This is a genomic window from Massilia sp. KIM (assembly GCF_002007115.1).
In the GTDB taxonomy this organism is placed as follows: Bacteria; Pseudomonadota; Gammaproteobacteria; order Burkholderiales; family Burkholderiaceae_D; genus Telluria.
Window position 1 is genome coordinate 2781950 of the sequence record NZ_MVAD01000001.1, and the last position, 56885, is coordinate 2838834.

The window sequence follows — 56885 nt, forward strand, 5'->3', positions numbered from 1 at the left end:
CTTAAACCACTCATCCATCTCTCCTGATGGTGTTCGCAGGCTTCCTACGAAGCCCCCTATTATAGCAAGGATTTCCAGCTCTACAAGGGTGTCCGCCTACCCTCATGCAACAGGATCAGCTTGCCAGCGTCGGCGCCAGGGGCGCAGCACGTGGCGGACGGGGTTCACCTGCGTGCCGACCTCCACCTCCCCGATGAGTCCACGCCGCTTCAAGTGCCTCAGCGCCACCTGCACCGCCGACTTCGACAAGCCGGTCTTGATGGCAATCGTCTGCAGGCTGGCCGGCACCTGATCGCGGCCGAGCGCCTGTGCGCTGTGCAGGAGATACAGATAGACGACGAAGGCCGCCGGCCGCCGGTCATGGCCGACCAGATCGGGCATCAGCACGTCGAACACATAGGCGTCCATCTCGGACTGGCGGGTAGTCATGAATACTATAGTTTTTAAAGTCACCCAGTGAGCGATGGTGCCACGATAATGCTGATCAACGCAACTCCGGCTGGCAGGCCCATCTCATGATCACCCAACTCAAATTCGTCAGCATCCCGGTCGCGGACCAGGACCGCGCCCTCGCCTTCTACACCGACAAGCTCGGCTTCGACATCTCGACCGACCAGCCCATGGGACTGGGCAAACGCTGGATCGAGCTGCGCATCGCCAGCTCGGGCACCCGCGTGGTGCTGTTCACCATGGACGGTCACGAAGACCGGATCGGCACTTTTTTCAACGGCGCCTTCGCCTGCGACAATGTGGAGGCGACCTACCGCCAGCTCAGCGGACGCGGCGTGGAATTCCTGGAGCCGCCGACCTCTCAACCATGGGGTTCGTTCGCCAAGTTCAAGGATTCCGAAGGCAATACCTTCGTCCTGTCGTCCGCCTGACACCCGAGCGCGGGCTGCACGCCATGCCGCCCTACCCGTTCCACATGAAAGAGCCGCCGGGTTGGCGGCTTTGTCACATTTGAGCGACCGAAAGGCCGCCTTCCTCACCCGGCCACCGGAAGGGAATGATATCGTTGCCTCCGTGAATACTCAGCGGGAGTCCCCCGCTCGCGCAACGGGCCCATCGTGAAACGCAAAGCACTCTACCTCGTCATCTTCGCAGTCGCCGCGGCCGGAGCGGCCACCGGCAGCTGGATCGTCGGCCGCAAGCCCGCCACTCCCGCCCCGGCCCCGGCCCAGCAGGCCCAGGCCGCCACGGACGTCAGCGCCATCGCGGCCGACATGCGCCGCCTGCTCGACACCTACCGCCAGATCATCGTGCTGACGCTCGACGAAGCCTCGCTGTCCGAGGCCGAGCGGGCCCAGGCCAACCGCATCGGCCAGCAGCTCTTCCACGAGAACCAGGAGCGCATCGCCAGGGTCGACGGCGCGCTGGCGGCCCTGCTCGCATCGCCCAGCGCCGGCCGCTTCGAGGCCATCGGCTCGCTGCTCGACTACGTCGAATCGAACGAGGGGCTGTACGATGCCGACCGGCTCGCCTTCCGCGAAGTGATGCAGTCGCTGCACACGATGGTCGGCAAGGATTCCTCGCTGCCGGCCATCAAGATGCACAAGCGCGTCTCCGAAGACCTGGAGGCGCTGGCCGAGATCGAGCGCAACTACGAAAAAGAGATCCGCGCCGTGTTCGGCCGCTTCGAGACGCGCTCGATCGAGCTCAAGCGCGAGAAGTGGGACAGCTACGTCGCCTACCTGAAAACCTTGTACCAGCGCGAGGCCATCCTCAAGGAATACGGCGTGGTCCTGCCCTACCCCGCGAAGCCGGAACCGCCCCCGCAAGACACGCGCTCCCAGGCTGGCCGGGAGGGCGAGGAAATCTTCGGCCGCGCCCTGCCTAAGAAGACCATCGTGCTGACCTTCGACGATGGCCCGCACCGCCGCTACACCGAGGAAATCGCGGCCATCCTCAAGCAGTACAACGCACCGGCGATCTTCTTCAGCGTCGGCCGCAACATCGGTTCCTTCGACAAGGCCGGCGCCGCCAAGCTCGGCGCCGGCGCCGACGTGAGCCGCAAGCTGAAGGCGGACGGCTATGCGCTCGCCAACCACAGCTTCACCCACGCCCAGCTCTCCAAGCAAAGCGGCGACACGCTGCGCGCCGAAATCATGAACACCGACGCCCTGCTCAAGGCCGTCGACCCGCAACGCTCGCCCCTGTTCCGCTTTCCCTACGGCGCGCGCAACCGCGAGGGCATGCAGCTTCTTTCCAGCGCCCAGCTGACCTCGGTGATGTGGAACATCGATTCGCTCGACTGGGCCGACCCGGTGCCCTCCTCCATCGCCGACCGCGTGCTGCGCGCGGTCGACAAGGAGGGGCGCGGCATCATTTTGTTCCACGACATCCACGAGCGCACGGTGAAGGCGCTGCCGGCCATCCTCGAGCGCCTGTCGGCCGAGGGCTACCAGTTCGCCGGTTGGGATGGCGAGACCTTCAAGGCGAAAGGCGGCGCCGCGCCCGCGCCGGTGCAGCGCGCGGCAGCCACCGGCTACGCCAATTCCTGGGCGATCCTGGTCGGCATCGACAACTACCAGAAATGGCCGCGCCTGCAATATGCGGTCCGGGATGCTGAAGGGGTTGGACAGATGCTGGTGCAGAAGTTCGGCTTCGCACCGGAGCGGGTGATCACGCTCAAGAACGAAGCCGCGACGCGGGCGGGCATCCTGGCCGCCTTCCACGATCGGCTGGCGCACGGCGGCGTGCAGCCGAACGACCGCATCTTCGTCTTCTTCGCCGGCCACGGCGCCACCCGCAAGCTCAGTTCGGGACGCGACCTGGGTTACATCGTGCCTTTCGACGCCGACCCGGAGCGGCTGGCGACCGATGCGATTCCGATGACCGAGATCCAGAACATTGCCGAGAGCCTGTCGGCCAAGCACGCGCTGTTCGTGATGGACGCCTGCTACAGCGGGCTCGGGCTGACGCGCGGCGCAGCCAATGCCTCCTTCCTGCGCGATAACGCGCGCCGCTTGGGGCGGCAGATGCTCACCGCGGGCGGCGCGGACCAGCTGGTGTCGGACGGCGGACCGAACGGGCACTCGGTGTTCACCTGGACCCTGATGCAGGGCCTGGGCGGCAAGGGCGACCTGAACGGGGACGGACTGATCACGGCGACCGAACTGGCGGCCTATGTCGCGCCGGCAGTATCGAGCGTGTCGCAGCAGACGCCGGCCTTCGGCAGCCTGCCGGGATCGGAAGGCGGCGAGTTCGTGTTCGAGCTGCCGGAGGAAAGCGAGTACCTGAACCCGAATACGGCGCAGTTGTCGAACGACGCGATCGCGCTCAACACCAAGCTTGACGCGAACGCCTCGGCGCCTTTGAGCACGGTGGTGGTGAAAGATCTGCAGGGCGGCGAGCAGAAGATCAAGGCGCCGGCAGCGGTGCTGGTGTCGAGCAGGCAGCAGGCGCAACGGGCGAACGATCTGGGCCTGCAGTTGTATAAGGAGAAGCAGTATGCGCAAGCGGAAGCGCAGTTCACCGAGGCGCTGAAGCTGAGGCCGGACTTTGCGCTGGCCGCCAACAACCTGGGCTTCGTGTTCTACAAACAGGATAAATTCGCCGAGGCGGCGCGCTGGTTCGAGAATGCGGTCAAGATGGATCCGTCCAGGGCGGTGGCCTACCGCAACCTGGGCGATGCCTACGTGAAGTCCGGTCAAGGCGAAAAAGCGAAGGCCGCCTTCACCCGTTATCTGGCGCTGGCGCCGACCGGCGCGGGCGCGGAGTATGCGAAGCAGCAGCTGGAAAAACTCTGAGCCGCGCACCAGGTCCCTTACGACACTACACGACGAGCCGCCAGCTCCCTATTACCCAGCACCCTGTCAACGTCATTCCGGCGAAGGACCGAATGCAAGTTTCGTCGCTCAGAGTTGCGGTAACACTGCGCCGCGTACTTGGATTCCGGCCTTCGCCGGAATGACGTGCGGGGGCTGACGGACTTTGTGTGACCGGAGCGTATGACGGAATCCAAGTTTCGTCGCTCAGAGTTGCGGTAACACTGCGCCACGTACTTGGATTCCGGCCTTCGCCGGAATGACGTGCGGGGGCTGACGGACTTCGTGCGACCGAAGCACATGACGGAATACATGACGGTATCCAAATTTCGTCGCTCAGTATTGCGGTAACACTGCGCCACGAACTTGGATTCCGGCCTTCGCCGGAATGACGTGCGGGGGCTGACGGACTTCGTGTGACCGGAGCGTATGACGGAACGTGCACTTCCAAGAGGTGCTTGAATCCCCAAAACAAAATGCCCGCCCTCTTTCGAGGTGGCGGGCATTTATACGCATGACTGCCAACGTCGCGTCCGACGTGACGCCCAACGTGGCGAGCAACGGGACGCCCAATGTGGCGACCAACAGGGCGCCCAGAAGGGCGCCCTGCTCACCAGTTCGCTTACGCGGTTTCCTTCAACTGCTCCAGAATCGCCGGGTTCTCCAGCGTGGACACGTCCTGGGTAATGGTCTCGCCCTTGGCCAGCACGCGCAGCAGGCGGCGCATGATCTTGCCGGAGCGGGTCTTGGGCAGGTTGTCGCCGAAACGGATCTCCTTCGGCTTGGCGATCGGACCGATTTCCTTCGCCACCCAGTTGCGCAGCTCGGTCGCCAGTTTCTTGGCGTCTTCGCCGGTCGGACGCGCCTGCTTCAGCACCACGAAGGCGCAGATCGATTCGCCCGTGGTCTCGTCCGGCTTGCCCACCACCGCGGCTTCCGCCACGATCGGGTGCGCCACCAGCGCCGATTCGATCTCCATCGTGCCCATGCGGTGACCCGACACGTTCAGCACGTCGTCGATGCGGCCCGTGATCGTGAAGTAACCGGTGTCCTTGTTGCGGATCGCCCCGTCACCGGCCAGGTAGTATTTACCGCCCAGTTCATCCGGGAAGTAGCTGGTACGGAAGCGGTCCGGGTTGTTCCAGATGGTGCGGATCATCGACGGCCACGGGCGCTTCACCACCAGGATGCCGCCCTGCCCGTTCGGCACATCGGCGCCCGATTCGTCCACGATCGCAGCCATGATGCCCGGCAGCGGCAGGGTGCAGGAGCCCGGCACCATCGGGGTCGCGCCCGGCAGCGGGGTGATCATGTGGCCGCCGGTCTCGGTCTGCCAGAAGGTGTCCACGATCGGGCAACGTTCCTGGCCGACATTACGGTAGTACCACATCCAGGCTTCCGGATTGATCGGCTCGCCCACCGAACCCAGCAGACGCAGGCTGGACAGGTCGAAGTTCTTCGGGTGCACCTTGGCGTCCACGTCCGAGGCCTTGATCAGGGAACGGATCGCGGTCGGCGCGGTGTAGAAGATCGAGACCTTGTGCTTGGCAATGGTTTCCCAGAAACGGCCGGCGTGCGGGAAGGTCGGCACGCCCTCGAACACGACCTGGGTCGCGCCCACCGCCAGCGGGCCATAGGCGATGTAGCTGTGGCCGGTCACCCAGCCGATGTCGGCGGTGCACCAGTAGACGTCTTCCGGCTTGATGTCGAAAGTCCACTTCATGGTCATCGCGGCCCACAGCAGGTAGCCGCCGGTCGAGTGCTGCACGCCTTTCGGGGTGCCGGTCGAGCCCGAGGTGTAGAGGATAAAGAGCGGATGCTCGGCATCGACCCATTCCGGCTCGCACTCGGCGCTTTGGCCGTCGACCAGCTCGTGCAGCCAGATGTCGCGGCCCTGCTGGAAGTTGATGTTGCCACCGGTACGCTTGTAGACGATCACGTCCTTGACGGAATCGCAGCCGCCCAGGCCCAGGGCCTCGTCGACGATGGCCTTCAGGGGCAGCGACTTGCCGCCACGCAACTGTTCGTCAGCGGTAATGACGGCCACGGCGCCGGCGTCGATGATGCGTTCCTGCAGCGACTTGGCCGAGAAACCGCCGAACACGACCGAGTGGGTGGCGCCGATGCGGGCGCAGGCCTGCATGGCGGCCACGCCTTCGACCGACATCGACATGTAGATGATGACGCGGTCGCCCTTCTTGATGCCGCGCGATTTCAGCGCATTGGCGAACTTGCCGACGCGCTCGTGCAGCTCGCGGTAAGTCACCTTGGTGACGGCGCCGTCGTCCGCCTCGAAGATGATGGCGGTCTTGTCGGCGTTGCCGTTCTTCAGGTTGCGGTCGAGGCAGTTGTACGAGGCGTTCAACTGGCCGTCGGCGAACCATTTATAAAAGGGCGCCTTGGATTCGTCCAGGGTACTGGTGAAAGGCTTGTGCCACTCGATGTGTTCGCGGCCCTGGCGCGCCCAGAAGCCTTCGTAGTCCTTGTCCGCCTCGGCGCACAGCGCCTCGTATTCGGCCATGCTCTTGATGGCTGCCTTCGCGGAAAATTCGGGAGGCGGCGGGAAAACGCGGTTTTCCTGCAAGCCCTGGGTCTGGTCCTGGGTGGTCTCGTTCTCGGCCATTCTAGTCTCCATAGTAGTAGTAACTTTGCTAGACACCTTAGGTGGGCACGCTTACTGAGCCCTTACAGCTGCTGCCGACTCACCGGCCATTCTACCAACGCCTGTTGCAAAGAGTCTAAGTCCATTTCAAGCCCGGACATTAACCCTACTGCCGGTGTAGAATGCTGAGCTGTTTTGTCGCAATCCTGGAGTCTTCCGTCCGATGTCCCAGCTTTCTCCGCACAACCGAGGCCCCCAGCTCTCCCCGCTGAACAACCTGATTTTCGCCAGCCGCTGGCTGCAGTTGCCCCTCTACCTGGGTCTGATCCTGGCGCAATGCGTCTACGTGTTCCATTTCTGGGTCGAACTGGTCGACCTGATCGGCGCCGCCATGGGCAACGCCGCTTCGCTCCAGCACATCCTGGACGCCGTCAGCGTGCCGGGCGGCACCCGCCCGACCAAGCTGACCGAAGTCACCATCATGCTGGTCGTGCTCGGCCTGATCGACGTGGTCATGATCTCGAACCTGCTGATCATGGTCATCGTGGGCGGCTACGAGACCTTCGTCTCGCGCATGCACCTGGAGAACCATCCGGACCAGCCCGAGTGGCTGTCGCACGTGAACGCCTCGGTGCTCAAGACCAAGCTGGCGATGGCGATCATCGGCATCTCCTCGATCCACCTGCTGAAAACCTTCATCAACGCCTCGGCCTATGACGAGAAGACGCTGATGTACCAGACGATCATCCACTGCGCCTTCCTGCTGTCGGCGCTGGCGATCTCGTACACCGACCGCATCACCACGCTCACGCACCACCAGCCAAAGCATTAATACAAACCCTCGTACTCCAAGAGAACCCACATGGCAACCGTCATCAAACAGGAAGACCTGATCGAATCCGTCGCCGCCGCGCTCCAGTACATCAGCTACTACCACCCGGCCGACTACATCCAGCACCTGGCACGCGCCTATGAAGCCGAGCAGAGCCCGGCCGCCAAGGACGCGATCGCCCAGATCCTGACCAACTCGCGCATGTGCGCCGAAGGCAAGCGTCCGATCTGCCAGGACACCGGCATCGTCAACGTGTTCCTGAAGATCGGCATGAACGTGCGCTTCGAAGGCTTCACCGGTTCGGTGACCGACGCCGTCAACGAAGGCGTGCGCCGCGCCTACAACTTCGCCGACAACAAGCTGCGCGCGTCCATCGTGGCCGACCCGCACTTCGAGCGCAAGAACACCAAGGACAACACCCCGGCCGTGGTCCACATGGAGCTGGTCGAGGGCGACACCGTCGACGTCAAGCTGGCGGCCAAGGGCGGCGGTTCGGAGAACAAGACCAAGTTCGTCATGCTCAACCCCTCCGACTCGCTGGTCGACTGGGTGATCAAGACAGTGCCCCTGATGGGCGCCGGCTGGTGCCCGCCGGGCATGCTCGGCATCGGCATCGGCGGCACCGCCGAGAAGGCGATGCTGATGGCGAAAGAGTCGCTGATGGAAGACATCGACATGTACGAGCTCAAGCAGCGCGGCCCGCAGAACAAGCTGGAAGAGCTGCGCATCGAACTGTGCGACAAGATCAACGCGCTGGGCATCGGCGCCCAGGGCCTGGGCGGCCTGACCACGGTGCTGGACGTGAAGATCAACATGTACCCGACCCACGCGGCCTCCAAGCCGGTGGCGATGATCCCGAACTGCGCCGCCACGCGTCACGCCCACTTCGTGCTGGACGGCTCGGGCCCGGCCTACATCGAACCGCCGGCGCTGTCGACCTGGCCGGAAGTGCACTGGACCCCGGACACCGAGAAGTCCAAGCGCGTCGACCTGAACACCCTGACCCGCGAGGAAGTCGCGTCCTGGAAGCCGGGCCAGACCCTGCTCCTGAACGGCAAGATGCTGACCGGCCGCGACGCCGCCCACAAGCGCATCCAGGACATGCTGGCCAAGGGCGAGCAGCTGCCGGTGGACTTCACCAACCGCGTGATCTACTACGTCGGCCCGGTCGATCCGGTGCGCGACGAAGTGGTGGGCCCGGCCGGCCCGACCACCGCGACCCGCATGGACAAGTTCACCGACATGATGCTCGAGAAGACCGGCCTGATCGCGATGATCGGCAAGGCCGAGCGCGGCCCTGCTGCCATCGAGTCGATCCAGAAGCACCAGTCGGCCTACCTGATGGCGGTCGGCGGCTCGGCCTACCTGGTGTCGAAGGCGATCAAGTCGGCCAAGGTAGTCGGCTTCCAGGACCTGGGCATGGAAGCGATCTACGAGTTCGAAGTCACCGACATGCCGGTGACCGTGGCCGTCGATTCGACCGGCACCTCGGTGCACATCACCGGTCCGAAGGAGTGGGCCGCCAAGATCGAGTCGCTGAAAGGCATCCCGGTCACCACCGCCTGACGCCAAGCGGACGGGCTCGCCCGAACGGGCCCGCCCGTCCGCGCCACGCATTCCTTCACGGCCGCCATGACGCACCCTACTCCGCCCAACGACGCCCCGGTCGGCATCTTCGACTCGGGCGTCGGCGGCCTCTCGGTGCTGCGCCACATCGGGGCGCAGTTGCCGCACGAACACCTGCTGTATTTTGCCGATTCCGGCTTCGCCCCCTACGGCGACAAGCCGGAATCGGTCGTGGTCGAGCGCGTGCTGTCCATCGCGGCCTATCTCGCCACCCATGGCGTGAAGGCGCTGGTGGTCGCCTGTAACACCGCCACCGTAGCGGCGGTGCGCACCCTGCGCGCGCGCTATCCCGACATGCCCATCGTCGGCGTCGAGCCCGGCCTCAAGCCGGCCGCCGCTGCCACCCGCAACGGCAAGGTCGGCGTGCTGGCCACCGAGCGCACCCTGCGCGGCGCCAAGTTCCTCGACCTGCGCGACCAGATCCACGAAGCCACCGGCGCCGAGTTCCTGCTCCAGCCCTGCGTGGGCCTGGCCGACCAGATCGAATTCGGCGAGCTCGATTCGCAGGAGACGGCAAGGATGCTGGAGCGCTTCATCCACCCCTTGCTCGAGGCCGGGGCCGATACCCTGGTGCTGGGCTGCACCCACTATCCGCTGGTGCAGGCCTCGATCGAGCGCGTGCTGGCGCAGGCCGGCAAGCCGGATGTCTGCCTGATCGACACCGGCGACGCGGTGGCGCGCCAGCTGGCGCGTTTGCTGGAAACGGGTGGCCTGCTGCGCGAGGGCGGCGGCGCGCCCGCCAGCCTCACCGGTTTCACCAGCGCCAGCAGCACCGCGCTGCGCGCGGCCTTCACCAGCCTGATCGGCGTCGATCCGCCAGTGCACGAGGTCGAGATCGCATTCCCGGCCGGCTACGAGAAAAGCGCGCGCATTTAAATTTGCCAGTTTGCCGAGGAGTTTGTATAATCTCGTTCTGTCTCGGCAACAGCGAGACAAAGAAGCAAGTCAGTGGTGGCTGTAGCTCAGTTGGTAGAGTCCAGGATTGTGATTCCTGTTGTCGTGGGTTCGAGTCCCATCAGCCACCCCAAGAATTCATCTGTAAAACAACGGGTTACTAGCGAAGTTGCTGTAACCCGTTGTTGTTTTTGGAGATGCATTCCGTTTTGGAAGATCTGCTGATCCTAGTGAGAGTCGACGCATAGCCCATATGCTTCCCGGCTCCGCAGCTAATATTGCAACTATTCTTCACCCCAAAGCGGTATTCCGGAGCCGAGCTGTTTTAGATTCTGCTTTAGGTTCAGTTCGATCTCAAGGTTGGGGGCCATCTCCATGATCTGCCGATGGAAGGGGCTGCCCGGAGGTACAAGTGCCGCCTCCCTCACTACTCGTTCTGTCACGCTGATATTGTTTTTGATAGTTTTTGCAAAGCGAACCATTCTACTCGGCGGTCTACCCACGATCGTAGTCTCTGTCGTCTGTATTAGTAGCTGTTTCACGACGTCTCGTGAAATTTGATCATCAGATTGAAAGTATCTTAGCATGACACCAACCGTGTCATACGGCACTTCTTTTTGCATTGCGAACGCTGCAAGCATGCTGAAGCCCCGATCAGCACCCGGAAATGGGAGTGGCTTGGGTTTATAAGACGAGCGATTCCAGCGTGCGATCGCCACTACTACGCACCCGCCGTATTCGGGACGCTCCAGCCAGATATCGGGTTCCGGCTGCCGGTCGAACGGTGCGGTTGTCTGAATTAGAGATTCATCGGGTATGTAGATTCGGATTTGTGCCCCTAGTCGTCTGCTAACTCGTCGTTATGGCTTTTCGCTAACGGGGCAAGGTCGTGTTGCCGTTCGACTCGAATATGAAAACGGCCGCTTTCGTGGAGACTTAAATGAATCTCACCCGCGAAGCTACCTGATCTTACATACACTTCGCGCCCGTGGACCGCAATATTCCAGCAACTCGATTGTGCTCCGTACTTTGAGCCTACGATGAAGCTTAGATGCGTTTTCCCGCGGTGCCAACTTCTACTGAGAAGATGTTGAGGTGTCATGGGATCAGTTTCGCTTACTTTACTGAAAGGGCTGATGGGCAGTGTAATCACGTGCTTAATACTTCCGCAAACTTCGCAATAGTTGCCTTGGGGATATGCCAGGGGTACTTAGCGAGACTGGCAGGTACCGCGCAGGGAAAACGCTTTTCTAATCACGGTGCGAAACTCGCCCTACCCCTTTATTCGCTTGAACGCTCGACGCGCTCCTTCTACCGCTTCCCTACTGACATGACTGTGCCCTTGGCTCCGCTGGTTCGGCACGTCATCGTCCACCTCTTTTAGGTAAGGCTCATCATCAGGTTTGCAGCGCGCCATAGAACACCAACTGAGTGCGTGCCGCCGGGCTCACGCGCGGTGCTCATCGCGCCAGCGACCCAATTTCGGACCTTGCCGCAGAGTTGCCGAAAAAGCGAATGATTGCGAATACTTTTCTACTTGGTCAAAGGACCACGGAGCGCGCTGTAACTGAGAGAACTGCAGCCTTAAGACACCTACCATTAATGCAAGTTACTGGTCAGAATAGCGGCTTGGCGGGTAAGCATTTCCCTGAGAAAGCCGGTTTACTAACGCTAGCGGAATGAAAGGAGATAACAGTCTCACCATCTAAACGTCGGATACTCAGATTCACTAGCGAAACTCGCCCCCCCAAGGCCGTAGACGCGATTGCCGTTTTCCCAGTGTAATAATAGTTCTTTTCGTCGAACTTCGTCCTAACATCTCCAAGCTGAGTTTGGTACTTTGCCACCCGCTTATCCATATCGAGCTCAATAATCAGCGTTTCATGATCGGATTTAGGGTTCGTTGGCGAACCATCGATTGTTTGATATAAGCGATTCCACCCATTGCACAACAATGTTATTTGCTTTGCAAAACAAGCATTGCAGAAGATTGCCACAAAAAATCCAAATACGATATTTTTCATAAATGTGCCTTCTTCCATTGCTAATCGCTCTGCCCATCAATCCATAGCAGTTATTCTCTGCGTCTGTTGCGATGAAACTTCCGTTCATCGGCATGGTACGAGGCCAGCTTTCATCGCTCAACATCGCGAAGCGGTCGCGTTACTACTGCTCGACCTCAGTAGTTTACAAGAAGTGCAGATTAATTTGCTGGTCTCTTCGTCCCACTTATTCCAGATTGAAAATAAATTTCGGCTGAACGTGCCGCCCCAGCTGCGTGTTCGTTATGCGCGCCATATTTGCACCTCACCGCACCAGATAGGTGCAGTGACGTCGTACAAATACGTCATCTATAAGATTGCGGTTGAGTATCACCTATTGCCTCCTTGCCAGCCAGGCATGGCATGCTATGCTAGCTTCATCGCCCCGCAGAGCACCGGCATGCCTCCCCCCGACACCCACGACCCGCAGATTTCCCAGCTCGCCGCCAAGCGCAAGCCGGCCGCGCGACTGGCCGCCCTGGTCCTGCTGACCTTCTGCATGCTGCTGGCCGGCCTGCAGGTGGCCGACGCCTGGCGCGCGCGCGACAAGCGCCTGCACGCGGCGGCGGTGGCCAACTCGAACATGGTGCACGCCCTCGCCGCCCAGGGCGAAAGCGCGATCCGGATCACCGACACCGTGCTGGCAAGCGTGGTCGAGCAGGTCGAGCACGAAGGCTGGAGCGGAGAAGCCGGCGCGCGCCTGCAGAACCACCTGCGCAACATGGTGCGCGAAGTCGAGGAACTGCACGGCCTCCTGATCTACGACGCCGAAGGCAACTGGGTCCTGAATTCGCTCGACAAGCCGATGAAGGGAAACAACGCCGACCGCGAATACTTCCGCTACCACCGCAGCCACCCGGACCGTGGCGCCCATGTCGGCCCACCGGTCCTGAGCCGCTCCACCGGCGCCTGGGTGCTGCCGATCTCGCGCCGCATCAACCACCCCGACGGCAGCTTCGCCGGCGTGGCGGTCGCCACCATCCAGATCGCCTACTTCGCCCGCCTCTACGATGCCTTCGACGTCGGCCGCGACGGCACCATCCTGCTGGCGCTGGACGACGGCACCCTGGCCTACCGCCGCCCCTTCAACGAGAAGCTGATCGGCGAGACGATCGCCCCCGGCAGCGTCTACCAGACCTACAGGCAGGTCGGCGCGGTCGGCAGCGCCACCCTGCGCGGGCGCATGGACGGGGTGCTGCGCCTGTACAGCTTCCGGCGCATGGGCGGCTATCCGCTGCTGGTGGTAGCGGGCGTGTCGCGCGACGAGGTGCTGGCCGAATGGCGCGCCTCGACCACGATCCTGGTCGGAGGCAGCGTGCTGGTGGTGCTGCTGCTGGCCGCGGTCGGGGTGAGGCTGGTGCGCCAGATCATGATCCGCGACAGCCTCGAACAGGAACTGATGAGCGCGCGCGAGCGGCTCCAGGAGCGCAACGAGATCCTGACCGAACTGGCCGAACGCGACGGGCTTACCGGCATCTCGAACCGCCGCCACTTCGAGGAAACCCTGCAGCTCGAGATCGGCCGCGCGGCGCGCACCGGCCGTCCGATCTCGCTGATCATCCTCGACGTCGACAACTTCAAGAAGTACAACGACCGCTACGGCCACGTGGCCGGCGACGACTGCCTGCGCCGGGTGGCCGCCGCCCTGCCCGGCAGCCTGGCGCGGCCGAGCGACTTCCCGGCCCGCTACGGCGGCGAAGAATTCGTGATCCTGCTGCCGGAGACCGGCGCCAGCGGCGCCGCTCACGTGGCCGAGAAAGTGCGCCTGGCGGTGATGGAATGCGAGCTGGCCCACGCCGACAACTGCCCCGGCGTGGTCACCGTCAGCCTGGGCGTGTTCACCACCCTGATCGACGCCGCCGCCCCGCCCTCGGGCGCGGCCCTGGTGGCCCAGGCCGACCAGTTGCTCTACCGCGCCAAGCAGCTCGGCCGCAACCGCGCCGTCAGCACCCTGGAGGACGAGCCCCTGGCGGCGCAGGCATGAGGCTGGACGCCGGGGGGAGTGGTATGCTGCCGGCTTCCGGCACTCCCCCCACCGACATGGCGCCATCCCCCCACCCCGATCCGCACATCTCGCGCCTGGCCGCCAAGAAGCGGCCGGCGGTGCGCTACGCGATCGCCTTCCTGGCCGTGTTCTGCGCGCTGCTGGTCGTGATCGCGGCCTGGGACGCCTGGAGCGCGCGGCGCGCGCGCTTGGCCGACACCGTGGCCTCGACCTCGAACGTGGCGCTGGCGCTGGCGGCCCAGGGCGAAAGCACGATCCGGGTGGTGGACACGGTGCTGGCCGGCCTGGTCGAGCGCATCGATCACGACGGGCTCGACCGCATCGACCTTGCGCGCCTCGAACGCCACCTGCGCGACACCGTGGCCGAGGTCAAGGAGCTGCACGGCCTGTTCGTCTACGGCGCCGACGGCAGCTGGATCGCCACCTCGCTCGAGCGCCGGATGCAGCACAACAATTCGGACCGCGCATACTTCCACTACCACCGCACCCACAAGGACCGCAAGGTGCACGTCGGCCTGCCGGTGCGCAGCCGCTCCAGCGGGGTGTGGATCCTGCCGGTCTCGCGCCGCCTGGACAACCCGGACGGCAGCTTCGCCGGCGTGGTGCTGGGCACCATCCGGGTCGACTATTTCTCCGAGCTGTACGAGCGCTTCGACACCGGCCGCTCCGGCACCATCGTCCTGCTGCACGACAGCGGCGTGCTGATCTACCGCCATCCCTTCAACCCCCTACAGGTCGGCAACGACGTCACCAAGGGACCGATCATGGAGATGTACCGCCGCCACGGCCCGGTCGGCTCGGCCATGATGCGCTCCTACTTCGACAAGGTGGAGCGCCAGTACAGCTACCGCCATCTCGACGGCTTCCCGCTGATCGTCTCGACCGCGCAGTCGAAGCAGGACATCCTGGCGCCCTGGTGGCAGTCGACGCTGACGCTGGGCGCCGTGATCGTGGTGGTGCTGGTGCTGCTGGTCGGCTTCGGCTCGCGCCTGGTGCGCCAGATCATGATCCGCGACCGGCTCGAGGAGGAGCTGACGAGCGCGCGCGCCGCGCTGCAGGAAGACAACCGGGAGCTGGCCAGGATGGCCGACCACGACGGCATGACCGGCATCGCCAACCGGCGCCGCTTCGAGGAAGCGCTGGCGCAGGAGCGCAGCCGGGCGATGCGCACCGCGCAGCCGCTGTCGCTGGTGATGCTGGACGTGGACTTCTTCAAGAAATTCAACGACACCTATGGCCACGTGGCGGGCGACGACTGCCTGCGCCGGGTGGCGACCGCGATCGGCGACAGCCTGGCCCGGCCTTCGGACCTGGCGGCGCGCTACGGCGGCGAGGAATTCGTGGTCCTGCTGCCGGCCACGCATGCGCGCGGGGCGCAGCGGGTGGCGGAGCGGATCCGGGAAGCGGTGATGGCGGCGGCGATCCCGCATGCGGGCAATCCGGCGGGCATCGTCACCATCAGCGCCGGCGTGTCCAGCATGCGCTTCACGCCGGGCGAGGACGCCGATCCGACCTTGCTGGTGGAACGGGCGGATGCCTTGCTGTACCGGGCCAAGCAGGCCGGCAGGAACCAGGTCTGCGGCGAGGCGGAAGCGCAGCCGGCGCACGCCTCCTCCGCCGGCTCCTAGAAGCCCGCCCCGGCGCCGGCCGGGGGCGAAGCGCGGATCAATGACGGTAGGGATTGCGCGGCCTGTCGTCGAAGCGGTTCGGCACCCCATCCCCATCGCGGTCGCGACGCGCGGCCACCCGTTCGACGTGGCGCCAGCCGCCGCGGTCCAGCTGCCAGCCCTGGCGGTCGTGGCGCCATTCCGGACGCTGGTAGGCGTAGCCCGGGCGCACGCGCTCGAAGTGGCCGGCGACCCACACGTGGCGGCGGCCGTTCCAGTCCCAGTAGCCCGGCACCCAGTCGTAGCCGCGGCGCGCGGCCGGCACGGCTTCGCGCAGCGGCGCCGGCGGGGCCTTGTGCGCGATCACGACTTCGGCGCGGATCGCGGCGTCGGCCTGGGCGGGTGCGAAGGCGGCGGCGCCGATCAGGACGGCGGCGGTGGCGGCGAGTATGCTTTTCATGGTGCTCTCCTTGCGGTTGGTGTGAGACCACTATAGCCAGGCCCGGCCGGGCGATGGGCGAATGAAGGAAGTTATTACAGCCGATACACGAGGCCACAAACCTGTAACAGCAGGCCGGGAATGTAAATCGGTGTAAGGAGAGGCCGGACTGCCGGGTGATGCGCGGGGTGCTGCGGGAGGGCGTGCTACAGGAGGGTGTGCTGCGCGGAGAGACGCAGCCGGCCGGGAGGCCGGCTGCGCAGGGAAGATTAGTCCAGCTTCCAGGCGTAGTCGACCTTGGTCCAGGTCTGGGCCGGCGCGCCGTCCTTGGTGCCCGGCTTGAACTTGCACGAGGTCAGGCCCTTGACCAGCGCCTTGTCCAGGTTCTTGAAGCCGCTCGACTTGTCGATCTTCGACTCGGCCACCGTACCGTCAGCATTGACCAGGAACGACGCCGAGGTCGTGCCCTGCTCTTCGTTCATCAGCGAAGCCTTCGGGTATTCGATTGCGCACTTCTTCGGGTCGAACGAAGCCGGGACTTCAGCGGCGAAGGAGGTGGCGCAGGCGCCGGTCAGGGCCAGGGCTGCGAACAGCTTGACGGTCAGGTTTTGCATGGTTGATTCCCCAATTAGTTGATATGAAGTTTGCAGTCTCTCTGCATGCCGGCTGGTTCGCCGGCGGTTCTTAGAATTCTTCCCACTCGTCGGCGCCGGCCGTCGCCGCAGCTGCGGGCTTCTTCGGCTTGGCGCTCGATTCGGCGATCTCGTCGTCGCCCTTGGCCGCCGGCTTGGCTTGCGCCTTGGCTGCCGGCTTCTTCAGGGACGGCGGCGTGCTGCGCTTGGCGGCCGGACGCGGCACCACGGCGGTGCTGACCGGCGCCGCAGGCGCGGCGGCTTCGAACTGGAACTGCTCGCCTTCTTCCAGCTTGAAGATGCTGACCACGCGCGCCAGTTCGGCGGCCTGGTCCTGCAGGCTTTGCGCGGCGGCAGCCGCTTCCTCGACCAGCGCGGCGTTCTGCTGGGTCATGCTGTCCATCTCGATGATCGACATGTTGACCTGCTCGATGCCGGCGCTCTGCTCGGCGCTGGCGTTGGCGATCTCGCTCATGATGTCGGTCACGCGCTTGACGCTCGCCACCACTTCGTCCATCGTCACGCCGGCCTGGCCGACCAGCTTGCTGCCGCGCTCGACCTTCTCGACGGAGTCGCCGATCAGGGTCTTGATTTCTTTCGCCGCCGCTGCCGAACGCTGCGCCAGGTTGCGCACTTCGCTCGCCACCACCGCGAAGCCGCGGCCTTGTTCACCGGCGCGGGCCGCTTCCACCGCGGCGTTCAGCGCCAGGATGTTGGTCTGGAAGGCGATGCCGTCGATCACGCCGATGATGTCGGAGATCTTGGCGGCCGAGCTGTTGATCTCGCCCATGGTGCCCACCACTTGCGACACCACGTCGCCGCCCTTGCGGGCCACGTCCGAGGCGGTCGCCGCCAGGGCGTTCGCTTCACGGGCGTTGTCGGCGTTCTGCTTCACGGTCGAGGTCAGTTCTTCCATCGCCGAGGCGGTCTTCTCCAGCGAGCTGGCCTGCAGTTCGGTACGCGAGGACAGGTCGATGTTGCCGGCCGCGATTTCACGCGAGGCGGTGCCGATGGTCTCGGTGCCGCGGCGCACCTGTTCGACGATGCCGACCAGGCTGTTGCGCATTTCCTTCATCTCGACCAGCAGGCTGCCGCGGTCAGAATCCTTGGTGTTGATCGCGATCGACAGGTCGCCGTGGGCGATGCTGCCGGCGATCTTGGCGGTGTAGCCAGGCTCGCCGCCGAGCTGCTTGAGCAGGCTGCGGGTGATCACCCAGGCGGCTGCGGCGCCCAGCACCACGGCGGCCACCAGCATCAGCAGCATGAAATTACGGGCATTCGCGAAGGCGGACTGGGCGTCGACCGCGCTCTGCGCGTTCTGCTTCTCTTCCAGGGTCGCCAGCTGGTCCAGGGCCTCGGTCCACTTCTTCTGGACCGGACGCACTTCCTTGATCATCACGCGGGTCGCGTCCATGGCGTTGTTCGCCAGGTAGAGCTCGGCCGCCTTGGCGATCGCCGGCATGGCAGCCGCTTCCGATTCCTTGATCTGGGCCAGCAGCTTCTTCTCGGCGTCGCTGGCGTGTTCCGCGAAAATCGCCGACAGCTTGCGCTGGGCTTCGTTGTACTTCTCGGTCTGCTGTTTGAACTTGGCCATTTCCGGTTCCATGTCGGCCGGATCGGTCATCAGGGTCAGGACGCGCAGCGACGCGACACGGTCGCTGACGTTGTTACGCATCTCCACCACGAGGGCCGTGGACACGTTGTTAACGCTAACAACCTGCTCCAGCCGGTCCTGGATCTGCGCCATGCGCACAATGCCCACCACGGTCACGGCCACCAGCAGGACCAGGACCAGTGCAAAACCGAGGGCCAGCCGGCTGCCGACCTTCATGTTGTTCAAATTCATTTCGCGTGTTTTCCCTGTAACTATTGATCGGATCGCCCGGAGTCGATAGCGCCGTGCGCGCTCGCGGAGATTGTTGCTTGTTAGTTCCGCATATTTCCGACAGGATAAATCAAATCGATGACCCCAAAGTCAGAAATCGTCCGGCCCATCTAATCTGTTTCAGCACAACAACAGCGTTGATGTATTGCAAGCTCTGGGAATGACGGCATTATGGGATGATGCTTGCCGAGCGGCAAGCTTTATGGAACATTCTATTTACCGATTGTTAACAATCTGTAGCAATTTGCCCACAAGAAATAAAAAAGGCGTGCCTCAGGCACGCCTTTTTGCTGTTGCACGGTAAAGACATCGTCAATACCTGCCAGTTCGGTTCCTCACGCTGCCATCGGCATCCTTGCGGCCGCTTCCAGCAGCAGGCGCGGGTCGCCCGCGGCCAGCCTCTTGGAATCGGACAGCAGCTGGCGGAATGCGCGCGCCCCCGGCAAGCCGGTCATCAGGCCCAGCATGTGGCGGGTGATGCTGTTGAGCTTGAGGCCATGGCCGCCGTACAGGCGCAGCTGCTCCTCGATATAGGGAATCATCGCTTCTAGCACCTCGACCCGCGAGCGCGGGCGCGCGGGGGCGTCGCCGTAGAAGCGCACGTCCCAGTCGGCCATCAGCCAGGGATTGTGGTAGGCCTCGCGGCCCAGCATCACGCCGTCGACGTGCTCCAGGTGCAGGGCGATCTCCTCGTTCGTCTTGACGCCGCCGTTGATGATGATTTCGAGCTCAGGGAACTCGCGCTTGAGCTGGTAGGCGACTTCGTAGCGCAGCGGCGGGATCTCGCGGTTTTCCTTGGGCGACAGGCCCTTGAGCACGGCGTTGCGCGCATGCACGATGAAGGTGCTGCATCCGGCGTCGGCGATGGTGCCGATGAAGTCGCGCACGAAGCCGTATTCCTCGTTGTAGTCGATGCCGATGCGGTGCTTGACGGTGACGTCGACCGAGACCACGTCGCGCATGGCCTTGACGCAGTCGGCCACCAGCTGGGGCTCGAGCATCAGGCAGGCGCCGAAGGCGCCCTTCTGCACCCGCTCGGAGGGGCAGCCGCAATTCAGGTTGATCTCGTCATAGCCCCACTGCTCGCCCAACCTGGCGCTCTTGGCCAGGTCGGCCGGGTCGCTGCCGCCCAGTTGCAGGGCGACCGGATGCTCGATCCCGTCGTAGCGCAGGTGGCGCTCGACGTCGCCATAGACCAGTGCCCCGGTGGTCACCATCTCGGTGTACAGCAGGGTGTGGCGGGTGATGTGGCGGTGGAACACGCGGCAGTGGCGGTCAGTCCAGTCCATCATCGGGGCAACAGACAGTAACCTCTTGTTTTCTTGAGACTTTTTAACGTTCATTCAGGATGTGTCCAGCGATCAGTGCACACGAGGTGCACACAGTACGTTTCAATTCGGTCTATTCCGGGCATCAGATCAACACACGCGGATTGCACATGATGGCAACACTCACTCGACTTCCAAACGGGAAGCGGCGTGCGCAGGCACGCAAAGGAGGGCTCTACAGGGCGGCTGCATGCGCTTTGAAGCGCGACGCAGAGATGTAAGCCAGGAAGAGCGAAGTGGAGGCAATGCACATTATACCGACCGGCTACCAGCCCGTCCCGGATCGGTATAAAGTTGCCCACCTCAGCGGCGACTAATCAGCCACACCTGAGACCTCGCTGACCTTCAGGCAACCGATCCCTTCTTTTCCGCATCCCCGGGAACGCTGGGCGACACCTTCTGCCTTGATGCCGGTGGCGCTCACGCTTGACGCATACCAATCCTGCTCCTACGTTTCCACGCGACCATAACCGTCCCTATCGAACGAGGACACGGCTATGTCAGGCTTCCAAGCCCGAGATTCTCGGGGGATGTTCATGATTCCCCAAGCCCCAGAAGGATGCGGTTACTATACCTACGGCACCCCGACAGAAGGCCGTGCGCAGTACGCCGATCCACGGTTGATCACGCTGCTTCTCGCTGTCGAACGGGCGTGGACAGAAATCGACAAGCGCCGGTTCGGTGTCGGGAACATCAGCAAAGCCGAGGGCGTAGCTTACGGTCATGAGTCGCATAAGAATGGCTTGCAAGTTGATGTCCGCCCGCTGCGCAAGGATGGCCGCAGGGAGCCAGTTTCGTGTGCTTGGCCCCAGTACGACCGCGAAGGAACGCGGACGCTGGTTGAGTTATTCCGTCGCTTTTCCCCTCGCCCCTTGGTGATCCTATTTAACGATCTGCACATCCCCGGCGTAAAGTATTGGGACAAGCATAACGACCATCTCCATATAGCGCTCAAGTGAAGGAGCCACAATGCGACACAATGTGCGACTTCTGACATCCGCCGCGATCCTTTCCGCGGTCTTCACGCTCACCCAGTCCAATGCGGCTGGACCGCAGGAATGGGACGGTGACTTTCACCCGGCCAAAGTAAGCTACCTTGCCTACTCTGGCACGCTGAGCGAGAAGCAGCCGCCCAAAATAGGCAAGCAGAAGGTATCCCTAATGATCGAAGGTCAGCTTGCTCGAGACCTGTTCGCGTCGATAGGTCCAGACGAGAAAGATGCCTGTGGTGAAGGCACAGGACTACGCATCAGACGCCGAGGGGATGTTTCCTGTACGTTCGATAAAGAATCGAAAGCCTCCCCATACACTTGCTACATTGGTGTTGACCTCAAGACCGGCAGAAGTACGGCTGGATCGATTTGCTAATTAGAAGACCCTCGCCAGCGAGTGCCCAGCGCTCAACACCGGGCTCAGGTGCCTCATCGCTTGGCGCACCGCTTCAATGTCGAGCCTCATGCCGGCCGGAGCAGGCGTTACTCCGGGCCGGCAGTCTGTCACATGGATCCGAGGGCAATCAGCGCGCGTTCCGGTAGGCCTCCGCCGTCGTCGGCCGCGCCGAATTGTGCTCCTTGAAGATCTTCCAGCCCTCGGCCGTGCAGCGCCACAGGATCGAGGTGCGCGACACCAGGTACATCGCATCGCCCTGCTTCGGCTTCACCTCGAACACGAACTCCATCACCGAGTGGCTGTATCCGGGCCCCGCGGCCACGACGCCGGGCTGTTCGGTGATCTTGTGGTGCACGCTCTCGAATTTGGGGACCAGTCCGTACCACACCTTGCTGTAGTCATCCGCCGTGTGGCGGACCTTGAGCTCGGGATCGAAGTCGTCGAACAGGTTGAGATCCTTGCTGCCGAAGTCGTAATACTTGCCGAGGTCTTTCCTGAAATTGAACTCCGGATCGCCGGCGTCACGCTCCCAGCCGATCATCAGCCAGTCGCGATGGAGCTGGGCCACCCCTTCCTTGCCCGAGCTTGCGCAATCGGTGCGAAGGTCCGCGGCGAACGTCGAGGAGCAGGCAATACCGAGGACCAGTGCGAGTGCATTTTTCAACATGTTTCGACCTCTCTATCTGTGGGTTCAGGGTGGAAGCGGCATCCGCAAACTCGCTGTCGCTGATTGCCGGATATTCCGCTGCTGTGATGAGAAGTATAGGATTCGCACCTATGGGGCCGGTAACAAGATCGTCGAGACTTCTTGCCTAATCCTCTAATACCCACGCGGGCGACGGCGCAGCGCCCCGATCCGGGCGCGTGGCGCCGGGGGCAACTGGCCGCCCGCCAGGAAGCAGGCAGGCGCCGGGGGCAGCCGGCCGCCCGCCTCGGCGCAGGCAGGCGCCGACCGGCACCGACCGGGCAACCTGCGCGTCCACGACCCGTCTGGAGAATTGGGCAAGAGCTCGCGGGGATTACGCGTTTGCCGCCGTGCCGATCGCTCCTACCATGGAAACACACCTATTCCATCGGAGGACATGATGCAGAAATGCTGGTTTATCACAGGAGCGAGCCGCGGGCTCGGACTCGACATTGCGAAGGCGGCCTTGCGCGCAGGCGACTGCGTGATGGCGACCGGGCGCGACCCGCAACAGGTGCTGGCCGCGCTGGGAGGCGACAGCGAATGCCTGATGGTGGCGCGGCTCGACGTCGACCACCCCGAAGACGCGCACGCCGCCGTTGCGATGGCGCTTGAACGTTTCGGCGGGATCGACGTGCTGGTCAACAATGCCGGCTATGGCCACCTCGGCTTTTTCGAGGAAAGCACGGCGCAGGACATTCGCCATCAATTCGACAGCAACGTCTTCGGCCTGATGGAAGTCACGCGCGCGGTGCTGCCCTCCATGCGGGCCGCGGGCGCGGGCCATATCCTCAACATGTCCTCGCTCGCCGGGGTGCGGGGCTCGGCCTTCAGTTCGATCTACTGCGCCAGCAAGTTCGCGGTCGAGGGATTTTCCGAAGCCCTGGCCGAGGAACTCGCGCCCTTCGGCATCCGGGTGACGATCGTGGAGCCCGGCCCGTTCCGCACCGATTTCCTGTCCGGACGATCGCTGCGGGTGGGCGCTGCCTGCCTGCCCGGCTACGATGCGGCGCGCGAGCGGCTGCGCGCCTCCTTCGAAGCGCGTAACGGGCGCCAGGCGGGCGACCCGGAGCGGCTGGCACGCGCCCTGCTCACCCTGGTGAACGACCCGCATCCCCCGCTGCGCTTCCTGGCCGGCAGCGTCGCATCGGATGCGGCGCTCCACAAACTGGAACACATGCGGGGCGAGATCGATCGCTGGCGCGACCTGTCGACCGGAACGGATGGCGCCTACGCCGACAGCCGCCAATGGCAGGCGCCGGGCCAGTCCTGAGCGCCCCGGCGCAGCCCGCAGCAAAGCGCCGATAGTGCGCGCAAGCCGGCGACAGACCGGCCTTGCGCACTGCGTCACCATCGTCTCACCCAGCGGCGAGTGTCCGCGGACCTGTCAATCGCGTCGAAACGGAGAATTCCATGTCAGAACAAGCAGCGTCTTTTGCTGTCGTCGCCATATTCCATGCCCGCGCCGGGAAGAGCGAGGAACTGGGGCGGCAACTGCTGTCGCTGGTCGCGCCGACCCGCCAGGAAGAAGGTTCCCGCCTTTACCATATCTGCCGCTCCAGCGCGGACGGCGCCGAGTGGCTGGTGATGGAAAACTGGCGCGACCGGGCCGCCTTCGACTTCCACATGGCGACCCCGTATGTCGGCGCCTTCATGCAGCAGGTGCCCCTGCTGTGCGCGCGCGAGCCGGACATACGCTTCCTCGACATCGCATCGCCGGGCTACCCCGGGCAGGCGCAGGCCCCTGCCCCGGCCTCGTCGCGCAGGGCAGACGGCCATGAAACTCCTGAATGACTATCTGCTGCCGAACGAACGCACGGCCCTGATCGAGGCCTTGCGGCGCGATACCGAGAACGAACGCCTCAAGGCCTTGCAGTATCCGCAATGGCGCGACTACCACCTGCAGAACGTGCGCCTGAACGTGCGCATCCTGGAGGCCTTCGGATACCGCCACGAGACGGTCGGGCTACCGGAGCCGGATCTTTACAGGCGCAGCAGCATCAGCTCTTCGTCGTAATACCTGCCGCCGACCTGCATCGCATCCGGCTCCCGGCCATAGCTGACGAAGCCCATCGAGCGATACAAGGCGCTGGCGCGGGGATTGTCGACATTCACATTGAGGTGGACCTGCCTGACGCCGATGCCGCGCGCATGCTCGAACAAGGCCTCCAGCATGCGGCGCGCGATGCCGCCGCCACGACGGTCCGGGTGCACGAACACGCCCCAGAGGATCGCCTTGTGGGCCACCTGCACCAGGGCTTCGCGGCGCAGGCCGGCAATGCCGACCAACACCTCGTCCTGGTAGGCGCCGAAGACCAGCTGGTGCTCCGTCCGCGTGATCCGCGCCCGGATCTGCTCCGGGCTGCGGCTGCTTTCTTCCTCATAGGTGGGATAGATCGCTTCGGGCATGTCCGCGATCGAGCGCAGACGCAAGGCCTGGAACGCCTCCCATTCGTCGGCATGGAGAGGGCGAAAACGGATTTCAGGGTTGGACATATCGAATCAGGTAGAAAGATGCATCGCGCCGGCGCGCCAGAGCGCAATGATACGGCCGGCGGCGTCGCCGCCGCAATGCGTCCAGGCCGGGCATCGCCAGGCCGCAGCGACAAACAGTCCCTGGATGCCCTCACTATTCCCACATCGGTGATAATCTGCGCGCTTGGTGGCCAAGTCAAACAAGGAGAAGCAACAATGGATTACCTCACCGCGGTGCGCGCCTTCGTGCGGGTGGCCGAAAGCGGCAGCTTCGCCAGGGCGGCCGACTCGATGCAGCTGCCGCGCAATTCGGTGACCAAGCTGGTCCAGTCGCTGGAAGCGCACCTGCGTATCAAGCTGCTCAACCGCACCACGCGGCGGGTCTCGATGACCAGCGACGGCGCCGCCTACTACGAACGCATGGCGCGCCTGCTGGAAGAATGGGACGAGGTGGAGGATGAACTGGCGCGCGCGCGCAGCCATCCGCGCGGACGCCTGCGCGTGGACATGGGCACCACGATTGCATCGCTGCTCCTGATTCCGACGCTGGCGCAGTTCCATGTGCGCTACCCCGATGTGCAGCTCGATATCGGCGCCAGCGACCGGCCGGTGGACCTGGTGAGCGAGCGGGTGGACTGCGTGATCCGGGCCGGCGCCGTGAGCGACCCCTCGCTGATCGCGCGCCAGCTCGGCTACCTGCCCCAGACGACCGTCGCGACCCCGGGCTACCTGGAAACGCATGGGGTGCCGCTTCATCCCGAGGATCTCGACAAGGGGCACCAGCTGGTCCGCTATACCTATGCCGGCTCGACCCGCCAGCAGGCCATCGTGCTGACGCGCGACGGACAGTCGGTCACGGTGCGTGGCTCCCATTTCGTCTCCGTCAACGACAGCGGCGCGATGCTGGCGGCGACCCTCGGCGGCCTGGGGATCATGCATGGCCCCGCCTTCATCACCGGACGCCACGTGGACGCCGGCGTGCTGGTCCGGGTGCTGGACGACTGGCAGTCGCCCGCCGTGCCCCTGTACATCGTGTACCCCGCCAACCGGCACCTGAGCGCACGCGTGCGGGTATTCGTCGACTGGATGCTGGAACTGTTCCGCAACAGCCCTTATACGCTGCCGCCCGGCCCCGCTGCCTGATCGCGGCGCAGCGAACGGCCGGTGCGCCATCGAAAAAAACCGCGCGCTGCCCCGTGGACGCGCGCGGTGTGGTCAGTGCCGGTGAAGCCGGGAATTACCAGGCCTGGTTGGTCGGCATGATGAAGAGTTCGGCGATGTCCACGTGCGGCGGCGCCTGCACGGCGTACACCACGGCGTCGCCGATGTCCTCGGCCTTCAGGAAGGTCATCTGGTCCTTCAGGCCTTCCATCTGGGCGCGATAGCCCTGGTCGGACACGTGCTCGAACAGTTCGGTTTCCACCGCGCCCGGCTGCAGGCAGGTGACGCGGATGTTGTGGGGCGCGCCCACTTCCATGCGCAGGGTGTCGGTGAAGGCGGTCACCGCATGCTTGGTGGCGCAGTACACGCCCAGGCCCTGGACGGTCTTGCGGCCGGCGATCGAGGAGGTGGTGATGATGTGGCCGGACTTCTTCGCGGTCAGGATCGGCAGGGCCGCCGCGACGGTGTTCAGGACACCCTTGATGTTCACGTCGACCATCCGGTTCCATTCCTCGGTTTTCAGGCTGACGATGTCCGAGGCCGGCATCAGGCCCGCGTTGGCGAACACGATGTCGAGCGTGCCGTAGCGGTCGACCAGCGCCGCCACCCCGGCGTGCACGGCTTGGGGATCGGTGACGTCCATCTCGATCGCGAAGGCCTCGCCGCCGGCGGCGCGGATCTCCGCGACCAGGGCATCCAGGCGCTCCACCCGGCGCGCGGCCACGCCGACCTTGGCGCCGGCCTGGGCCAGTTTCTTCGCGGTGGCGGCGCCGATGCCGCTCGATGCGCCCGTCACCAGTGCAATTTTGCCTTTGAGTTCCATGATCCAGTCCTTTCGAATGTTTGAGGAGTCGGCTTCGATGTCTTGAAGCACGGGACCATGATCGGACAAGGCGGCGGGCGGGTCTTTCGGCGATTTGCCGCGGCTGTCGGGATTTTGCTATTGACCGCCATCGCGGTCGATGCCGAGCTCCCTGCGATAACTGCTCGGGGTGACGCCCGTGCCCTGGCGGAAGACCTGGGAGAAGTGGCTGGGGCTCTGGTAACCGAGCGCCAGGGCGATATCGATGACCGAGCGCTCGGTTTCGCACAGCAGGCGGCGCGCTTCTTCCAGGCGCAGGCGCGCCAGGTAGCGCGATGGCGCCATGCCGGTCGCCTGCTTGAACACCCGGCTGAAATGGAAGACGCTCAGTCCCGCCATCTCGGCGTAGGGCGCAAGCTCGAAGGGCTCGGCGAGCCGGCCGCGCATCGCATCGAGGATGCGGTGCAGTTTATGGGCCGGCAGGCCTCCGCGCACGATCTTGCGGCCGTCCACCGCCACCTCATAGCGCTCCACCAGGTGAAAGCTCAGCGCCTGCGCCAGGCCCTGGATGAAGCCGGCCGAGGGCTGCGCCGGCGCGGCCAGCACCGTGTACAGCAGCTCCAGCACCCCGCACAGCACCGGGTCGCGCTCGCCCGAGACTTCGCGCAGCGCGAAATCGCCGAGCGCGCGCCCGGTGACCGCGCGCACCACGCGGGTGAACAGCGGCAGGCCGACATACACGTGCATCACCGTGAACGGCGCCGCCGAGGTGGTCCGCCAGCGCATCTCCACCGGTATCGGCGAGGTGGTCAGGTAGAAGTCGCCTTTTTGTACCGGCACCGCCAGCCATTCGCCGCCCGGGGGGCGCTCCTCCACCACGGCTTCTCCCGAAGCGATCCAGACCAGCAGGGGCTCGGGCACCGCCGGCACCAGGATCTCGTCCTGCACGGCGTTGCGGGTGGCGATCTCGACGTAGATGTCCTCGTCGGCCTGTGCGTGGCGCTCGCGCAGCATCTGCCCCGGAATGTGCTGCTTCAATCCTTCGGCCGAGCTCAGGTCGGTCATGTTCTCTCCCTCTATCAAAAAACAGCAAACCGGCGACAGTCGGCGCAAGGCCCCGATGGACCGGCCGGACCGATGGCGCGAACATACGGCCGACACGGACATCGAAAGGAAACGCCATGTTCAAGGAACTCCCAGCCAAGAAAGCCTACACCCTGCTCGAGTCGGGCCCGATCGTCCTGGTCACCACCTCCGGGCGCAATGGACCCAACGTGATGACCATGGGTTTTCACATGATGGTGCAACACGAACCGGCGCTGGTGGCCTGCGTGATCGGTCCCTGGGACCAGAGCTATACCGCCCTGCGCGAGAGCGGCGAATGCGTGATCTCGGTCCCGACCGTCGACCTGGCCGAACAGGTCACCCGCATCGGGAACTGCTCGGGCCAGGATACCGACAAGTTTGCCACGTTCGGCCTGCACGCGTTGCCGGCCACCACGGTCGACGCGCCGCTCATCAGGGAATGCATCGCCAACCTCGAATGCAAGGTGGTCGACACCACGATGCTCAAGCGCTACAACATGTTCATCCTCGAAGTGAACCGGATCTGGGTCGACCAGGGCCGACGCGAGCGCCGCCTGATCCACCACGCCGGCGACGGCGTCTACCTGGTCGACGGCGACACCGTGGACACGGGCCGGCTGATGACGAAATGGCGCTACCTGATGGACTGAGCCGCACACCTCTTTTTTTTCACCCTCGCATCAAGGAAACAGCATGACGCTTACCCTCATGACCCCCTTGCGGCGCGCCGTCCTGTGCGCGCTGCTGAGCGGCCTGGCCCCGGCCATGGCGCAGACCACGGCCGCCGAGCCGCTGCCCGCGCAAGCCCGGACCCTGCCCGGCTATCATCGTCTCCTGCTCGGCAAATTCGAGGTCACCGCCCTGTCCGACGGGACGGTGGCGATTCCCCTGTCGGAACTCCTGACCGGCGTGCGCCCGCGCGAGCTGGACACGCAGCTGCGGCGCGCCGGGATCGACCCCCGGCAGGCGGAAACCTCGATCAATGCCTTCCTGATCCACACCGGCGGCCGGCTGGTGCTGGTCGATACGGGCGGCGGCGCCCTGTTCCCCAACAGCGGCCGCCTGGTGGCTAGCCTGGCCGCCGCCGGCTACCGCCCGGAGCAGGTCACCGACATCCTGATCTCGCACCTGCACCCCGACCATTCGGCCGGGCTGACGATCGACGGCAAGGCGGTATTCGCCAAGGCGCTGGTCCACGTCCACCAGCAGGACACCCGCTTCTGGCTGGAGCCGCGCAACAAGGGGGCGCACCCCGAGCATGCGCATGTGTTCGACCAGGCGGCGCGCGACCTCGCCCCCTACCAGGCCAGCGCAAGGGTGCGCGCCTTCGCCACGAACGCCGAGATCGTTCCTGGCGTGCGCGCCGTCGCCACGCCGGGGCATACCCCGGGCCACAGCTTCTTCCGGGTCGAGAGCGAGGGCAAGGTGCTGGTCCTGTGGGGAGACCTGATCCACGCCAAGGACCTGCAGTTCCGCTCCCCCGGCATCGCCATCCGCTATGACCTGGACAGCCGCGCCGCCGTGGCGCAGCGCAAGGCCGCGCTGCGCGAGGCGGCTACCGAGGGCTACCTGGTCGGGGCGCCGCATCTTCCCTTCCCCGGCATCGGACGCGTGCTGGCGAGCGGCGGCGGCTATGAGTGGCTGCCCCTCAACTACAGCGAGGCCGGCATGGGCCGCGCGCAGCCCTAGCCATGGCCTACGGGCCCTGGTCCGGACTTCAGGGCTCGAAGCCGCCGATCGTCATGCCGCCGTCGATCACCAGCAACTGCCCGTGCACGTAGCTGGAAGCCGGGGATGACAGCCACACGGCGGCTTCGGCGATCTCGCGCGGATGCGCCCCGCGTTTGGCCGGGATCGCCTGCTTGGCCAGCGTGGCGAAGGCGGGGTTCTGGGCGCCGTTGGCGACCACCATCGGGGTCTCGGTCCAGCCGGGCGCGATGGCGTTCACGCGGATGCCGCGCGCCGCATTTTCCATCGCCGCCACCCGGGTCAAGCCCTGCACCCCGTGTTTCGACGCGGCGTAGGCGGCCATTCCGCCGGGGCCGGTGAGCGCGGCCACCGAAGCGGTGTTGACGATGGTGCCGCCCTGGCGCAGCAGCAGCGGGATCTGGTATTTCATCCCCAGGAAGACGCTGCGCAGGTTGACGCCGATGACGCGGTCGAAGTCCTCGGCCGGATAGTCCTCGATCCGGTGCGTCCCGCCGGTGATGCCGGCATTATTGAAGGCGGCATCGAGCCTGCCGGCCTCGCGGCCGATGCGCTCGAGCAAGGCCGCGATCCCGGCCTCCTGCGCCACGTCGACCGCGGCGCTGCGCAACTGCGTGCCCGCCGCGCGCCCCAGCTCCAGGGTTTCTTCCAGCCCTCGCGGGCTCAGGTCGGCCGCGTAGACGAGCGCGCCGCGCGCCGCGAACAGCAGCGCCGCCTCGCGGCCGATCCCGGAACCTGCGCCCGTGACCAGCACCACCTTGTCCTTGAAATCTGCTTCCATGTTCTGCTCCTTGGTTGTTGGCAGAACCATCGTAGGCATGCGGGGCCTGGCGATAAAGGCGTGAACGCCGTCACCAGTATTCCTGTTTCGGGGACAATGCCGGCCGTGGCGCAGCCGGGCGGGATCGGAGGGCACGGCCCCGCTGCGCCCGGCGGACGAGATCGGCTATGATTGGCTGTTTGCCCGATCCTGCGAATCATGAACGATCCACGCCAACAACGCATCGTCCGCCTGCTCGAGACACTCGCTCCATGTGAAGGCTATACCCTGTCCGCCCTGGACGGCGTCAGGTTCATGCGCGCCGACGCGCCGATCGCGCGCGTCCCCGTGCTCTACGAGCCCTCCATCGTGATCGTCTGCCAGGGCCGCAAGCGCGGCTTCCTGGGCGACGCCGTCTATGTCTACGACCCGCACCATTACCTGGTACTGTCGGTGCCCCTGCCCTTCGAATCGGACACCCTGGCCAGCCGCGAGGAGCCGATGCTGGCGGTGGCCATCTCGATCGACCTGAAGCTCGCGGCCGAGCTGGTGCTGGCGCTCGACGCACGCCACCGGCAGCAGCCCTCGGCCGCCGCCGGCATCTGCTCGACGCCCTTGAACGAGGAGATGAGCGACGCGCTGCTGCGCCTGCTGACGGCCCTGAGTTCGCGCGACGAGGCGCTGATCCTCGGCCCCGGCATCGTGCGCGAACTGCTGTACCGGGTCCTGACCGGCCCGCAGGGAGCGGCGGTGCACGCCGCCCTGAACCAGCAGAGCCACTTCGGACGGATCGGCAAGGCGCTGCGGCGCATCCATGCCAACTACGACCGTCCGGTCGACGTCGCCACGCTGGCGAGCGAAGCCGGCATGAGCGTGGCCGCCTTCCATGCCCATTTCAAGGCGGTCACGCGCTCGACGCCGATCCAGTACCTGAAGACCACCCGCCTGCACAAGGCGCGGCTGCTGATGGTGCAGGACGGGGTGAGCGCGGCCACCGCCTCGCACCTGGTGGGTTATGAAAGCAGCTCGCAGTTCAGCCGCGAGTTCAAGCGCTTCTTCGGGCGCACGCCCGCCACCGAGGCGGCCGTGATGAAGAATGCCCTGATCCAGCTGCCGGCGCAGCCCACGGCCTACGTCACCATGCAGTAGCTGGCGCCGCGGATCCGCACATGGCTGCCTTGGGCATCGATGCGCGGCATGCCCTGGCGTCGCCGCGTCGGAAATAGCAATAGCCCGACAGGTCCAGCAAGGCCTGGACAGACGAGGATGCGCTGGCGCGCCAAGATGGCGCCATCACCAGCACCGGATCCCCCATGTTTGCCCAGCGCCGCCTCGACCACCCGATTGCCGCCTCCTGCAGCGAGCGGATCTCCCGGCTGGCAGCGGCGCTCGACCCGGCAAGCTTCGGCGCCCTGCCTTTCCCCGCCGGCCTGCACGTCGGCGCAGCCCTGTCCGGGGAGGCGCCGCCGGCTGGCGACGCGTCATGCATCTTCATCTATTGCGGCCACGCCGGCGAGCTGACGGCGCCTTTCCACCCCTGTTACCGTGTGCACACCGCCCTGGCGCCGCTCGCGCCCCTGATGTGGGAGCCGGAGCAAGGCCCGGCCATCCGCCTGTCCGTGCAAGTCGACCCGCAATTGGCGGCCGAACTGCTGCTTGAACTCGGCGAACTGCACGCCCATTCCCCCATGGGCGGCGAGTCGCAAGCCTGGCTCCCGCTGGACGCCGGCATGGCCGAGACCGTGCTGCGGCTGTTGCGGGCGCTGCCTTGCGCGGCCGAGCTGCGGGTACTCGGGCCTGGCATCGTGCGCGAGTTCGTCTACCGCGCCCTTGCCGGCCCCCAGGGCGCGCTGCTGCGTGCGGCCCTCGGCCATCCGGCCAGCATGCGCGGGATAGGCAAGGCCCTGCACCGCATCCGCACATCGTATGCCGAGGACCTCGACGTGGCGGCCCTGGCGGACGAAGCGGGAATGAGCGTCGCCACCTTCCACGCGCACTTCAAGGCGTTCACGCACACCACGCCGATCCAGTTCCTGAAACAGACGCGCCTGCAGCAGGCCCGCCTCCTGATGATGCGTGAAGGCCTGAGCGCCGCCCACGCATCGCAGCTGGTCGGTTACGAAAGCAGCTCGCAGTTCAGCCGCGAATTCAAGCGCCTGTTCGGCCGTACCCCGACACAGGAAGCGACCCGTCTGAAAGCCTCGCTTCGCATGGGCGCGACGACAGCCGCGCCGCCGACTCGCGACATGGAGTTTTCTCCTTCCATACAGTCGCACACCCGGCTCTGGTGATTATCACGCATTCGGGAACAGTGCTGCATGGGAAAGCGGATTTATCACCTTTCCAAGGCAACCTACACTGGCTTCATCAGGCGCTGACAAGGGCGCGCTCGAGGGAGCGGCACCGCCTGCCAACACAGTCAAGGAGAACAACATGTCCACCACCAGCACCCCCAAGCAGATCGACACCGTCGGCATCATCGGCGCCGGCGCCATCGGCCAGGCCATGGCGAAGCGCCTCGTCGCCGCCGGCGTCGACGTCATCCTCAGCAACAGCCGCGGCCCCGAGACGCTGGCCCCGGTCGTCGATGCGCTCGGCCCGCGCAGCCGCGCCGGCACCCGCCAGGAAGCCGCCAAGGCCGACATCGTGTTCGTCAGCGTGAACTGGTCGCGCCTCGAAGGCGCTCTCGACGGCATCGACTGGCATGGCCGCATCCTCATCGACGCCAACAATCCGGTGCTGCTGCCCGGCTACCGCCTGGCCGAACTCGGCGGACGCAACTCGAGCCAGGTGCTGAGCGAACTCGCGCCCGGTGCGCGCGTGGTCAAGGGCTTCAACACCCTGCTCGCCTCGGTGCTGGCGAGCGATCCGGCGCAGGCGGGCGGACGCCGCGTCGTCTTCCTGTCGGGCGACGACGGGGAGGCCAAGACCGTGGTCGCCGGCCTGGCCGAGCGCCTCGGCTTCGCCACCATCGACCTGGGCAGCCTGGAAGTCGGCGGCGCCCTCCAGCAATTCCCCGGCGGTCCGCTGCCGGCCCTGAACCTCGTGAAACTGGGCTGAGCCCCGCGCCCCCAAGGAGAACACCATGACCACCATGCCCGACACCGACACCGTTGCGGAACGCGCCAAGGCCATCGTCCGCCGCAATACCGAAGAAGTCCAGGGCGGCGGGGACTTCGCCCTGTTCGACCGCCTGTTCGCCGACGATTTCGTCGACCACACGCCGCAGCCGGGCGGCACGCCCGACAAGGCTGGCGCCCGCCTCCTGTACGGCGCCCTGCGCCAGGCCTTCCCCGACTTCCACGCCGTGATCCACTGGCAGGCGGCCGAGGGCGACCGCGTCACCACCTACAAGACCTATCACGGCACCCACGAGGGCGTGCTGTTCGGCGTCGCGCCGACCGGCCGCAAGGTGCAGTTCGACACGGTCGACGTGATGCGGGTCCGGGACGGCCGCATCACCGAACACTGGGGCGTCGCCCACCTGTATTCGCTGCTCCAGCAAGTGGGCGTGCTGCCCGCGATGCTGCCCGCAGCCTGATCCCGCGCCACGCTGCACGCACCCATTCAAAGAGGACATCATGAGCACACTGCTGAAAGACAAAGTCGTCATCGTCACCGGCGCCGCCAGCGGCATCGGCCGCGCCATCGCCATCTCGGCCGCCCGCCACGGCGCGCGCGCCGTGCTGGTCTCGGACATCGCCGAGATTCCGCGCGAGGGCGGCACACCCACTACCCAGGAAATCGAGGCGCTGGGGGTGGCCACCCGCTTCGTCCAGGCCGACGTCAGCAAGAAGGCCGAGGTCGACGCCCTGGTCGCGGCCGCCGCGCCCTTCGGTGGCGTCGACGTGATGGTCGCCAATGCCGGCATCACGGCGCGCGACGACGGCGCGCAGGTCAGCGAGGAAAGCTACCGCCGCCTGATGGCCGTCAACCTGGATGGCACCCTGTTCTCGGCCCAGGCCGCGGCCCGCCAGATGAAGGAGAACGGCAAGCAGGGCAGCATCGTCCTGATGGCCAGCATGGGCGGCCTGGTCGGCGCCGGCATGACGGTCGCCTACTCGACCAGCAAGGGCGGCGTGGTGCTGATGGCCAAGGCCCTGGCCGACGCGCTGGGTCCGGACGGCATCCGCGTGAACGCCGTCGCTCCCGGCACCATCGACACCCACCTGCTGCGCACCAGCGCGGGCATCGCGGAAGCGGCCGAAGGCTTCCGCCAGCGCACCCCGCTGCGCCGTCTCGGCCAGCCGTCCGAGATCGGCGATGCGGTGGTCTGGCTCGGTTCGGACATGTCGAGCTATGTGACCGGGATCGCGCTGGTGGTCGACGGCGGCCTGCTGTCGGTCATCTAGCGCCACCTTCCCCGAGGCCGCGTCCCCGGCGTCTCCGCCGCCGTGGCATGCGGCCGGGGCAAGGCCGGGCAAGGGCCGGCACGGCAGGAAACAGCATCATCGCCATTCTGACAAAGCAAACATCATGAGCGTCATCTCATCCCAGGATGCGGCGCCCCGGCACCTCTTGGTGCCGGCTGCATCCGCAAGCAAGGACGGCAGCGTCGAGGCGCTCGACCCGCGCCGCCTGGCGGCCGGGGCGGATATCCGCGTCGGCCCGGAACCCGCCCTGGTCTGGATCGCACGCGGGGCGGTCAATCTCGAACGACGTTCCCAGCGCGGCAACTGGAGACCGCTGCTGCTGCGCCACGGCGACTTTTACCTGTCCACCTCCGAAACGATCCAGTTGCGGCGCGCCCACCAGTGCCGCTCGGATTTCGAGGGCATACGCCTCGAGCTCAGCACGCTCGTGCTGAGCCGCTGCACCCACGAACCGGGCGATGCGACGGCCTGGCAAGGGCGGGAGATCAGGGGCAGCGCGGATCCTACCTTGCGCGCATTACTGACGCTGCTGCGCCCCTCCGCCTGCCAGTCGGCGGCGCTGACCACCCCTTTCGTGGACGGCGTCACGCAGGCGGTCGCCGCGCAACTGGCGTCCTATCCGGCGAATGCGCGGCGCAAGCCGGGAGGCCAGCACCATGGGCTGGCGCCCTACAAGTTCCGCCTCGTCCTGCGGGCCATGCGCGAGCGCCTGGCGGAACCCTTCGACCTGGGCTACCTCGCCGGGCTGGCCGGCTTGAGCACTTTCCACTTCAGCCGCGCCTTCAAGAAGGCGAGCGGCCTGCCGCCCTCGCGTTATTTCCAGCGCCTGCGCATCGACCAGGCCAGGCGCATGCTGGCCGAGGGCGAGCGATCGGTGATCGACATCGCCCTTGCCGTGGGATTCCGCAGTCCCAGCCATTTCTCGCAGGTGTTCCGGCAAGCGGCGGGATTCTCGCCGAGCGAGTACCGCCAGCGCTTCGCCATGCCGCCATCCATGCAGGCCGGCTTTCCGTGCCGCCGCGCCGCCGACTGATCGCCGGCGCGGAGTCGGGCGGCGGTCGCCCTCATCTCCCCTGCCCGCTGGCCAGCGGCCAGGTGGTCTCGATCAGCTCGTAGAGCTTGCGCGCGGCCGGCGACAGCTCGCGGCCGTGGCGGCGGATCAGCCCCACGTTGCGGTCGATCGTCGGATCGACCAGGGCGACCCGGGCCAGGGTCGCGTGCTCCCCCTGGGGCATGGACAGGCGCGGCACCACCGCCACGCCGAGGCCCGCTTCCACCAGGCCGAGCAGGGTCGACACGTGCTTGGCCTCGAAGCACCAGCTCGGGCGCACGTTGGAGTCGGCCAGCGCCAGGTCGACCAGCAGGCGGTTGCCGCTGCTGCGGTCCACCGTCATGAAATCGTATTGCGCCAGCGCCGCCCAGCTCACCTCCTTCAGCCTGGCCAGCGGGTGGTCGCGGTGGCAGGCGACCACGAAGGGTTCCTTGAGGATCACCTGGAAGGCGATGTCCGGCTCCTGGGTGCCGATGATGTTGATCCCGAAGTCGGCCTCGCCGCGCGCCACGCTGTCCAGCACCGCGCTGGCGCCGTCGTCGATGATGCGCACCCGGATGCGCGGGTACTGCTCGTGGAAGGTGCGCAGCACCTTGGGCAGGAAGTAGTACACCGCCGAAGGCACGCAGGCGATCACGACCTCGCCCAGCTGGGAGGCGGCCACCGCCTGCATGCTCAGCAGCGAGTGCTCCAGCTCGTCCAGCAGGCTGCGCGCCTTGTGCGAGAAGTCGCGCCCGACCGCGGTCAGGCTGACGCTGCGCGTGGTGCGCTCGAACAGCTTGACGCCCAGCGCCATCTCGAGCTTGTCGATGCGGCGGCTGAGCGCCGGCTGCGACAGGTGGATCGAGTCGGCGGCGGCCCGGAAACTGTTCAGTTCAGCCACCGCGACGAAGGCGCGCAGGTCGGCGAGGTCGAAATTCATGTTCATGGCGCATCAATCACAAGAAAATTTGCAATATACAAATCAATAAGCTAGCGCGAAACTAGTCTCCATGCAAGCGAGGAATCGAGGAGACGAGATGGACCTGACAACATGGATCGGCACGCAGGAACGCGTGACCGACATCCTGGGCGCCACGCCCTGCGCCGCCCTGGCGGCGACCCTGGACCGCCCCGCCGAGCGCCCCGAGCGCGGCGCCGCGCTGCCGCCGCTGTGGCACTGGCTCTACTTCCTGCCCCTGTACCGCCAGTCCGAGGTCGGCCCCGACGGCCACGCCCGGCGCGGCGGCTTCCTGCCGCCGGTGCCGCTGCCGCGCCGCATGTGGGCCGGGAGCCAGTTCCGCTTCCACGCGCCGCTGCGCATCGGCGACGAGGTCGAGCGCACCTCGACCATCGACGCGGTCAGCGAGAAGGAAGGCCGCAGCGGCCGCCTGGTGTTCGTCAAGGTGCGCCACGAAGTCCGCCGCCGCCACGAGGCCGAGGTGGCGCTGACCGAGTTCCACGACATCGTCTACCGCGAGGCGCCGCGCCTCGGGGCGCCCGAGCCGGCGCCGCTGGCCGCTCCCGCGGACGCGGACTGGGAACGCGAGGTGGTCCCGGACGACGTGCTGCTGTTCCGCTATTCGGCCCTGACCTTCAACGGCCACCGCATCCACTACGACCGCCGCTACGTGACCGAGGTCGAAGGCTATCCGGGCCTGGTGGTGCACGGCCCGCTGATCGCGACCCTGCTGCTCGACCTGCTGCGCGAGCGCCTGCCGGAGGCGGTGGTGACGGCGTTCAGCTTCCGCGCCTTGCGCCCGGTGTTCGACATCCACCGTTTCCACGTCTGCGGCGCGCGCCAGGCCGACGGCCCGGTGCGCCTGTGGGCGCGCGACCACGAGGGCTGGCTGTGCATGGACGCCAGCGCCACCCTGGCCCCGGGAGAGCCGGCATGAGGCCGCTCGAGGGCATCACCGTGGTCACGCTGGAACATGCGATCGCGGCCCCCTTCGCCACCCGCCAGCTGGCCGACCTGGGCGCGCGCGTGATCAAGATCGAGCGTCCCGGCACCGGCGACTTCGCGCGCGGCTACGACGAGCGGGTGCGCGGCATGGCTTCGCACTTCGTGTGGACCAACCGCTCCAAGGAGAGCCTGACCCTGGACGTCAAGCATCCGGAGGCCCGCGAGATCCTGCAGCGCCTGATCCTGGAGCAGGCCGACATCGTGGTGCAGAACCTGGCGCCCGGGGCCGCGGCCCGCCTCGGCCTGTCCTACGCCGCGCTGTCGGCGCGCAAGCCGGCGCTGATCGTGTGCGATATCTCCGGCTATGGCGGCGACGGTCCCTACCGCGACAAGAAGGCCTACGACCTCCTGATCCAGAGCGAGGCCGGGTTCGTGTCGGTGACCGGCAGCGCCGCCGAGCCGGCCAAGGCCGGGCCCTCGATCGCGGACATCTCGGCCGGCATGTACGCCTATTCCAGCATCCTGGCCGCCCTGTTCGAGCGCACCCGCACCGGGCGCGGACGCCACATCGACATCTCGATGCTGGAGTCGCTGGTCGAATGGACCAGCTACCCGCTCTACTACGCCTTCGAGGGCGCGCCGCCGCCGGCGCGCACCGGCGCCAGCCACGCCACCATCTATCCCTACGGCCCCTTCCCGGCCGGCGACGGCAAGACCGTGATGCTGGGCCTGCAGAACGAGCGCGAATGGGCGCTGTTCTGCGAGCACGTGCTGCTGGACCCGGCGCTGGCCGCCGATCCGCGCTTTTCCAGCAATCCGAAACGCAGCGCCGCGCGCGCCGAGCTGCATGCGCTGATCGTGGCCGCCTTCGCGCCGCTCTCCGCCGCCGAGGTGCTGGCGCGCCTGGACCGGGCCCAGATCGCCAACGCCCAGGTCAATACCATGCACGAGGTCTGGGCCCACCCCCAGCTGGCCGCGCGCGGCCGCTGGACCGAGGTGGCGTCGCCGGTCGGCCCGCTGCCGGCCCTGCTGCCGCCAGGCGCGCCGGACGCGGACGCGGTGCGCATGGACCCGATCCCCGCCCTGGGCGAGCATACCGGCGCGATCCTGGCCGAACTGGGTCTCGACGCCCGCCGGATCGACGCGCTGCGCGCCGAGGGGGCGCTGTGAACGCCCTGCCGCAGGCGCCGCGCAGCTACCTGTTCGTGCCGGGCGACCGGCCCGAGCGCTTCGCCAAGGCCTGGGCCAGCGGCGCCGACGCCGTCGTGTTCGACCTCGAGGACGCGGTCGCGCCGGCGCACAAGGAAGCCGCGCGTGCGGCCCTGGCCGCATCCTGGGCCGGATTCTCCGGCAAGCACGACGGCGTCCAGCGGGTGGTGCGCATCAACGACCACGCCAGCCCCTGGCACGAGGCCGACCTCGCCCTGCTGCGCATCCTCGGCCCCTGCATCGTGATGCTGCCCAAGGCCGAATCGGCGCGCGTGCTGGCGCATGTCGCCGCGCTGCTGGGGCCGGACTACGGCCTGATCGCCCTGGTCGAATCGGCGCGCGGCATGCTGGCCGTCGACGAGATCGCCCACGCCCCCGGGGTCGCGCGCCTGGCCTTCGGCAGCATCGACTACGCGGCCGACCTGGGCCTGAGCGGCGACCCGCGCGGCCTGCTCTATCCGGCCAGCCGGATCGCCCTGGCGGCGCGCGCCGCCATGCTGCCGGCGCCGGTGGCCGGCGTCACCGCCGCCTTCCGCGACGAGGCCGCGCTGCGCGAGGACCTGGCCCTGGCGCGCGCCTGCGGCTTCGGCGCCAAGCTGTGCATCCATCCCTGCCAGGTGGCGCCGCTGCACGCCCTGCTGGCCCCGAGCGAGCGCGAGCTCGACTGGGCGCGGCGCGTGCTGGCCGCCGCCGAAGGCGCCGCCGGCGCGGTGCAGGTCGACGGCGCCATGGTCGACCGCCCGGTGCTGCTGCAGGCGCGCGCCATCCTGGCGCGCGCCGCCGCCTCGCCCTCCGCGCCCACCTTCACCCAGACACACCACTAGGAGACCCATCATGCCCGCCACCATTGTCGACTCCGCGATCTTCGGCGACATCTTCAGCACCGCCGCCATGCGCGCCGTCTGGTCGGACGAGAACCGCACCCGCAAGTACCTGGACATCGAAGCTGCCCTGGCCCGCGTCCAGGGCAGCCTGGGCATCATCCCGCCGGAAGCCGCCGAGGAAATCGTGCGCAACTGCGTGCTCGAGAAGATCGACATGGCCAAGCTGGCCGAGCAGACCCGCCGCATCGGCTACCCGGTGCTGGGCGTGGTCTCGCAGATCAACGCCCTGTGCCGCGACCGCCTGGGCGAATTCTGCCACTGGGGCGCCACCACCCAGGACATCACCGACACCGCCACCGTGCTCCAGATGCGCGAAGGCCTGGCCCTGGTGGACGCCGAGCTGGCCGCGATCTCGGCCGCGCTGGCCGACCTGGCGGCGCGTCACCGCGACACCCCGATGATCGGCCGCAGCAACCTGCAGCAGGCGGTGCCGATCACCTTCGGCTACAAGATGGCCGGCCTGCTGAGCGCCGTCGAGCGCCACCGCGAGCGCCTGGTCCAGCTGCGCCCGCGCGTGCTGGTCGGCGAGTTCGCCGGCGCCTCCGGCACCCTGGCCTCGCTGGGCGAAGGCGGCCTGCCGACCCAGGAAGGCCTGATGCGCGAGCTGGGCCTCGCCCAGCCCGACATCGCCTGGCACACCATCCGCGACAACATCGCCGAAGTCGGCTGCTTCCTGGGCATGGTCTGCGCCACCCTCGGCAAGCTGGCGATGGACGTCAAGCTGATGATGCAGACCGAGGTCGGCGAAGCCTACGAGCCCTACGCCCACGGACGCGGCTCCAGCAGCACCATGCCGCAGAAGCGCAACCCGATCTCGTCCTGCTATATCCACGCCTGCATCAGCGTGGTGCGCCAGCACGCCGCCGCCCTGCTCGACGCCAACGTGGCCGACCACGAGCGCTCCACCGGCCCCTGGGAGATCGAGTGGATCGCGCTGCCCGAGATCTTCTGCCTGTCGGCCGGCGCCCTGGCCCAGTCGCGCTTCGTGCTCGAAGGCCTGGAGGTGGACGCGGCCCAGATGCGCGCCAACCTCGACCTGACCGACGGCCTGGTGGCCTCGGAAGCGGTGATGATGGGCCTCGGCCCCTACCTCGGCCGCGAGTACGCCCACGACCTGGTGTACGACATCTGCCGGGTCGCCATCCGCGAGCGCCGCCCGCTGCTCGACCTGCTGGCCGAGCACCCCGAGATCGCGCGCCACCTCGACCGTCCGGCCCTGGCGCGCCTGTGCGATCCCGCCAACTACCTGGGCCTGTCGGGCGAGATGGTGGACCGGGTGCTGAACAGCCGCGCACGGCGGGCGGGGAACTAGACATCGGCTGCGGCTGCGCCGGGTGCACCGGCCGGCCGCTCGCCAGGTTTTTCAGTATTGCGCCCAGCGCAAGGCCCTCTTGCGCCCCGGCGAACCCACAATCACAACAAAGGAGACACCATGCACCTCAACAAACTCGCCCTGTCGACGGCCGCCATGGCCGTCCTTGCCCTGGCCGCCGGCCACGCCGCGGCCCAGTCGAACGTCAGCATCTACGGCATCCTGGACGGCGGCCTGGTGCGCGAGAGCGGCGGCCCCGGCGGCCACGTCAGCAACATCGGCGGCGGCATCGCCTCCTCTTCGCGCATCGGCTTCAAGGGCAAGGAAGACCTGGGCGGCGGCCTGGCGGCCGTGTTCCAGATCGAGAACGGCTTCGGCAGCGACACCGGCGCCGCCAGCCAGGGCGGCACGCTGTTCGGACGCCAGGCCTACGTCGGCCTGACCGGCGGCTTCGGCGCCTTCACCCTGGGCCGCCAGTACACGCCCTACTACAAGACCCTGCGCGACATCGGCGACCCCTTCGGCGCGGTCAGCCTGGCCGGCCGCTCGGGCAACCTGTTCGTCACCAATACCCGCGCCAACAACATGGTCGAGTACGTGAGCCCCTCCTACGGCGGGGTGAAGCTCGACCTGGCCTACGCCGCCGGCGAGGTGGCCGGCGACAGCACCAGGAACCGCCAGCTCGGCGCCTCGGTCGGCTACAGCGGCGCCGACCTGACGGTGCAGCTGGCCCACCACCGTATCGACAACGCCACCGCCACCGACGCCACCCGCAACACCCTGGTCTCGGCCCGCTACCGCTTCGGCAAGCTGCTGGCCCACGCCTCCTATGCCCACAACAAGGGCCCGCGCGACGCCGACAGCCGCGACATGCTGCTCGGCGCCACCATCCAGCTCGCCACCGGCAAGCTGCTGGTGTCCCACGTGCGCCACGACGACCGCGAGCCGGCCAACAACGACGCCAACCAGTGGGGCGTCGGCTACCACCACCAGCTGTCCAAGCGCACCGACGTCTACGTGGCCTACGCGAAGATCGACAACCGCAACGCCGCCGCCTTCAGGGTCGGCAACGCTTCCGACACCGGCACCGGCGACCGCGCCTTCAACCTGGGCGTGCGCCACAACTTCTGATCTCCAGTCCCACCATGAGCAAAACCCTACCCTGTGTCCTGATGCGCGCCGGCACCTCGCGCGGCCCCTTCTTCCTGCGTGAATGGCTGCCCGAGGACGTCGAGACCCGCGACCAGGTCCTGATCGGCGCCATCGGCGCCTCCGACCCGCTCCAGCTCGACGGCGTGGGCGGCGGCAGCACCCTCAACAGCAAGGTGGCGATCGTGTCGCGCTCCAGCCGGCCGGATTGCGACCTGGACTACCTGTTCGCCCAGGTCGGGGTCGGCCAGCGCTCGGTCGACACCCGCCCCAATTGCGGCAACATGCTGTCCGGCGTGCTGCCCTTCGCGCTCGAGCAGGGTCTGATCGAGGCCGACGAGGGCACGACCACCGCGCGCATTTACAACGTCAACACCGGCGCCCGCATCGAGGTCACGGTGCAGACCCCGGGCCGGCGCATTACCTACGAGGGCGACGCCCGCATCGACGGTGTGGCCGGCACCGCGGCACCGATCCACCTCAACTTCCTCGACGCCTGGGGCGCGGTCACCGGCAGCGTCTTTCCCACCGGGCGCCGCATCGACCGCATCGACGGCGTCGAGGTGAGCTGCATCGACGCCGCCATGCCGCTGATGATGGTGCGCGCCGCCGACCTCGGCCTGAACGGACGCGAAAGCCCGTCCGAGCTGGACGCCAACACCGCCCTGCTGGAGCGCCTGGAAGCCCTGCGCCGCACCGCCGGCGCGCTGATGGGCCTGGGCGACGTTGCCGACAGCGTAGTGCCCAAACCGGTATTGGTCAGCGCCGGCGAGGGCGAGGACAGCATCACCTCGCGCTATTTCACGCCGCGCCGCTGCCACGCCTCGCATGCGGTGACCGGCGCCATCGGCGTGGCCACCGCCTTCGCCTTGCCGGGCACCGTGGCCAGCCGCGCACGTCCGCGCGCCGGCACCGGCAACGTGACCGTGCTGCACCCGTCCGGACGGATCGACATCGAGGTCGAGGTGGAAGGCGAAGGCGAGGCCGCCACGGTGCGGCGCGCGGCGCTGCTGCGCACCGCCAGGAAGATCATGCAGGGCGAGCTGTCGATCCCCGACTACGTGCTGTCGCGCCCCGCGCCCGCGAGTGCGCCCGCGAGCGCGCCGGCCAGCGCTTCGGCGAGCGCGCCGGATGCCGCGCCGGATGCCGCCCCGGCCTTCCCGGCGCGCCCGATCCGGATCGTGGTGCCGACCGTGGCCGGCGGCGGCAACGACGCCATGGCGCGCGCCATCGGCGCGGCCCTCGGCAGGCGCCTCGGGCAGCCGGTGATCGTCGACAACCGCGCCGGCGCCAACGGCAGCATCGCCGCCGAATACGTGGCCGGCAGCCCGCCCGACGGCCACACCCTGATGCTCGGCTACATCGCCACCCACGCCATGAATCCGGCCCTGCAGCAGTTGCGCTACGACCCGGTGGCGGACTTCGCCCCGGTCGGCCTGGTGGGCTATTCGCCGACCCTGCTGGTGGCCGCGCCGGGCGCCGGCATCGCCAGCGTGGGCGAGCTGCTGGCGCGCCTGCGCGCGGGGCCGCAGGGCTTGCGCTACGCCTCGGCCGGCATCGGCACCGCCCCCCATTTCGCCGGCGCGATGTTCGCCCTGCGCACCCAGGCTGCGCTGCAGCACCGGCCCTTTGATGGCGCCGCCCACGCGGTCGACGCCACCATGTCGGGCCAGGTCCAGCTGATGTTCCCCAGCCTGTTCACCAGCGCCCGCCTGATCAAGAGCGGCAAGCTGCGCGCGCTGGCGGTCGCCGGGCCGCAGCGCAGCGCCATCCTGCCCGAGGTGCCGACCCTGGCCGAAGCCGGCGTCGAGGGCGTGGACGTGACCCAGTGGTATGCGCTGTTCGCGCCGGCCGGCACGCCGGACGCCGTGGTGGAGCGACTGAACGCGGCGCTGCGCGCGGTGCTGGCCGAGCCGGAGGTGGCCGCGCGCATCGAGCAGGACGGCGCCCGGGTCCAGGGCGGCACGCCGGAGGAGCTGCGCGCCCTGGTGCGCGCGGAGCTCGAGAAGTGGCGCGGGGTGGTCAGGGCGGCCAAGGAAAAGGGCGAACTCGCCCCCGCCTGAACGCGCCGCCCGGGCCTGCGCAAGGCCCGGCGCGCGCGTCCTGCGTGCGATGCCCGCCTGATGCGCAAGACGCATCAATCACAAAATAATTTGCAATATACAAATCAATAGGTTTACCCGACACTGATTCCATGCAGCGCCCCGGCGAGTCCGGCAGGCAGCGCGGAACACCACACCACAAATCAGGAGACAGACATGACGACGAAGCCCTTCCCCAAGCTGCTGGCCGTGGCGGCCGCCCTTACCCTGAGCGCCGGCGCCCTGGCCCAGGACTACCCGGCGCGCGCCATCACCCTGGTGGTGCCCTACGCCGCCGGCGGCGGCACCGACAACGTGGCGCGCGCCCTGGCCAAGGGCATGTCGGACAAACTGGGCCAGGCGGTGGTGGTGGACAACCGCGGCGGCGGCGGCGGCGCGATCGGCTCCAAGCTGGTGGCCAAGGCCGACCCTGACGGCTATACCCTGCTGTTCGTCAGCTCCTCCTTCGTCACCCACGCGGCGATCGAGGACAAGCCCTCCTACAACGTGACCAAGGACTATGCGCCGATCGCCATGATCGGCAGCGCGCCCCTGATCCTGGTCTCGAACAAGAACGTGGGCGTGAAGACCGTGCCGCAACTGATCTCGATGTCCAAGAAGCGGCCCGAGGGCATCAACTTCGCTTCCTCCGGACCGGGCACCGTGTTGCACCTGGCGGGCGAGCTGTTCAAGCAGCGCACCGGGGCCAACATGACCCACATCGCCTACAAGGGCAGCGGCCCGGCCACCGCCGACCTGCTGGCCGGGCGCACCCAGATCTTCTTCACCACCGTGCCGGCCATGGCCCCGCACGTGAAGGCCGGCGCGGTCGAACTGCTGGCGGTCACCGGCGCCGAGCGCTCGCCCCTATTCCCGAACACCCCGACCATCGCGGAAGCCGGCGTGGCCAAGTACAACATCACCACCTGGTGGGGCGTGCTGGCCCCGGCCAACACCCCGGCGCCGGTGGTGGCCAAGCTGAACAAGGTGATCAACGAGATCGGCGCCTCGGCCGACATGAAGAACCGCCTTGTGAGCGAGGGCGCCACGCCCTACAGCGGCACCCCGGCCGCCTTCGGCGCCATGCTCGGTTCCGAGCTGGCCCTGTGGCAGCAGGTCGCCAAGAGCTCCAACCTCAAGGACGTCGAGTAAGTCCTTGCCGCGCCGCCGCCCGGCGGCGCCCCTTTTCCCCGCAGCGCAGGAACGCGCGCCCCTCCGGGCGGGCGCCGGGGCCTGCCACGCCCGAATTTCACGCATCACAAGGAGACATCGCCATGCGCTTCATACGCAGTGCCAAGGACTTCTGGTCGGGAATCATGTTCCTGGCCATCGCCCTTTCCACCATCGTCATCGCCCAGGACTACCCGATGGGCAGCGCCGGGCGCATGGGCCCCGGCTTCTTCCCGGCCATGCTGGGCTGGATCCTGGCCGCCATCGCCCTGGTGGTCCTGATCGGCGCCCTCACCAAACCCGGCGAGGCCCTCGAACCGCTGGCCTGGAAGGACCTGGTCCTGGTGCTGGCCGCGGTGCTGCTGTTCGGCTTCCTGGTGCGCGGCGCCGGCCTGGCGATCGCGATCCCGCTGCTGATCGTGGTGAGCGCCTTCGGCAGCGTCAAGTTCCGCTGGAAGCCGACCCTGGCCCTGGCGGCCGGCGCGACCGTGTTCTGCGTGCTGCTGTTCGTCAAGGCGCTCGGCCTGCCGCTGCCGGTGCTGGGCAGCTGGTTCGGCGCCTGAGAGGAGAGCGACGTGGACATCTTCGCCAACCTGGCGGTCGGCTTCGAGACCGCCTTCACCCTCGCCAACCTGTTCTACTGCCTGCTCGGCGTCTTCGTCGGCACCGCGGTCGGCGTGCTGCCCGGCCTGGGGCCGACCGCCACCATCGCCATGCTGCTGCCGATCACGTTCGGCCTGCCGCCGGTCTCCTCCCTGATCATGTTGTCGGGCATTTACTACGGCGCCCAGTACGGCGGCTCGACCACCGCGATCCTGGTCAACCTGCCGGGCGAAGCCTCCTCGGTGGTCACGGCCCTGGACGGCTACAAGATGGCGCGCCAGGGCCAGGCCGGACGCGCCCTGGCCACCGCCGCCATCGCCTCCTTCTTTGCCGGCACCGTGGCCACCTGCCTGCTGGCCTGGTTCGCGCCGCCGCTGGCCAGCATGGCGCTGCAGTTCGGCCCGGCCGAATACTTCTCGCTCATGACCATGGGCCTGGTGGCCTCGGTGGTGCTGGCCCATGGCTCGCTATTCAAGGCGGTCGGCATGGTGGTGGTCGGCCTGATCCTGGGCCTGATCGGCACCGACGTGAACTCGGGCGCCACCCGCTTCACCTTCGACCTGCCGCCGCTGGCCGACGGCATCAACTTCGTGATCGTGGCGATGGGCATGTTCGGCCTGGGCGAGATCATCAAGAACCTCGAGCACGAGGAAACCCGCTCGATGACGATCAAGAAGATCGAGGGCCTGTTCCCGACCCGCGCCGACCTGCGCCGCATCGTCGGCCCGGTGCTGCGCGGCACCGGCCTGGGCTCGCTGCTGGGCATTCTGCCGGGCGGCGGCGCCATGCTGTCTTCCTTCGCCTCCTATTCGATCGAGAAGAAGGTCTCGCCCAACCGGGCCCAGTTCGGCAAGGGCGCGATCGAGGGCGTGGCCGCCCCGGAAGCGGCCAACAACGCCGGCGCCCAGACCTCCTTCATCCCCATGCTGACCCTGGGCATCCCGTCCAACCCGGTGATGGCCCTGATGATCGGCGCCATGATCATCCAGGGCATCCAGCCCGGTCCGGGCGTGATCACCGAACAGCCGATGCTGTTCTGGGGCATGATCGCCTCGATGTGGATCGGCAACCTGTTCCTGGTGGTGCTCAACCTGCCCATGATCGGCCTGTGGGTGCGCATGATCATGGTGCCCTACCACCTGCTGTATCCGGCCATCCTGCTGTTCTGCGCGATCGGGGTATTCAGCCTGAACAACAGCGACTTCGACATCACCCTGATGGCGGTGTTCGGCCTGTTCGGCTACCTGTGCGCCAAGCTCGACTGCGAGCCGGCGCCCCTGATGCTGGGCTTCATCATCGGCCCGATGATGGAAGAATACCTGCGCCGCGCCCTGCTGCTCTCGCGCAGCGACCCGATGGTCTTCGTCAGCAGCCCGATCAGCGCCACCATGCTGGCCATGTCCCTGGCGGCGCTGGTGATGGTGATGCTGCCGGCCCTGCGCAAGAAGCGCGAGGAAGCATTCGTCGAGTAAGTCCCGCAGCACCCGGGCGCGGCCGGCGGCGGCCGCGCCTCTCCCCAAAGCCGGGGTCGGCGCTGCGCCGGCGCCACGCTTTGTCCCGGCTTGCCTCCCCGGCGCGCAAAAATCTTGTCCTGCGCCGCCCCGGTCCGCGTCCGGCACGTTACAATCGGAGCTTCTAGATGCCGCAAGGCAACACCCTCCGCCTGTATCCCTTGCCAGACCGACCATGAATTCTCCCACTGCCCCGATTATCGAAACGCCCGAGATCGCCGAACACCGCCGGGCCGTCAAGGCCAGGCCGCGCGATGCGCGCAGCCATGCCATGCTGGGCCTGGCCCTGCTGCGCGCAGGCCGGCTCGAGGAGGGGGTGGAGAGCCTGAAGCGAGCGCTCACTATCGCGCCCGCGATGACTACCCTGCATGGTGTGCTGGCGCCCGCCCTGCACGACCTGGGACGGCGCAAGGAAGCGATCGAGGCCTACCGCCGCGCCCTGCGCGTCGCGCCCAAGGACGCCGACCTGCACAAGGGCCTGGCCGACGTGCTGCGCCAGGAGGGCCAGCACGAGGCCGCCGCCGCCAGCGCGGCGCGCGCCGCCGAACTGGCGGGCGGCGACGCCGCGGTCCAGCTCAGCCTGGCCGTGGCCAGGTTCGCGCACAAGGAATATGCGGAGGCGGCCGCCGCCTTCGAACGCGTGCTCTCGCTCCAGCCCGAGCATCTCGAGGCCCGCCTCGACCTGGGCCGCACCTATGTCCAGCTCCAGCGCCCCGAGGACGCGGCGCGCTGCTTCGAGCAGGTGCTGGCGCGCGAGCCGGGCCGCCTGGACGCCACGGTCGGCCTGGGCAAGTCCCTGCGCGACCTGGACAAGAAGAAGGAGGCGCGCGAGGTCTACCAGCGCGCCCTGGAACGCCACCCGGACGACGCCATGGTGCTCGCCGAGCTCGGCACCTGCCTGCAGGAGCTGGGCGAGCTGGAAACCGCCCGCGCCATCCTCGAGCGCTGCATCGAACTGGCCGAGCCGGACGAGAACGTGCTGCGCTCGCTCGGCCTGTGCCACTTCGAGATGGGCGACTGGGAGCAGGCGCGCGACTGCTGGCAGCGCGCCATGGACATGGCGCCCTCGCCCCTCTCCCACAGCTCGCTGCTGTTCCTGCTCAGCCACAGCCTGAGCGACGCCCAGGCCCTGACCGCCGAGCATTTCCGCTATGGCGAGCTGTGGGAAACCCCGCTGCTGCCGCTGCGCCGTCCGCACCCGAACCCCAGGGACCCGCAGCGCCCGATCCGGGTCGGCTTCGTCTCGCCCGACCTGCACAGCCATGCGGTGGCCCAGTTCATCTCGCCGGTGTTCGCCCTGCTCAAGGACAGCCAGTCGGTGCAGACCCATGTCTATTACAACAACCGCATCGACGACGACACCACCAAGCTGCTGCGCAGCTTCGTGCCGCGCTGGCGCTCGATCATCGACCTCGACGACGAGGAGGCCGAGCGCCTGATCCGCGAGGACGGCATCGACATCCTGATCGACCTGGCCGGACACTCGGCCCTGAACCGCCTGACCCTGTTCGCACGCAAGCCGGCCCCGGTCCAGGCCAGCTGGATCGGCTATGCCGGCACCACCGGCCTGAAGGCCATGGATTACTACCTGTGCGACCAGTTCTACCTGCCGGAGGGCCGCTACGACGAGCAGTTCAGCGAGAAGATCGTGCGCATGCCGCTGATCGCACCCTTCCTGCCGCACGCGGCGGCGCCCGAGGTCAGCCCGCTGCCGGCCCTGAAGAATGGCTACATGACTTTCGGCAGTTTCCACCGCAGCAACAAGATCAGCCGCGAGGTCATCGCCCTGTGGTCGAAACTGCTGCGCGCGACGCCGGATTCGAAGATGCTGCTGGGCGGCCTGAGCGGACGGGAGCAGAACATGCTGCGCTGGTTCGAGGAGGAAGGCATCGCGCGCGAGCGCCTGATCCTGCGCGAGCGCACCACCATGGGCCATTACCTGGCCCAGCACGCCGATGTCGACATCTGCTTCAGCCCCTTCCCCTACACCGGCGCGACCACGGTCTGCCATGCACTGTGGATGGGCGTGCCGACCCTGACCACGATCGGCCCGACCAACCCCAGCCACGCGGCCCTGGGCTACCTGGCCCACCTTGGCCTGAGCTCCTTCCTGGCCGACGACGACGCCACCTTCGTCAACCTGGGCGTGTTCCTGTCCCAGAACCTGCCGACCCTGGCCGCCCTGCGCGCCGGCATGCGCGAGCGCTTCACCTCCTCGGTGGTGGGCTACCCGGGCGTGGTGGCGGCCGGCCTGGAGCTGGCGCTGCGCAAGATGTGGGTGCAGTGGTGCGAGGGCAAGGCGCCGGAACACCTGCGCGTGCGCCTGTCGGAACTGTCGCCGGAATAAGCCCCGGCCAGATGCAAAAAGTGCCACACAAAAATATTTTAAAAAATTTCCGTGTGGCACTTAATGCCGGAAAGAAACCGGTCGCCTTGTACTGATGAGAGCGAGTGACGCACTCGATACAACGAACAGATTCTACCCAAACTGATTAGGAGTTCACCATGCTGAGCCTTCACACCAACAACGCTGGCCTGTCCGCACAAAACGCGATCACCCGCACCCAGAACTCGCTGTCGACCTCGATGACCCGTCTGTCGACCGGTTACCGCATCAACTCGGCAATGGATGACGCTGCCGGCCTGCAGATCGCTACCCGCCTGAAAGCCCAGACCTCGGGCATGGGCGTGGCAATGCGCAACACCCAGAACTCGACCTCGATGCTGCAGACCGCCGAAGGCGCGCTGGACGAAGTCAGCAACATGCTGATCCGCATGAAGGACCTGGCAACCCAGGCCGCCGACGCTTCGTCGACCACCGCCGACAAGGGCGCCATGCAGTCGGAATTCGACGCACTGGGCAAGGAACTGTCGAACGTCCTGAAGAACACCACCTTCGCCGGCAGCAAGCTGATGGACGGCGGCACCCTGGGCACCGCTGCCCTGCAGTTCCAGATCGGCGCTTCGTCGAGCGAGACCATGTCGGTCGACCTGTCGGCAGCGATGTCGGCCGTGACCTCGGCAGTCAGCACCGCGACCGCCAAGTACTCGGCTCCGACCGCGACCGCAGCCGGCACCGAAATCGCCACCGGCACCGCCGCCAACACCACCATCACCAACCTGACCACCGCCCTCGACAAAGTCGGCGAACTGCGTTCGGGCCTGGGCGCTGCGGCTAACCGTCTGGAACACGTGTACAACAACCTGGCCAACATCAGCACCAACAGCAAGGCCGCTGCCGGCCGCATCATGGACGTCGACTTCGCGACCGAATCCGCGAACATGACCTCCAACCAGATGCTGCTGCAGGCGTCGACCGCCATGCTGAAGCAGTCGAACAGCCAGTCCTCGCTGGTCATGTCCCTGCTCCAGTAATATAGCGCTACCCCGGGCCCACGGGCCCGGACCCGCCGATGGCCAACCTTCGGGTTGGCCATTTTCGTTTGAACCGCAGTCCGAGCCCGCTTCCGATCATGGCCGTCAACCTGCCCGCGCCCGTCCTTCCCGCCATCGTTCCCGCGACCACCGGCGCACCGGTCGGCCCGGTGGCGGCCGTCGCCCCGGCGGCCCTGCTGGCCAGCGCCGAGGAAGGCGGCCTCACCCTCCCCTTTTCCCAGTCACTGCCGGCCGGGGCCAAGGCGCCGGCGCCGGAAACCGGCGCCGAAGGCCCGGCCATGCGCCCCGACCAGCTCATGATGGCGCGCCAGCTGGCCTATCCGGCCCTGCGCGGCGACGCCCTGGCGGCCGGCTGGCAATCGATGGTCCGCACCGACGGCGCCCAGGCGGCGCGCCGCGCCGTGCAGGAGCAGAGCGGCCAGCTGGCGCCGGCGGCGCTGCTGGCCGGCCAGGAAGGCCGGGTGCTGCGCCCGCTCGATCCCCATGCCAACCCGCTCGAGGCCTGGCGCTTCACGGTGCACGCGGGCGGCGCCCATGCCCACACCCTGCGCGTGATCGGCGACGAGGACGAGCGTGAGCGCCGCCAGCATGCGCGCGGCCGCGCCGCGCTGCGCCTGGAGCTGGTGCTGGATGACGGGAGCAAGGTGGTGGTGCAGGTCGAGCCCCTGCCCTATGGCCTGGCGATCGAACTGTGCGCGCCCGACAAGGCCGTGGCCGCGCGTCTGCGCGCCCTGCAGCCCGAACTGGAACGCGTGATCAAGGCCGCCGGCCTGGAAGTGCTGCGCTGGAGCTTCCGCGACAGCCTGCCCGCCGGCCGGGTGCACGCCAGCAGCGCGCTGGACGCGGCCGCCGGCGCCCTCAACCTGCCGGTGTTTCGCGCGGTGGCCGAGCTGGCCCTGCTGCTGCCGGCGCTCGGCGCCAACGAACCGGCTCAGGCCTGAGCCAGCTGCCAGCCGGGCGCGCGCCGCGACAGCACGCGCGCCGGCACGCCGGCCGCGGTGCAATCGGCTTCCAGGTCGCGCGTCACCACCGCGCCCGCCCCCACCACCGTCCAGGCGCCCACCGTGCGGCGCGGGATCACCGAACTGCCGACGCCCAGCTCCGCGCCTTCGCGCAGCAGCACGCCGCCGGCCAGGTGCACGCCCGGGGCCAGGGTGACGAAATCCTCCAGCACGTCGTCGTGGGCCAGGGTGCTGGCCACGTTCAGGTGCACATGGGCGCCGAGCCGGATGTCGGTGGTCAGCATGGCGCCGGCGCACACCACCGTCCCCTCGCCCAGCGCCACCCGTTCGCCGACCCAGGCGCGCGGATGGACCAGCGCCGGGAAGGGATTCGGCGCGCGGGCGCGGATGCGTTCGACGATGGCGCGGCGCGCGGCCGGCGCGCCGACCGCGACCACCACCGCCACCTCGGGACGGGCGGCCAGCCAGTCCAGTCCGCCCAGCACCGGCAGGCCCGCCACCTCGGGCGGGGCCGGGAAGCGCTCGTCCACCACGAAGCCGGCGACATCCCAGGCGCCGATGTCGCGCACCAGTTGCAGCAGCTCGCGCCCGTGGCCGCCGGCGCCGAAGATCGCGATCGGCGCGCCCATGCTCACGCGCCCTTCACCAGGGCCACGATGCGCTCCACGTCGTCCGAGGAGAGCGCCGGGTAGATCGGCAGGCACAGCACGCTGCGCGCGGCGCTCGTCGCCACCGGCAGGTTGTCGCGGCGCGCCGAGGGCAGGCCGCGGTACATCGGGAATTCGGTGATCAAGGGGTGGAAGTAGCGGCGCGCGTGGATGCCCTGGTCCTTGAGTTTCTGGTACAGCGCGTCGCGGCCGAGCCCATACTCGGGGCCTACCAAGATGGGGAAGTAGGAATAATTGGCGGCCGCCTCCCCGGCGTCGCCCAGGCAGCGGATGCCGGGCACGCCGGCCAGCTGCTCGCGGTAGGCGGCGTCGATCTCGCGCCGGCGCGCGATCGCGCGGTCGACGTGCTCGAGCTGGAGCAGGCCGAAGGCGGCGTTGATCTCGCTCATCTTGCCATTGATGCCGGAAGCGACCACGGTGACCTCGTCGACGAAGCCGAAGTTCTTGAGGTGGTCGATGCGCTGCTTGGTGCGCGCGTCCGGGCAGACGATGGCCCCGCCCTCGAAGGTGTTGAAGACCTTGGTGGCGTGGAAGCTCAGCACCGACAGGTCGCCGTGGCGCAGCACGCTGCCGCCGCCGTCGCGCACGCCGAAGGCATGGGCGGCGTCGTAGATCACCTTGAGGTTGTAGTTGTCGGCGATTTTCTGGATCGCCGCCACGTCGCAGGGGTGGCCGTAGCAGTGCACCGGCATGATGGCCGTGGTCTGGGGCGTGATCGCGGCCTCGATCATGGCCGGATCGAGGTTCAGGGTGTCGGGGTCGACGTCGACGAACACTGGCTTGATGCCGTTCCACTGCAGCGAATGGGCGGTGGCCACGAAGGAATACGGGGTGGTGATCACCTCTCCCGTCACGCGCAGGGCCTGGAGGGCGGTGACCAGGGCGATGGTGCCGTTGGTGAACAGGGCCAGGTGCTCGACGCCCAGGTAGTCGCACAGGGCGCGCTCCAGGCGCTGGTGGAAGGGGCCGCCGTTGGTCAGGACCTTGTTGTCCCAGATCTGCTCCAGGTAGGGCAGGAATTCCTCCAGCGGCGGCAGGTAGGGCTGGGTGACGTAGACCGGCTTGTGCTGCGGCTTGGGATCGTGCTCGCTCATGGCGACTCTCCTGGTCAGCCGACGGTGCCGACGATCGAGACGTCGCGCCCCTCGGGGATCTCGTTGTAGGACAGGACGTGCAGGCCGGGCGCGAACAGGCGCGCGTAGCGCGCCAGCAGCGGACGCACCTGGGGCAGCACCAGCAGCAGCGGCGGCGTGTGCGCCTGCTTCATCTGCTCGCGCGCCACCGGCATGTTCACCTGCAGCTGGGACAGGAGCTGCGGGTCGATCGGGTAGTTGTCCAGCGCCACCTTGCCGCCGCCGTTCTGGCGCGCCTGGTTCAGGGAACCGAGCAGCATGTTTTCCAGTTCGGCCGACAGGTTAAAGGCCGGCATCTCCTTCTTCTTGCCGAACAGGCTGGAGACGATCTGGCGCCGCAGCGCGCAGCGCACCTCGGCCGCCAGCAGGATCGGGTCCTTGGTGGATTCCGCGCTGTCCAGCAGGGTGGTGGCGATCACCACGATGTCCTTGAGCGAGACGTTCTCGGCCAGCAGCACGCGGAACACGCGCAGCAGCTGGGTGTGGGTGAGGGTCTTGTCCAGGGCCGCCGCCAGCTTGGGCGAGAGCGCGGTCAGGCGCTCCATGATGGCCGGCACGTCCTCGTGGCGGAACAGCTCGTGCAGGTATTCGCGCACCACCTTCGAGGTATGGGTCGCGATCGCGCTCGCCACCTCCACCACCTGGTAGCCCAGGCCCAGCGCATGCGCCTTCTGGTCCGGGGTGATCCAGGTGATCGCCATGCCATAGGCCGGCTCGATGCCGGGGATGCCGTCCAGCTCCCCGTACACGTTGGGCGAGGGAATCGCCATCAGGTGGTCCGGCATGACCTCGGCTTCGGCCACCACCGTGCCCGACAGGCTGATCGCGTACTGGGCCGGGCGCAGGGCCAGGTCGTCGCGCACCGCGATCGCCGGCAGCAGCACGCCCATCTGTTCCGACAGGCTCTGGCGCACGCCCTTGATGCGCTTGGTGAGCGGCTCGCCCTGCCCCTTGTCGATCATGCCGACCAGCTTGTAGCCCACGGCCAGCGCGATCGGCTGCACCACCGGCAGCGCCTGCCAGTCGAGTTCGGGCGCGCGCTCGTCGCGCAGGGCCGCTTCGATCGCGGCCACGCCGGCGTTGTCGGGGGCCTTGACGCGCTTGGTCAGCTTCCAGCCGACGTAGCCGACCACGCCGGCGAAGATGAAGAAGGTGAAGGTCGGCATGCCCGGCACCAGGCCGAGCAGGACCATCACGCCGGCGGCGGCGAACAGGGTGGACGGCTGGGCCAGCAGCTGGCCGCCGACCTGCTGTTCGAGTTCGCCCGATTCGCCGATGCGGGTCACCAGGATCGCGGCCGCGGCCGAGAGCAGCAGGGCCGGGATCTGGGCCACCAGGCCGTCACCGATGGTCAGCAGCGCATAGACCTTGAAGGCCTCGCCCATCGGCAGGCCGTGCATCAGGGCGCCGATCGCGATGCCGCCCACCAGGTTGATGATCAGGATCAGGATCGAGGCGATGGCGTCGCCGCGCACGAACTTGGAGGCGCCGTCCATGGCGCCGTAGAAGTCGGCTTCGGCCGCCACGTCCTTGCGGCGCTGGGTAGCCTTGTCCTGGTTGATCAGGCCCGCGTTGAGGTCGGCGTCGATCGCCATCTGCTTGCCGGGCAGCGCATCCAGGGTGAAGCGCGCCGAGACCTCGGAAATGCGCTCGGCGCCCTTGGTGACCACGATGAAGTTAATGATCATCAGGATCACGAACACCACCAGGCCGACCACGAAGTTGCCGCCGATGACCACGTTGGCGAAGGACTCGATCACGTGGCCGGCCGCGTCCGGGCCGTTGTGGCCGTTGAGCAGGACCACGCGGGTCGAGGCCACGTTGAGCGCCAGGCGCATCAGGGTGGTGCCCAGGATCACGGTCGGGAAGACCGAGAAGTCGAGCGGACGCTTGGCCGAGACCGAGACCAGGATCACGATCAGGGCCAGCACGATGTTGAAGGTGAACAGGACGTCCAGCAGCACCGGCGGCAGCGGCAGCATGATCATCGCCAGCAGCGCGACCAGGAAGATCGGCGCGGCGAATTTCTGGCGCTTCAGCTCGGCGATGAAGGCGTTGATGGTATTCATGCAGAAACCTCACTCAGATGAGATGGCACCGCCACCTCGTTGGGGAACCGTGGAGGCGCCTGGCGCCGGCCTGCACGGAACGCATTCAGTTGTAACACGTAGTTCAGCACCTGCGACACCGCCTGGTAGAGCTGGGCGGGAATCTGCTGCTGCACCTGGCTGGTGTTGTAGATGGCGCGCGCCAGCGGCGGCAGCTCGAGCACCTCGACCTTGTGCTCGCGCGCCACCTGGCGGATGTAGAGCGCCATCTCGTCCACGCCCTTGGCCACCACGAAGGGGGCCTCGGCGCGGGCGGTATCGTACTTCAGGGCCACCGCGTAGTGCTCGGGGTTGACGATCACCACGTCGGCGGTGGGCACCGTCTTGCTCACGCTGCGCCGCGCCAGCTGGTTCTGGAGCTGGCGGATGCGCTGCTTCACCTCGGGCTTGCCCTCGTTGCTCTTGTATTCTTCCTTCACTTCCTGCTTGCTCATGCGCTGGTTGCGCATGAACAGGAAATACTGCACCGGCACGTCGATGATCGCGAAGATCACGAACACCGCGACCAGGGCCATCAGGGCGTCGAAGGCCATGCCGCTTCCCTGCAGCAGGGCCTCGCCGAGCGGCATGCGCTGCAGCTCGAGGTAGGCCTTGATCCCGCTCTGGCTCACGAACCACAGCACCACGCACAGCACCACCGCCTTGGCCGCCGAAGTCAGGAACCCGATCCAGTGCTTTTGCGAGAACAGGTTGCCCAGGTTCTTCAGCGGGTTCAGGCGCCCGAAATTCGGCGCCAGGTTCTTGGACGAGGCCGCGAAGCCGCCCGGAACCGCGCCCGCCAGCACCACCACCGCCGGCACCGCCAGCAGCGGCAGCACCATCTTCACCAGCAGCAGGACGGCGTCCAGGAACACCATCGACATCTGGTTCTCCATCGCCCCGGTCTCGCCGAGCGGCACGAACACCATCCGGAACAGCATCCGGAACTGCTCCATGTAGCCCGGCAGCAGCAGGGTGAAGAGCTTGAGGCTGATCAGGATCCCGACCGCGGTCGCCAGGTCGCGCGAACGGGCGACCTGCCCTTCCTCGCGCGCCTTCTTCAGCTTCTGGGCTGAGGGCTTCTCGGTCTTGTCGCCGCCGCTGCCGTTATCGGCCATGGGCCATCCTCATCTGCTGCTGGAGCATCTCCAGCACCTGGTTGGTCATGGCCACGTAGTGCTCCGGGATGAAGCGCACCAGCTGCACCAGCATCAGGAGGCCGAACACCGTGATCAGCGAAAAACCCAGCGAGAACAGGTTCAGGCTGGGCGCCACCCGGTTCAGGAAACCGAAGCCGAGCTGCACCACCATGGTCGAGAACACGATCGGCAGCGCCAGCAGCATCGCCGCCGAGAACACCCAGCCCAGGTTCAGGGCCACGCCCTGCAGCAGCAGCGGGCCGTAGCCGGACCCCACCGGCCAGGCGCGGAAGCTCTGCCCCAGCACCGCCATCAGCACCAGGTGGCCGTCGATGGCGAAGAACACCAGCATCGCCACCAGCGACATCAGGACCGAGACCACGTCCGACACCGCGCCGTTGACCGGGTCGTTCATCTGGGCCAGCGAGAAACCGATCTGGCTCGAGGCCAGGAAGCCCAGCAGGGTCACCACCGCCATCGCGAACTGCAGGGCCAGGCCGAGCACGCCGCCGATCACGGCCTGCTCGAACATCGCCACCACGCCGGCC

General features: G+C 67.1%; 52 protein-coding genes and 2 tRNA genes (2 of these 54 running past the window's edge). 34 read left to right on the forward strand and 20 right to left on the reverse strand.

The window, feature by feature from the left end:
• Both B0920_RS12115 and B0920_RS12120 read right to left on the reverse strand, forming a co-directional pair.
• A tRNA-Ser gene (locus B0920_RS12115) sits at positions 1-24 on the reverse strand (it extends 67 nt beyond the left edge of the window).
• 78 nt (positions 25-102) lie between these two features.
• On the reverse strand, positions 103-429 hold the full coding sequence (locus B0920_RS12120; RefSeq protein WP_078032739.1) for a helix-turn-helix domain-containing protein: 327 nt from the start codon (positions 427-429) through the stop codon (positions 103-105).
• 86 nt (positions 430-515) lie between these two features.
• Between B0920_RS12120 and B0920_RS12125 the strand changes: the two genes are divergently transcribed.
• Together B0920_RS12125 and B0920_RS12130 are read left to right on the forward strand one after the other, a co-directional pair.
• Positions 516-881: a VOC family protein gene (locus B0920_RS12125; protein WP_078032740.1), complete on the forward strand. Its 366-nt coding sequence runs from the start codon at positions 516-518 to the stop codon at positions 879-881.
• Between the two features lie 186 nt (positions 882-1067).
• On the forward strand, positions 1068-3749 hold the full coding sequence (locus B0920_RS12130) for a polysaccharide deacetylase family protein (protein WP_229455418.1): 2682 nt from the start codon (positions 1068-1070) through the stop codon (positions 3747-3749).
• A gap of 640 nt (positions 3750-4389) precedes the next feature.
• Here B0920_RS12130 and acs read toward each other — a convergent pair.
• Positions 4390-6390 (reverse strand): acetate--CoA ligase, encoded by a 2001-nt coding sequence (gene acs, locus B0920_RS12135; protein ID WP_078032741.1) that lies wholly within the window; start codon positions 6388-6390, stop codon positions 4390-4392.
• Between the two features lie 202 nt (positions 6391-6592).
• On the opposite strand from acs, the gene B0920_RS12140 reads away from it, so the two are divergent.
• The 4 genes from B0920_RS12140 (at position 6593) to B0920_RS12155 (ending at position 9854) form a co-directional block, all read left to right on the forward strand.
• Positions 6593-7201 (forward strand): TIGR00645 family protein, encoded by a 609-nt coding sequence (locus B0920_RS12140; protein WP_078032742.1) that lies wholly within the window; start codon positions 6593-6595, stop codon positions 7199-7201.
• 30 nt (positions 7202-7231) lie between these two features.
• Complete coding sequence (locus tag B0920_RS12145; protein ID WP_078032743.1) at positions 7232-8767, forward strand: fumarate hydratase; 1536 nt, start codon at positions 7232-7234, stop codon at positions 8765-8767.
• A gap of 66 nt (positions 8768-8833) precedes the next feature.
• Complete coding sequence (murI, locus tag B0920_RS12150) at positions 8834-9703, forward strand: glutamate racemase (RefSeq protein ID WP_078032744.1); 870 nt, start codon at positions 8834-8836, stop codon at positions 9701-9703.
• Between the two features lie 75 nt (positions 9704-9778).
• A tRNA-His gene (locus B0920_RS12155) sits at positions 9779-9854 on the forward strand.
• A gap of 151 nt (positions 9855-10005) precedes the next feature.
• On the opposite strand, the gene B0920_RS25610 is transcribed toward B0920_RS12155, so the two are convergent.
• On the reverse strand, positions 10006-10440 hold the full coding sequence (locus B0920_RS25610) for a hypothetical protein (protein ID WP_143745718.1): 435 nt from the start codon (positions 10438-10440) through the stop codon (positions 10006-10008).
• Positions 10441-11337: 897 nt separating this feature from the next.
• Positions 11338-11763, reverse strand: a complete 426-nt coding sequence (locus B0920_RS25615) for a hypothetical protein (RefSeq protein WP_143745719.1) — start codon at positions 11761-11763, stop codon at positions 11338-11340.
• Between the two features lie 358 nt (positions 11764-12121).
• On the opposite strand from B0920_RS25615, the gene B0920_RS12160 reads away from it, so the two are divergent.
• Both B0920_RS12160 and B0920_RS12165 read left to right on the forward strand, forming a co-directional pair.
• Entirely contained in the window at positions 12122-13747 is a 1626-nt protein-coding gene (locus B0920_RS12160; protein ID WP_229455423.1) for a sensor domain-containing diguanylate cyclase, read from the forward strand.
• 23 nt (positions 13748-13770) lie between these two features.
• On the forward strand, positions 13771-15396 hold the full coding sequence (locus tag B0920_RS12165) for a sensor domain-containing diguanylate cyclase (protein ID WP_229455428.1): 1626 nt from the start codon (positions 13771-13773) through the stop codon (positions 15394-15396).
• Positions 15397-15433: 37 nt separating this feature from the next.
• On the opposite strand, the gene B0920_RS12170 is transcribed toward B0920_RS12165, so the two are convergent.
• The 4 genes from B0920_RS12170 to dusA form a co-directional block, all read right to left on the reverse strand.
• On the reverse strand, positions 15434-15835 hold the full coding sequence (locus B0920_RS12170) for a YXWGXW repeat-containing protein (protein WP_078032745.1): 402 nt from the start codon (positions 15833-15835) through the stop codon (positions 15434-15436).
• A 248-nt stretch (positions 15836-16083) separates the two neighbouring features.
• Entirely contained in the window at positions 16084-16428 is a 345-nt protein-coding gene (locus B0920_RS12175) for an energy transducer TonB (RefSeq protein WP_078032746.1), read from the reverse strand.
• A gap of 70 nt (positions 16429-16498) precedes the next feature.
• Positions 16499-18292 (reverse strand): methyl-accepting chemotaxis protein, encoded by a 1794-nt coding sequence (locus B0920_RS12180; RefSeq protein ID WP_229455433.1) that lies wholly within the window; start codon positions 18290-18292, stop codon positions 16499-16501.
• Positions 18293-18666: 374 nt separating this feature from the next.
• Positions 18667-19674, reverse strand: a complete 1008-nt coding sequence (dusA, locus tag B0920_RS12185; protein ID WP_078032747.1) for a tRNA dihydrouridine(20/20a) synthase DusA — start codon at positions 19672-19674, stop codon at positions 18667-18669.
• Positions 19675-20195: 521 nt separating this feature from the next.
• Between dusA and B0920_RS12190 the strand changes: the two genes are divergently transcribed.
• On the forward strand, positions 20196-20618 hold the full coding sequence (locus B0920_RS12190; protein WP_179119147.1) for a penicillin-insensitive murein endopeptidase: 423 nt from the start codon (positions 20196-20198) through the stop codon (positions 20616-20618).
• Positions 20619-20628: 10 nt separating this feature from the next.
• The gene (locus B0920_RS12195; protein WP_229455437.1) at positions 20629-21027 is read left to right on the forward strand and encodes a hypothetical protein; all 399 of its coding nucleotides are present in this window, start codon (positions 20629-20631) and stop codon (positions 21025-21027) included.
• 148 nt (positions 21028-21175) lie between these two features.
• Here B0920_RS12195 and B0920_RS12200 read toward each other — a convergent pair whose 3' ends face one another.
• On the reverse strand, positions 21176-21715 hold the full coding sequence (locus B0920_RS12200) for a hypothetical protein (protein WP_143745720.1): 540 nt from the start codon (positions 21713-21715) through the stop codon (positions 21176-21178).
• Between the two features lie 415 nt (positions 21716-22130).
• Between B0920_RS12200 and B0920_RS12205 the strand changes: the two genes are divergently transcribed.
• The 3 genes from B0920_RS12205 to B0920_RS12215 all read left to right on the forward strand — a co-directional run bounded on the left by B0920_RS12205 (position 22131) and on the right by B0920_RS12215 (position 23750).
• Positions 22131-23006 carry an oxidoreductase gene (locus tag B0920_RS12205; protein WP_229455440.1) on the forward strand — a complete coding sequence of 292 codons (876 nt, stop codon included), beginning with the start codon at positions 22131-22133 and terminating at the stop codon, positions 23004-23006.
• A 140-nt stretch (positions 23007-23146) separates the two neighbouring features.
• A complete protein-coding gene (locus B0920_RS12210) occupies positions 23147-23527 on the forward strand; it encodes a putative quinol monooxygenase (protein WP_078032750.1) in 381 nt (126 codons plus the stop codon).
• On the forward strand, positions 23511-23750 hold the full coding sequence (locus B0920_RS12215; protein ID WP_078032751.1) for a hypothetical protein: 240 nt from the start codon (positions 23511-23513) through the stop codon (positions 23748-23750). Before B0920_RS12210 ends, B0920_RS12215 begins: the two co-directional genes overlap by 17 nt.
• Here B0920_RS12215 and B0920_RS12220 read toward each other — a convergent pair.
• Positions 23717-24229, reverse strand: a complete 513-nt coding sequence (locus B0920_RS12220; protein ID WP_078032752.1) for a GNAT family N-acetyltransferase — start codon at positions 24227-24229, stop codon at positions 23717-23719. The genes B0920_RS12215 and B0920_RS12220 overlap by 34 nt on opposite strands.
• 195 nt (positions 24230-24424) lie before the next feature.
• Between B0920_RS12220 and B0920_RS12225 the strand changes: the two genes are divergently transcribed.
• Positions 24425-25351 carry a LysR family transcriptional regulator gene (locus tag B0920_RS12225; protein WP_078032753.1) on the forward strand — a complete coding sequence of 309 codons (927 nt, stop codon included), beginning with the start codon at positions 24425-24427 and terminating at the stop codon, positions 25349-25351.
• A 94-nt stretch (positions 25352-25445) separates the two neighbouring features.
• Here the strand turns inward: B0920_RS12225 and B0920_RS12230 are convergent, their stop codons facing one another.
• Positions 25446-26192, reverse strand: coding sequence for an SDR family oxidoreductase (locus B0920_RS12230; protein ID WP_078032754.1), 747 nt, complete (start codon positions 26190-26192; stop codon positions 25446-25448).
• A gap of 117 nt (positions 26193-26309) precedes the next feature.
• Positions 26310-27236, reverse strand: coding sequence for an AraC family transcriptional regulator (locus tag B0920_RS12235; protein WP_078032755.1), 927 nt, complete (start codon positions 27234-27236; stop codon positions 26310-26312).
• 116 nt (positions 27237-27352) lie between these two features.
• On the opposite strand from B0920_RS12235, the gene B0920_RS12240 reads away from it, so the two are divergent.
• Both B0920_RS12240 and B0920_RS12245 read left to right on the forward strand, forming a co-directional pair.
• Positions 27353-27907, forward strand: a complete 555-nt coding sequence (locus tag B0920_RS12240) for a flavin reductase family protein (protein ID WP_078032756.1) — start codon at positions 27353-27355, stop codon at positions 27905-27907.
• A 43-nt stretch (positions 27908-27950) separates the two neighbouring features.
• Positions 27951-28946, forward strand: a complete 996-nt coding sequence (locus B0920_RS12245) for an MBL fold metallo-hydrolase (protein WP_229455444.1) — start codon at positions 27951-27953, stop codon at positions 28944-28946.
• A gap of 28 nt (positions 28947-28974) precedes the next feature.
• Here B0920_RS12245 and B0920_RS12250 read toward each other — a convergent pair whose 3' ends face one another.
• Entirely contained in the window at positions 28975-29745 is a 771-nt protein-coding gene (locus tag B0920_RS12250) for an SDR family NAD(P)-dependent oxidoreductase (protein WP_078032759.1), read from the reverse strand.
• Positions 29746-29943: 198 nt separating this feature from the next.
• Here B0920_RS12250 and B0920_RS12255 point away from each other — a divergent pair, with 198 nt between their 5' ends.
• The 6 genes from B0920_RS12255 to B0920_RS12280 all read left to right on the forward strand — a co-directional run bounded on the left by B0920_RS12255 (position 29944) and on the right by B0920_RS12280 (position 35130).
• Complete coding sequence (locus B0920_RS12255) at positions 29944-30873, forward strand: AraC family transcriptional regulator (RefSeq protein ID WP_078032760.1); 930 nt, start codon at positions 29944-29946, stop codon at positions 30871-30873.
• Positions 30874-31037: 164 nt separating this feature from the next.
• The gene (locus B0920_RS12260; RefSeq protein WP_078032761.1) at positions 31038-32015 is read left to right on the forward strand and encodes an AraC family transcriptional regulator; all 978 of its coding nucleotides are present in this window, start codon (positions 31038-31040) and stop codon (positions 32013-32015) included.
• 142 nt (positions 32016-32157) lie between these two features.
• A complete protein-coding gene (locus B0920_RS12265; RefSeq protein WP_218669357.1) occupies positions 32158-32784 on the forward strand; it encodes an NADPH-dependent F420 reductase in 627 nt (208 codons plus the stop codon).
• Between the two features lie 25 nt (positions 32785-32809).
• Complete coding sequence (locus B0920_RS12270) at positions 32810-33265, forward strand: ester cyclase (protein ID WP_229455446.1); 456 nt, start codon at positions 32810-32812, stop codon at positions 33263-33265.
• A gap of 40 nt (positions 33266-33305) precedes the next feature.
• Complete coding sequence (locus tag B0920_RS12275; RefSeq protein ID WP_078032762.1) at positions 33306-34076, forward strand: SDR family oxidoreductase; 771 nt, start codon at positions 33306-33308, stop codon at positions 34074-34076.
• A gap of 124 nt (positions 34077-34200) precedes the next feature.
• Positions 34201-35130: a helix-turn-helix domain-containing protein gene (locus B0920_RS12280; RefSeq protein WP_078032763.1), complete on the forward strand. Its 930-nt coding sequence runs from the start codon at positions 34201-34203 to the stop codon at positions 35128-35130.
• 31 nt (positions 35131-35161) lie between these two features.
• On the opposite strand, the gene B0920_RS12285 is transcribed toward B0920_RS12280, so the two are convergent.
• On the reverse strand, positions 35162-36076 hold the full coding sequence (locus B0920_RS12285; protein ID WP_078032764.1) for a LysR family transcriptional regulator: 915 nt from the start codon (positions 36074-36076) through the stop codon (positions 35162-35164).
• Between the two features lie 91 nt (positions 36077-36167).
• Between B0920_RS12285 and B0920_RS12290 the strand changes: the two genes are divergently transcribed.
• From B0920_RS12290 to B0920_RS12345, 12 genes are all read left to right on the forward strand, one after another.
• The gene (locus tag B0920_RS12290) at positions 36168-37025 is read left to right on the forward strand and encodes a MaoC family dehydratase N-terminal domain-containing protein (RefSeq protein ID WP_078032765.1); all 858 of its coding nucleotides are present in this window, start codon (positions 36168-36170) and stop codon (positions 37023-37025) included.
• Positions 37022-38203 (forward strand): CaiB/BaiF CoA-transferase family protein, encoded by a 1182-nt coding sequence (locus tag B0920_RS12295; protein ID WP_078032766.1) that lies wholly within the window; start codon positions 37022-37024, stop codon positions 38201-38203. Before B0920_RS12290 ends, B0920_RS12295 begins: the two co-directional genes overlap by 4 nt.
• Positions 38200-39066, forward strand: a complete 867-nt coding sequence (locus tag B0920_RS12300) for a CoA ester lyase (protein ID WP_078032767.1) — start codon at positions 38200-38202, stop codon at positions 39064-39066. Before B0920_RS12295 ends, B0920_RS12300 begins: the two co-directional genes overlap by 4 nt.
• Positions 39067-39076: 10 nt before the next feature.
• Positions 39077-40438 carry an adenylosuccinate lyase family protein gene (locus B0920_RS12305; RefSeq protein ID WP_078032768.1) on the forward strand — a complete coding sequence of 454 codons (1362 nt, stop codon included), beginning with the start codon at positions 39077-39079 and terminating at the stop codon, positions 40436-40438.
• Positions 40439-40558: 120 nt separating this feature from the next.
• Positions 40559-41569: a porin gene (locus B0920_RS12310; RefSeq protein ID WP_078032769.1), complete on the forward strand. Its 1011-nt coding sequence runs from the start codon at positions 40559-40561 to the stop codon at positions 41567-41569.
• 14 nt (positions 41570-41583) lie between these two features.
• Positions 41584-43650 (forward strand): 4-oxalomesaconate tautomerase, encoded by a 2067-nt coding sequence (locus tag B0920_RS12315; protein WP_078032770.1) that lies wholly within the window; start codon positions 41584-41586, stop codon positions 43648-43650.
• 195 nt (positions 43651-43845) lie between these two features.
• Positions 43846-44820: a tripartite tricarboxylate transporter substrate binding protein gene (locus B0920_RS12320; protein WP_078032771.1), complete on the forward strand. Its 975-nt coding sequence runs from the start codon at positions 43846-43848 to the stop codon at positions 44818-44820.
• A 122-nt stretch (positions 44821-44942) separates the two neighbouring features.
• Positions 44943-45401, forward strand: a complete 459-nt coding sequence (locus tag B0920_RS12325; protein ID WP_078032772.1) for a tripartite tricarboxylate transporter TctB family protein — start codon at positions 44943-44945, stop codon at positions 45399-45401.
• A 12-nt stretch (positions 45402-45413) separates the two neighbouring features.
• On the forward strand, positions 45414-46913 hold the full coding sequence (locus tag B0920_RS12330; protein WP_078032773.1) for a tripartite tricarboxylate transporter permease: 1500 nt from the start codon (positions 45414-45416) through the stop codon (positions 46911-46913).
• A gap of 214 nt (positions 46914-47127) precedes the next feature.
• Positions 47128-49299: a tetratricopeptide repeat protein gene (locus B0920_RS12335; RefSeq protein ID WP_078032774.1), complete on the forward strand. Its 2172-nt coding sequence runs from the start codon at positions 47128-47130 to the stop codon at positions 49297-49299.
• A gap of 158 nt (positions 49300-49457) precedes the next feature.
• Entirely contained in the window at positions 49458-50327 is an 870-nt protein-coding gene (locus B0920_RS12340) for a flagellin (RefSeq protein WP_078032775.1), read from the forward strand.
• Between the two features lie 98 nt (positions 50328-50425).
• Complete coding sequence (locus B0920_RS12345; RefSeq protein WP_078032776.1) at positions 50426-51289, forward strand: hypothetical protein; 864 nt, start codon at positions 50426-50428, stop codon at positions 51287-51289.
• On the opposite strand, the gene B0920_RS12350 is transcribed toward B0920_RS12345, so the two are convergent.
• The 5 genes in view from B0920_RS12350 to B0920_RS12370 are tightly spaced (at most 14 nt apart) and all read right to left on the reverse strand, a layout consistent with a single transcriptional unit that may run on beyond the window.
• Positions 51280-51939 (reverse strand): acetyltransferase, encoded by a 660-nt coding sequence (locus B0920_RS12350; protein ID WP_078032777.1) that lies wholly within the window; start codon positions 51937-51939, stop codon positions 51280-51282. The two genes, B0920_RS12345 and B0920_RS12350, sit on opposite strands and share 10 nt — an antisense overlap.
• Before the next feature lie 2 nt (positions 51940-51941).
• Positions 51942-53072, reverse strand: a complete 1131-nt coding sequence (locus B0920_RS12355) for a DegT/DnrJ/EryC1/StrS aminotransferase family protein (protein ID WP_078032778.1) — start codon at positions 53070-53072, stop codon at positions 51942-51944.
• 14 nt (positions 53073-53086) lie between these two features.
• Positions 53087-55180 carry a flagellar biosynthesis protein FlhA gene (locus B0920_RS12360; RefSeq protein ID WP_078032779.1) on the reverse strand — a complete coding sequence of 698 codons (2094 nt, stop codon included), beginning with the start codon at positions 55178-55180 and terminating at the stop codon, positions 53087-53089.
• The gene (flhB, locus tag B0920_RS12365) at positions 55177-56316 is read right to left on the reverse strand and encodes a flagellar type III secretion system protein FlhB (RefSeq protein ID WP_078032780.1); all 1140 of its coding nucleotides are present in this window, start codon (positions 56314-56316) and stop codon (positions 55177-55179) included. Before flhB ends, B0920_RS12360 begins: the two co-directional genes overlap by 4 nt.
• Positions 56306-56885, reverse strand: the 3' portion of a protein-coding gene (locus tag B0920_RS12370; RefSeq protein ID WP_078032781.1) for a flagellar biosynthetic protein FliR. The gene runs 200 nt beyond the window's last position; the window shows 580 of its 780 coding nt (coding positions 201-780); the start codon falls outside the window, past its right edge; its stop codon occupies positions 56306-56308. Before B0920_RS12370 ends, flhB begins: the two co-directional genes overlap by 11 nt.

Bases quoted from the DNA above. Each gene is read 5' to 3' on its own strand.
- B0920_RS12120 (WP_078032739.1), bottom strand. From the start codon at position 429: ATGACTACCCGCCAGTCCGAGATGGACGCCTATGTGTTCGACGTGCTG.
- B0920_RS12125 (WP_078032740.1), top strand. From the start codon at position 516: ATGATCACCCAACTCAAATTCGTCAGCATCCCGGTCGCGGACCAGGAC.
- acs (WP_078032741.1), bottom strand. From the start codon at position 6,390: ATGGCCGAGAACGAGACCACCCAGGACCAGACCCAGGGCTTGCAGGAA.
- B0920_RS12140 (WP_078032742.1), top strand. From the start codon at position 6,593: ATGTCCCAGCTTTCTCCGCACAACCGAGGCCCCCAGCTCTCCCCGCTG.
- B0920_RS12145 (WP_078032743.1), top strand. From the start codon at position 7,232: ATGGCAACCGTCATCAAACAGGAAGACCTGATCGAATCCGTCGCCGCC.
- murI (WP_078032744.1), top strand. From the start codon at position 8,834: ATGACGCACCCTACTCCGCCCAACGACGCCCCGGTCGGCATCTTCGAC.
- B0920_RS25615 (WP_143745719.1), bottom strand. From the start codon at position 11,763: ATGGAAGAAGGCACATTTATGAAAAATATCGTATTTGGATTTTTTGTG.
- B0920_RS12160 (WP_229455423.1), top strand. From the start codon at position 12,122: ATGGCATGCTATGCTAGCTTCATCGCCCCGCAGAGCACCGGCATGCCT.
- B0920_RS12165 (WP_229455428.1), top strand. From the start codon at position 13,771: ATGCTGCCGGCTTCCGGCACTCCCCCCACCGACATGGCGCCATCCCCC.
- B0920_RS12170 (WP_078032745.1), bottom strand. From the start codon at position 15,835: ATGAAAAGCATACTCGCCGCCACCGCCGCCGTCCTGATCGGCGCCGCC.
- B0920_RS12175 (WP_078032746.1), bottom strand. From the start codon at position 16,428: ATGCAAAACCTGACCGTCAAGCTGTTCGCAGCCCTGGCCCTGACCGGC.
- B0920_RS12180 (WP_229455433.1), bottom strand. From the start codon at position 18,292: ATGAATTTGAACAACATGAAGGTCGGCAGCCGGCTGGCCCTCGGTTTT.
- dusA (WP_078032747.1), bottom strand. From the start codon at position 19,674: ATGAACGTTAAAAAGTCTCAAGAAAACAAGAGGTTACTGTCTGTTGCC.
- B0920_RS12190 (WP_179119147.1), top strand. From the start codon at position 20,196: ATGATTCCCCAAGCCCCAGAAGGATGCGGTTACTATACCTACGGCACC.
- B0920_RS12195 (WP_229455437.1), top strand. From the start codon at position 20,629: ATGCGACACAATGTGCGACTTCTGACATCCGCCGCGATCCTTTCCGCG.
- B0920_RS12200 (WP_143745720.1), bottom strand. From the start codon at position 21,715: ATGTTGAAAAATGCACTCGCACTGGTCCTCGGTATTGCCTGCTCCTCG.
- B0920_RS12205 (WP_229455440.1), top strand. From the start codon at position 22,131: ATGATGCAGAAATGCTGGTTTATCACAGGAGCGAGCCGCGGGCTCGGA.
- B0920_RS12210 (WP_078032750.1), top strand. From the start codon at position 23,147: ATGTCAGAACAAGCAGCGTCTTTTGCTGTCGTCGCCATATTCCATGCC.
- B0920_RS12215 (WP_078032751.1), top strand. From the start codon at position 23,511: ATGAAACTCCTGAATGACTATCTGCTGCCGAACGAACGCACGGCCCTG.
- B0920_RS12220 (WP_078032752.1), bottom strand. From the start codon at position 24,229: ATGTCCAACCCTGAAATCCGTTTTCGCCCTCTCCATGCCGACGAATGG.
- B0920_RS12225 (WP_078032753.1), top strand. From the start codon at position 24,425: ATGGATTACCTCACCGCGGTGCGCGCCTTCGTGCGGGTGGCCGAAAGC.
- B0920_RS12230 (WP_078032754.1), bottom strand. From the start codon at position 26,192: ATGGAACTCAAAGGCAAAATTGCACTGGTGACGGGCGCATCGAGCGGC.
- B0920_RS12235 (WP_078032755.1), bottom strand. From the start codon at position 27,236: ATGACCGACCTGAGCTCGGCCGAAGGATTGAAGCAGCACATTCCGGGG.
- B0920_RS12240 (WP_078032756.1), top strand. From the start codon at position 27,353: ATGTTCAAGGAACTCCCAGCCAAGAAAGCCTACACCCTGCTCGAGTCG.
- B0920_RS12245 (WP_229455444.1), top strand. From the start codon at position 27,951: ATGACGCTTACCCTCATGACCCCCTTGCGGCGCGCCGTCCTGTGCGCG.
- B0920_RS12250 (WP_078032759.1), bottom strand. From the start codon at position 29,745: ATGGAAGCAGATTTCAAGGACAAGGTGGTGCTGGTCACGGGCGCAGGT.
- B0920_RS12255 (WP_078032760.1), top strand. From the start codon at position 29,944: ATGAACGATCCACGCCAACAACGCATCGTCCGCCTGCTCGAGACACTC.
- B0920_RS12260 (WP_078032761.1), top strand. From the start codon at position 31,038: ATGTTTGCCCAGCGCCGCCTCGACCACCCGATTGCCGCCTCCTGCAGC.
- B0920_RS12265 (WP_218669357.1), top strand. From the start codon at position 32,158: ATGTCCACCACCAGCACCCCCAAGCAGATCGACACCGTCGGCATCATC.
- B0920_RS12270 (WP_229455446.1), top strand. From the start codon at position 32,810: ATGACCACCATGCCCGACACCGACACCGTTGCGGAACGCGCCAAGGCC.
- B0920_RS12275 (WP_078032762.1), top strand. From the start codon at position 33,306: ATGAGCACACTGCTGAAAGACAAAGTCGTCATCGTCACCGGCGCCGCC.
- B0920_RS12280 (WP_078032763.1), top strand. From the start codon at position 34,201: ATGAGCGTCATCTCATCCCAGGATGCGGCGCCCCGGCACCTCTTGGTG.
- B0920_RS12285 (WP_078032764.1), bottom strand. From the start codon at position 36,076: ATGAACATGAATTTCGACCTCGCCGACCTGCGCGCCTTCGTCGCGGTG.
- B0920_RS12290 (WP_078032765.1), top strand. From the start codon at position 36,168: ATGGACCTGACAACATGGATCGGCACGCAGGAACGCGTGACCGACATC.
- B0920_RS12295 (WP_078032766.1), top strand. From the start codon at position 37,022: ATGAGGCCGCTCGAGGGCATCACCGTGGTCACGCTGGAACATGCGATC.
- B0920_RS12305 (WP_078032768.1), top strand. From the start codon at position 39,077: ATGCCCGCCACCATTGTCGACTCCGCGATCTTCGGCGACATCTTCAGC.
- B0920_RS12310 (WP_078032769.1), top strand. From the start codon at position 40,559: ATGCACCTCAACAAACTCGCCCTGTCGACGGCCGCCATGGCCGTCCTT.
- B0920_RS12315 (WP_078032770.1), top strand. From the start codon at position 41,584: ATGAGCAAAACCCTACCCTGTGTCCTGATGCGCGCCGGCACCTCGCGC.
- B0920_RS12320 (WP_078032771.1), top strand. From the start codon at position 43,846: ATGACGACGAAGCCCTTCCCCAAGCTGCTGGCCGTGGCGGCCGCCCTT.
- B0920_RS12325 (WP_078032772.1), top strand. From the start codon at position 44,943: ATGCGCTTCATACGCAGTGCCAAGGACTTCTGGTCGGGAATCATGTTC.
- B0920_RS12335 (WP_078032774.1), top strand. From the start codon at position 47,128: ATGAATTCTCCCACTGCCCCGATTATCGAAACGCCCGAGATCGCCGAA.
- B0920_RS12340 (WP_078032775.1), top strand. From the start codon at position 49,458: ATGCTGAGCCTTCACACCAACAACGCTGGCCTGTCCGCACAAAACGCG.
- B0920_RS12345 (WP_078032776.1), top strand. From the start codon at position 50,426: ATGGCCGTCAACCTGCCCGCGCCCGTCCTTCCCGCCATCGTTCCCGCG.
- B0920_RS12350 (WP_078032777.1), bottom strand. From the start codon at position 51,939: ATGGGCGCGCCGATCGCGATCTTCGGCGCCGGCGGCCACGGGCGCGAG.
- B0920_RS12355 (WP_078032778.1), bottom strand. From the start codon at position 53,072: ATGAGCGAGCACGATCCCAAGCCGCAGCACAAGCCGGTCTACGTCACC.
- B0920_RS12360 (WP_078032779.1), bottom strand. From the start codon at position 55,180: ATGAATACCATCAACGCCTTCATCGCCGAGCTGAAGCGCCAGAAATTC.
- flhB (WP_078032780.1), bottom strand. From the start codon at position 56,316: ATGGCCGATAACGGCAGCGGCGGCGACAAGACCGAGAAGCCCTCAGCC.